Below are 56,596 nucleotides of genomic sequence, written 5' to 3' on the forward strand. Positions count from 1 at the left end.
CATGCGCCCCGCGGACACCACGAGCCGGGCGAGTTCCTCGTGGCAGATGTCACTGTGCGCCCCCGACGGGGGCCCGCCCCGGCGCACCACGGACCCGGCGTCGACGCTGACGCAGCCCCTCTCCGGCAGCCCGTCGCGCAGCGCGGCGGCGAGGCCCAGCCGGGGCGCGCCCGGCAGGGCCCGCACCCCGTCGTGCCCGATCGCGCCCCACCGCTCGTCGAAACCGAGAAGTCCGGCCGAATCCCCCGCCATCCGGGAGGCCAGCGGGTAGAACACCCCGAGCGAGGAGTCGTGGGCGGAATGACAGGCCACGACCGGCCCGTCCACCCGGCGCTGCAGCCCGCGCAGGGCTCCGCCGCGACGCGGGTCATGGGGCAGCCGGTCGCTGAAGGCGTAGTGGGAGAAGGCCCCTTGGAGGAGCGTCAACGACTTGGGGTTCCGCCCCCCGTCGGGCAGGGACCGTAGCGCGAAGGAGACCACGCGGGCACCGAAGCTGTGGCCGATCAGGTGGACCCGAAGGGCGGGCCGGCGTCCGGCCAGGTCCGCCAGGACCGGTCCGAGTCCGAGTTCCCCGACCACCCCGGCCCGCTTCTTCATCTCGTAGTACGTGGCCTGCCGCAGCAGTTCCTTGGCCCCGCTCCACAGGGACCGCAGTCCGCCCCCGAGCGCGAGGCCCGACGCCCCGGAAGGTGCGGGCGCGGCGTCCGGTGCGGCGTCCCGCCCGCCCCCGACCTGCTCCAGCGCGTCCGCGAGGGTCCGGCAGACCGCCAGCACGTCCTCGGCGAAAATGGCCGGTACGTCGTGCCGCGCGGTCCCGTCGGCCGCCCCGGCCGGCGTCGGGGGCGGGGCCGGCATCGGGCCCAGCAGGTTGACGGGCGTACCGACCCGGTCGGCCCGCAGCAGTTCCCGTACGAGCGCCCCGAACTCGACGAGGGCCGCCGCAGAGTCCGGCCGGTTCTCCAACAGCTCGGCGATCCGCCCGAGTTCCGCCTCGCGGCCCGGCCAGAACCTCGCCAGGGCCCGCCGCGTGTCGGGGTCCAGGACCGTGCCGAACCCCGGCAGGGGCAGGGCGCCGGGTGCCTCGAAGTCGGGTATCGGCTCGTCGGAGAACCGGATCGACGGCCAGACGACGCCCACGTACCCGAGCCGCACCCCCGTCCCCACCAGCTCCGGGAAGGGAGCGAAGAACCGGTCGTAGAGCCGGGTCGCCGTCGACCGGTCGCTGTTCCAGCCGTGGGCGAAGACCAGCAGGTCCGTCGCCTCGATCCGGGCCACCGTCTCCCGGGCCGCCGGATCCACGTCGCCCTGCGCGTCGAAGGTCAGCTCCCGGTACGGGCCGACGCCGATGCCCGCAGCGGTCGCGGTCGCGGCCGGGCCGGCCGCCGTGACGCCGAACCCGCTCCAGCGCCCGGTCGCCGCCGGGGCCCGGCTCCCGGTCCTCGTACCGGTGAAGCCCCTGCCCCCCGCCCCGGTGCGGCTCGCGCCGCCCGTCCCCGTCCCCGTCCCCGTCCCGCCGTCGGATCCGCCCGGCCGTCCACCCGCCATGGGTCCCCCTCCGCGCCGCCCCTGTGGTGCTTGCAGCATCCCGCCGCTCGGGCCGCCCGACCAGTCCCGCGACGCCCCGGATCGGGGGCGGCCGCCCGTCGCTCAGGGATAGAGCAGGTACTTCTCCCGTACGGCCGCGAAACGCGCCAGTCCGGCAGCCCAGTCGTCCACGACCTCCTGCACCCCGGCCCCGGCGTCCACCAGCGTGCGCACCCGGTCCGAGCCCGTCAGCCGGTCGATCCAGTGATCGGAGCGCCAGGCGAACCCGGACCACACCCGGCGCGCGGTGACCAGCAGCCCGACCCCGGTCAGCACCGGATCGAAGGCGTCCCGGTCGTGCACGATCAGCCGGACCCCGCCACACACCTTCCCGGTGTGCTTGGAGAAGGAAGGGGTGAACCACGTCTCGCGGAACCACACTCCCGGCAGCTCCAGGCCGTTCGCCGCCTCGGCCCACCGCCGGTCGACGCCCTCCGCGCCCACCACCTCGAACGGGGTGGTCGTGCCCCGGCCCTCCGACAGGTTGGTCCCCTCGAACAGACAGGTCCCGGCGTACGCCAGTGCCGTGTCCGGAGTCGGCACGTTCGGGCTCGGCGGCACCCACGGCAGCCCGGTCGCCCCGAAGAGCGCATCCCGTCGCCAGCCCGTCATCCGTACCGTCCGCAGCCGCACCGGCCCCTGCGGGAAGGCCGTACCGCTCAGGAACTCGCCGTTGAACAGCAGCGCCAGTTCGGCCGCCGTCATCCCGTGCGCGAGCGCGATCGGCTCCCGGCCGACGAAGCTCGCGTACGGCCGCTCCAGCACCGGACCGGCCGGCCGCCGGCCGCCGACCGGGTTCGGCCGGTCCAGCACCACCACGGCCTTGCCCGCGAGGGCGGCCGCGCGCATGCAGTCGTAGAGGGTCCAGACGTACGTGTAGAACCGTGCCCCCACGTCCTGGATGTCGAAGACGACGGTGTCGATGCCGGCCCTCGTGAAGAGGTCCGCGAGCTGCTGCCCGCTGGTGGCGTACGTGTCGTACACGGGCAGCCCGGTCGCCGGGTCCCGCCCCGCCCCCTCCGAGCCGCCCGCCTGCGCCGTGCCGCGGAACCCGTGCTCCGGCCCGAACACGGCGACCAGGTCGACCCGTTCGTCCGCGTGCAGTACGTCGACCAGGTGGCGGGCGTCGGCGGTGATCCCGGTGGGGTTGGTGACCACCCCGATCCGCTGCCCCGCCAGCGCCGCGTACCCGTCGGCGGCGAGCTGCTCGAACCCCGTCCGCACCCGCTCCGCCCGGGGGCCCGTGGCCGGCGCGGCACCGGTGCCCGCCACAGGGCCCGCGCCCGCCCCCAGGGCCCCGACGGCCCCAGCCGCCCCCGCCAGTCCCAGCACCCCGCGTCGTGACAGCGTCATCCGGCCACGCTAGGCGGTCCCCTCCGGATCCTGCCCGACCCACGCCGCCCGGAGGGTGCGCGTCCGCGTGCCGCGTCGGGCGATCACGTACCGCCGAGGGGGCCGTCCCTCTTCCGGCCGGGCATACCGACTGGTTAGTCTGCCGGGGATCGGCCCCCAGGGCAGCGACGAAAGGTGACCCCCGTGAGCACGTACCAGGACCAGCGAGTCGTCGTCACCGGCGCGGGCGGCGGCATCGGCGCGGCCCTCGCCCACCGGTTCGCCGCCGAGGGGGCGACCGTCGTCGTCAACGACCTCGACCCCGCCAAGGCCGCCTCCGTGGCGGACGCGATCGGTCCCCGGGCCATCGCCGTCCCGGGCGACGCCTCCATGGTCGTGGCCGAGGCCAGGGAGGCGCTGGGCGGCGCCGTGGACGTGTACTGCGCCAATGCCGGCCTCGCCTCCGGTGGTGACGCCTTCGCGGACGAGGCCGTCTGGGAGGCGGCCTGGGACACCAATGTGATGGCCCACGTGCGCGCCGCCCGGGCCCTGTTGCCCGACTGGTTGGAGCGCGGCGGCGGCCGCTTCGTGTCCACCGTCTCGGCCGCGGGACTGCTGACCATGATCGGAGCGGCGCCGTACAGTGTCACCAAGCACGGCGCCCTCGCCTTCGCGGAATGGCTCTCGTTGACCTACCGCCACCGGGGCGTGTCGGTCCACGCCATCTGTCCGCAAGGGGTGCGCACCGACATGCTCACCGCCGCCGGATCGGCGGGCGAGCTGGTCCTGGCGCCGACCGCGATCGAACCCGACGCGGTCGTGGAGGCGCTGTTCGACGGCATGGAGAAGGGCCGGTTCTTGATCCTCCCGCACCCCGAGGTGGCGGACTACTACGCCGCGCGCGCCACGGAACCCGACCGCTGGCTGACCGGCATGAACCACCTCCAGCGGAAGTGGGAATCCTCGTGACCGAAGCACCGAGGGCGCCTGGGGCGCCGAAGGCGCCGGGGTTCGAGGGTCCGGGGTTCGAGGCGTCGGCGGTGTTGCCCCGTGCGTCGGTGACTTCGGGGACCGAAGGGGCTGTGCGCGGGGTCCTGGCCGGCCCGGTGCCGGGCGCCGCTACGGTCTCCGTAGCCTCGGCAGCCCTGGCGTCGACCTCCGGCGCCGCCCCCACCGGGTCCCGGTACGCCGCGCGTCCCTGGCTGCGGCAGCTGAGCCCCGCCCAGTTGGCCGGGGTTTCGCCGCAGCCCAGCGTGCTGCACGCGTTCCGGGCGGCCGTCGCCCGCGCCCCCGGCCGCCCGGCCCTCGCGTACTTCGACGGCCGGATCGCCTACGCGGAAGCCGACGCCCTCTCCGACTCCCTCGCCGGGCACCTCGCCGCGCAGGGCGTCGGTCGGGGCGACCGGGTCGCCGTCATGCTGCAGAACAACCCGCACTTCGTGCTCGCGGTGCTGGCCGCGTGGAAGGCCGGGGCGGTGGTCGTCCCGCTCAACCCGATGTACAAGGCCGCCGAGGTCGGGGACGCCCTGCGCGACTCCGGGGCCGCTGCGCTGGTCTGCGCGGAGCCGGCCTGGACGGCGTACCTGCGGGAGGCGGTGCGCGGGACCGGCGTACGGACCGTCCTGACCACCCGCGACCGGGACTTCCAGACCCGCGACGACCCCCGCGTCCTACCCGCACGGCCCGCACAGGCCGAGGCCGCCCAAGCCGCGTCGGCCGGGCCCCCGCCCGCACGTGCCGAGCCCGCGCAGCCCGCGCCCGCACATGCCGAGCCCCGGCACGCCGAGCCCCCGCACCCCGAGCCCGCGCACGGCGGGCCCCGGCACGCCGAGCCCCCGCACGCCTCGCCCACACAGCCCGCGCCCGAGCACCCCGCGCTCGCGCCGGCAGGGTCCGCGCAGCCCGCGCCCGCACATGCCGGGCCCGCGCACGCCGGGCCCCCGCGCCCCCCGGCCCCCACCCCCGTCGACCTCGTCGTCACCGCGCGCCGGGGCCTCCCCGCTCCGCCCGATCCCCGCCTGACCGCCGCCGACCCCGCTCTCATCAGCTACACCTCCGGAACCTCCGGCACTCCCAAGGGCGCCGTGAACCCGCACGGCGCGCTCACGTACAACGCCACCCGCCAGGTCACCGGACACCCCCTCCCCGAGGGCGCCGGCTACTTCGCGCTCGCCCCGCTCTTCCACATCACCGGCATGGTCTGCGAGCTCGCCGCCTGCTTCACCAACGCCGGCACCCTCGTCCTCGCCCACCGCTTCGACGCCGGCGCCGTCCTGGACGCCTTCCTCGAACACCGCCCCGCCTACACCATCGGCCCGGCCACCGCCTTCATCGCGCTCGCCGCCCATCCCGCCGTCACGCGCGAGCACTTCGCCTCCTTCCAGGTGGTCTCCTCCGGCGGCGCACCCCTGCCGCCCGCGCTCGTCGCGCGGCTGCGCGCCGATCTCGGCTTCTACCTGCGCAACGGCTACGGCCTCACCGAGTGCACCGCCCCCTGCGCGTCGGTCCCCGCCCACCTCGAAGCCCCCGTCGACCCCGCCTCCGGCACCCTCTCGGTCGGTGTCCCCGGCGCGCAGACCCTCGTACGGATCCTCGACGAGCACGGCGCCGAGGTGCCCTTCGGCGAGAGCGGCGAGATAGCCGTCCGCGGCCCCCAGGTCGTCCCCGGCTACTGGGGGATGCCCGAGGAGAGCGCGCGGGCCTTCCCGGACGGCGAACTGCGCACCGGGGACGTCGGCTTCATGGACGCGGACGGCTGGCTCTACGTGGTCGACCGGAAGAAGGACATGATCAACGCCGCCGGGTTCAAGGTCTGGCCGCGCGAGGTGGAGGACGTCCTGCACACCCACCCGGCCGTCCTCGACGCGGCCGTCGTCGGGGTCCCCGACCCGTACCGCGGGGAGAGCGTGAAGGCGTACGTGAGCCTGCGGCCGGGCGCCTCGGCGGAGCCGGCCGAACTCGTCGCCCACTGCGCCGAGCGCGTCGCCGCGTACAAGTACCCGCGCGAAGTCGAGATCCTGCCTGTTCTTCCCCGGACGACGAGTGGCAAGATCCTGCGACGGGAACTGCGCGAGCGAGGCTGAAAACAGTTGGATGGTCGTACGACGCAGCAGCTCAGGGATCAGGAAAGGAAGGCGAGCGCCATGACAGCCAGGACCACCACGGAGCCGGCGGAGAACAACCGGGAGACCCCGGTACCGCAGCGGTTGCTGGCCGTGGCCACCAGGCTGTTCGCCGAGCGTGGCTACGACCGCACCTCCGTCCAGGAGATCGTCGAGGCCGCCGGCGTCACCAAGGGGGCGCTCTACCACTACTTCGGGTCGAAGGACGACCTGCTGCACGAGGTGTACGCGCGCATGCTGCGCCTCCAGCAGCAGCGGCTCGACGCGGTGGCCGGATCCGACGCCCCCGTCGAGGAGCGGTTGCGGGCCGCGGCCGCCGACGTGGTGGTCACCACCATCGAGAACCTCGACGACGCGATGATCTTCTTCCGGTCGATGCACCAGCTCAGCCCGGAGAAGTACAAGCAGGTCAGGTCCGAGCGCAGGCGCTACCACGAGCGCTTCCGGGCCCTGGTCGAGGAGGGCCAGCGGACGGGGGTGTTCGTCACGGCCACGCCCGCCGACCTGGTGGTCGACTTCTACTTCGGATCCGTCCACCACCTGTCCACCTGGTACCGCACGGACGGCCCGCTCACCCCGCACCAGGTCGCCGACCACCTCGCCGACCTGCTGCTGCGCTCCCTGCGCCCCTGAGCGGCCGGCCCGCTCACACCCGGGCCAGGGCCGGGTAGTCGGTGTACCCCTCAGCCCCCCGTACGTGCATCAGGAACTCCGGCCGGAGCTCGTTGAGCGGGGCACCGGCGCGCAGCCGTTCCACGAAGTCGGGGTTGGCGAGGAACCCCCGACCCAGCGCGATCAGGTCGGCGCCCGCCCCCAGCAGCCGCTCGGCCCGCCGCCGGCCGCCGTCACCGGAGACCTCCTCGCGCGACAGCGTCGGATTGGCGATCAGGGTGCCCGGCCAGGCCGCGCGGAGCGCGCCGAAGGCGGGCCGGTCCGGGTCGGCGTACACCTGGTGCAGGTACACCGGCCCGAGCTCGGCCAGGGCCCGGGTGAGCGCCGGGTAGATCTCCTCGGTGTCGCCCTCCTCGATGCCGTTGACCCCCGCTCCGGGAGAGACGCGTACGCCCACCCGGTCCGCGCCGATCGCCCCGATCACGGCCCGGACCACCTCGACGGTGAAGCGGATCCGGTGCTGTACGGGGCCGCCCCACTCGTCGGTGCGGCGGTTCGTGTTCCGCGCGAGGAACTGGTGGAGCAGGTGGCCGTTGGCGGAGTGCACCTCCACGCCGGCGAACCCCGCCGCGACGGCGTTGCGGGCGGCGGTCGCGAAGTCGGCGATGGTGGTGCGGATGTCCTCGCCGGTCATCTCGCGCGGCGGCACGGCGTCCTGGAGCCCGGACGGCGTGTGCAGCGGCTCCGGGAAGCGGACCGCGGACGGGGCGAGCGGGACGTGCCCGCTGGTGTCGGGGTGCCCGACCCGGCCGCCGTGCTGGAGTTGGAGGAACATCCGCCCACCGGCCGCGCGCACGGCGTCGGTGACCCGCTGCCAGCCGGCGATCTGCGCGGGGGAGCGGATGCCGGGGATGTACGGGTACGTCTGTCCGACGGCGTTCGGCGTGGTGCCCTCGGCGATGATCAACGCGGCCGATGCGCGCTGCGCGTAGTGCTCGGCCATGAGCGCGCCCGGCACTCCGTCGGCGTCCGCGCGGTTGCGCGTCAGCGGCGCCATCACCAGGCGACCGGGCAGTTCCAGGTTGCCGAGGCGGACGGGTTCGAAGAGGCGGGAGGCGGCGGGTACCTGCTCGGTGTGCGTCATGCCGGTACCGTAGAACCTCACATTGATGTCAGGTTCAAGCCTTCGGGGCGGGGGACGGGCCGTGCGGATCGGCGAACTGGCGGCGCGCACCGGGGTCGGCGCGCGGTCGCTGCGCTACTACGAGGAACAGGGCCTGCTGGTGTCCGACCGGACGCCGGGCGGCCACCGCGACTACCCCGAGCCGGCAGTCGACCGGGTGATCCGGATCCAGGAGCTGTACGCGGCCGGCCTGCACAGCGCGCGGATCGCCCGGATCCTGCCCTGCATGCGCGACGAGGACGGCGGCCCGTCGGTGCGCGCGACCCCGCTGCTGGTGGCCGAACTGACCGCCGAGCGGGAGCGCATCGAGCGGATGATCGGCGACCTGGAGCGCTCCCGCGACGTCCTGGACGAGGTCATCGGCGCCGCCGCCGACCTGCTCGCCGCCGACGGCCCCGCCTGATCCGCTCCCCGGGCCTCAGCCCAGCGGAAGGACCTTGCGGCCCCAGGTCTCCTCGGCCACCACGGCGAAGGAGACGTACCAGGCGATGCCGGCGCAGAGCAGGCCGAGGAAGCCGCCGAGGTGGCCGAGGGCGGCGACCCGGGTGAGGTCGCCGAGCGCCAGGAAGAGGAAGGTCAGGGCGAGCACGGTGAAGAGCAACCGGTGCGCCAGGTCCAGTTTCAGGGCGGCGACGGCCATGTACGCGGTGAAGACGAACCAGGCGATGAGGAACCAGCCGGTCGCGATGTGCGCCTGGCCGGCGGGCAGGGTCGGGACGACGAACTTCACGTAGCCCGCGAAGGACATCCAGAACGCGCCGTACGAGACGAACGCCGTGGTGGCGAAGGTGTTGCCGCGGCGGAACTCCATCGCCCCGGCGACGAACTGCGCGAGGCCGCCGTAGAAGAGGGCGAGCGGCAGGACGACCGCGCTCAGCGCGGTGTCCGCGATCAGGCCCGAGTTGAAGAGGCTGAGCACGAAGGTGGTCAGCGCGAACGCGGCCAGACCCAGCGGGCCGGGGTTGGCGACACGGGGCGCCGGCGCCTGCGGGGAGGCGGCCTGCGCGGAGGTCGGGCCGGCCGGGACGGGGGCGGCCGGGGTCAGGGTGGAGCTGGGCATGGCGATATGCACCTTCGGTGGGGGGATGTTCCGAATATAGCCCACCGTGCGCGGCCCCTCGGACCGGTTCGCCCGGGATCCCGCGGGGCGAAGGTCCCGTTCCGGCGGGGCCGCCCGGCCCCCGCACGCGGACCGGCCCGCCCCCGGCGCGCCCTTGGTGGGGGCGGGCCGAAAGACGGGCCGGTCCGTGGCAACCGTTGGATCGACCACGTCCGGTCACCCGTTACGGGGCGACCTTCAGCAGCTTGTTCGCCGTGCCGGACGACGGGTTGGTGACCGCGCCCGCGGTCGCCGCCGCGGTCAGGGCCGCCGCGGTCTGCGCCGGGGTCGAGGAGGGGTGCCCGGACAGGTAGAGGGCGGCGGCGCCCGCCACGTGCGGGGCGGCCATCGAGGTGCCGGAGATGGTCTTGGTGCCGGTGTCGCTGTCGTTCCAGGTCGAGGTGATGTCCGAGCCGGGAGCGTAGAGGTCCACCACGGAGCCGAAGTTGGAGAAGTCGGACTGCGCGTCGTCGATGGTGCTCGACGCCACGGTCAGTGCCTCGGTGACCCGGGAGGGCGAACCCTGACCCGCGTCGCTCGACTCGTTGCCGGCCGCGACGGAGAACGTGATGCCCGCGGCGACCGCACGCCGCACCGCCTCGTCGAGCGCCTCGTCGGCGCCGCCGCCCAGGCTCATGTTGGCGACGGAGGGGCCGGAGTGGTTCTTGGTGACCCAGTCGATGCCGGCGACGACCTGCTCGGTGGTGCCCGAGCCGTTGTCGTCCAGCACCCGCACCGCCACCAGCTTCGCCTTCTTGGCGACGCCGTGCGCGGTGCCCGCGACGGTCCCGGCGACGTGCGTGCCGTGGCCGTTGCCGTCGTCGGCGCTGTCGTCGTTGTCCACGGCGTCGAAGCCGTGGGTGGCGCGACCGCCGAAGTCCTTGTGGGTCACCCGTATGCCGGTGTCGATGACGTACGCCGTGACCCCTTCACCGGCCTTGTCCGGGTAGTCGTACTTCTTGTCCCCCTCCTGTGCGCTCTGGTCGATCCGGTCCAGCCCCCAGGACGGCGGGTTGGGCTGGCCGGCCTTGATGGTGAACTTCTTGTTCTGCACGACCTTGCCGACGGCGGGGTCCGCCGCGAGCCGCTTGGCCTCCGTCTCGCTCAGCCCCGAGGCCGAGAAACCGTTGACCTGGGACCCGTAACTGCGTTGCAGTTCGCCTCCGTACTTGTTGGCGAGCTGTGCCTTGTCCGCGGATTCGTCGAGGATGACGACGTAGCTTCCGCTGATCGCACCGGGGGCGCCCAGTCCGTAGACCGTGCCCTCGGCCGGCGCCGCCGCCCCCGCGAAGGGGGTGGCGATCAGGGTCACGGCGACCGCGGTGGCGGCTCCCGCACCGATGGCCGCGTAACGGAAACCGCGCGAACGCTTGTGAGTTGCCATGTGGAGGGTTCTCCTCGTGGGTGACGTGTGGGGCGTCGAACCTTCTGGAGAACCCTGTTCCGATTGACAGGCGCAAATCAAGATCGCCCCTGCCTTTCGGCCTTATTCAACAAGGTTTCTTAAAAGGCTCCCCGCATCGCCTTCACGGTGCACACACGTTCACCCGAACTCCCGCACGAATGCCCCACTTTCAGGGCCGGCCGCCCGCGTACCGCCTCAGCTCGCGGCGCGCGAGTGAGCGCTGGTGCACCTCGTCGGGTCCGTCGGCCAGCTGCAAGGTCCGCGCGGCGGCCCACAGTTCGGCCAGCGGGAAGTCCTGGCTCACCCCACCGGCGCCGTGCAACTGCACCGCCCGGTCCAGGATCCCGACCACCGCGCGCGGGGTCGCGATCTTGATGGCCTGGATCTCCGTGTGCGCCCCCCGGTTGCCCACCGTGTCCATCAACCACGCCGTCTTCAGCACCAGCAGCCGCAGCTGCTCGACGGTGACCCGCGCGTCCGCGATCCAGCCCTGCACGACCCCCTGGGCGGCCAACTCCCGCCCGAAGGCCGTACGTTCCACCGCGCGTCGGCACATCAACTCGATGGCCCGCTCCGCCATGCCGATCAGCCGCATGCAGTGGTGGATGCGGCCCGGGCCCAGTCGGGCCTGGGCGATGGCGAAGCCGCCGCCCTCCTCGCCGATCAGGTTCCCCACCGGCACCCGGGCCCCGTCGAAGACCACCTCGGCGTGCCCGCCGTGGTCGTGGTCCTCGTACCCGTACACCTTCATCGCCCGTCGGACCTCCACGCCCGGGGTGTCGCGCGGGACCAGCACCATCGACTGCCGGCGGCGCGGATCGGCGCCCTCGGGGTCGGTCTTGCCCATCACGATGAAGACCTTGCAGTCCGGGTTCATCGCTCCGGAGATGTACCACTTGCGGCCGGTGACCACGTACTCGTCACCCACCCGCTCGATCCGCGTCTCGATGTTGGACGCGTCCGAGGAGGCGACCTCCGGCTCCGTCATCGCGAACGCGGAACGGATCTCGCCCGCCAGCAACGGCTCCAACCACTGCTTCTTCTGCGCCTCGTCCCCGAACTGCGCGAGCAGCTCCATGTTCCCGGTGTCCGGGGCCGCGCAGTTCGTCGCCATCGGCGCCAGGTGCGGACTGCGGCCGGTGATCTCGGCCAACGGGGCGTACTGGAGGTTGGTCAGCCCGGCGCCGTACCCCTCGCCGCGCTCGCCGGGAGGGTTCACGAAGAACAGGTTCCACAGGCCCTGACGGCGCGCCTCGGCCTTCAGTTCACCGAAGACGGCCGGAGCGTCCCAGGGCGAGGCCAGCCGTGCGCGCTGCTCGGCGGCGACGGATTCCGCCGGGTGCACGTACTCCTCCATGAACGCGAGCAGCCGCTCGCGGAGTTCCTCGGTCCGGGCGTCGAATGCGAAGTCCATGGGGAGTCCTCAACCTTCCTGAAGTTCTTTGAGTGTGGTCAGACCGTGCTCGATGAAGACCGGGACCAGCTCGCCGATCCGGTCGAAGCCCGCACCGACGGTCTGGCCGAGCGTGTAGCGGTAGTGGATGCCTTCGAGGATCACCGCGAGCTTGAACCAGGCGAAGGCCGTGTACCAGGCGATGGCGGCGGTGTCCCGCCCGGAGCGCGCGGCGTAGCGCTCGATCAGTTCGGCCGGCGCCGGATGCCCCGGGGCCCGGCTCGTGGTGCTGACCGGGGAATCGGTCAGGCCCAGGTCGGAGCTGTACATCACCAGCAGCCCGAGGTCGGTCAACGGGTCGCCGAGCGTGGACATCTCCCAGTCCAGCACCGCCCGGATCGTGTCCTCGGGCCCGCCGATCAGCACGTTGTCCAGCCGGAAATCCCCGTGCACCACCGTCGGCGCGGGGGAGCGGGGCAGCGTCCGGCCCAGTTCGTCGCGCAGTTCCTCGATCCCGGCGAGATCCCGACCCCGGGAGGCCGCGAGCTGCTTGCCCCAACGGCGCACCTGTCGTTCCAGGAAGCCCTCGGGTCGACCGAAGTCGCCCAGGCCCACCGCCTGCGGATCGACCGCGTGCAGGTCGACGAGGGTGTCCACCAGGCCGAGCACCGCGCGCCGGGTGCGTTCGGCCCCGATCACGGCGAGCTGGTCGGCCGTCCGGTACGGGACTCCGTCCACGTGCTCCATGACGTAGAACGGCGCCCCCAGGACGGCTTCGTCCTCGCACAGCAGCAGCGCCCGCGGCACGGGCACGGCCGTCCCGTGCAGGGCGGCGATCACCCGGTGTTCGCGCCGCATGTCGTGCGCGGTGGCCAGGACGTGGCCGAGCGGCGGGCGGCGCACCACCCACCGTCCGGCGCCGTCGGTGACGTCGTACGTCAGGTTCGAGCGACCGCCCTCGATCAGTCGGCCGCGCAGCGGACCGGCCACGAGGCCGGGCAGCTCGGCGTCGAGACGGCCGCGCAGCCGCTCCAGGTCGAGGCCTCGCGGATCATCCGGGACTGGGGTCATGCTGGGCACCTCCGGAGGGAGTGGACGGCAACGGGCTCAGCGCCCGGAAGCCATCATGCCGACCAGTCGGTATGCCGTCCAGAGCGTGGCGCCGGAAAACCGCTTCCGGCCCCACCGGAACACCCGCGGACCGGGGCGCGGCGCCGGCCGAACGGCCCCGCCGCCGCGCTCCCCTCACGCGCGCTCACCTCACGCGCGCCGGGCGAGCTCGCCGACCCAGCGCAGGTACCGCTCGGTGGCCTCGTACGCCGACGGGTCGGTCAGCGGACCGTGGCCCGGTACGACCGTCTCCGGGCCCAGCTCCCGCAGCCGCTCCAGCGCGCGCAGCGACCCCGACAGGGAGCCCATCGCCAGGAACGGCGTACCGCCCGCGAAGATCAGGTCCCCGGTGAACACGCCCTTCTGCCGGGGCAGCCACACGACCGAGTCCCGGTGTGCGCGACGCCCGGATGCAGGACCCGCACCTCGATCCCGCCGACGTGCAGGACCAGCCGGTCGGCGTACGTCAGATCGGGCGCGGTGATCTCCACCGCGCCGAAGTCGGTCGCGGGCCGGATCAGCTCCAACTGGTGCCCGGCGGCGAGTTGCTCCGCCCGAGCCGCCTCGTGCCCGATGATCACCGCGTCGGGGGCGAAGAGGGCGCTGCCGTAGGTGTGGTCGCCGTGGTGGTGCGTGTTCACCACCGTCCGCGGCAGCGGCACCCCGGCCGCGACGACGGCCTCGCGCAGGGCCGGCGCCCGCCGCTCGGTGGCGGCCGTGTCGACGAGCAGGGTCCGCCCGCCGTCGCTCACGAACCCGGCGTCGTTCAGGCATCAGCCGCCGTCCGGCTGGACGTACGCGTACACACCGGGCGCGGGCTGGACGAGGTACGGCTCTTCGACGGACATCCGGACTCTCCCCGGCTCGCTGTGGCGGTCCGTCGGCATCCTGCCACCCGGCGTCCCGCCCGGGGAGGGCGGGTCCGGGGGCGGGGTCAGTGGTCGTCGTAGTGGCCCTCGTGCTCGGCGTGCCGGTGGCCGTCGTGCAGGTAGTCCACGTGGTCGCCGTGCGGGACGGAGTCGTGCCCGCAGCCCGACCCGTGCGCGTGCGGGTGCGCCTCGTGCGTCGTGTGCTCCGGGGTCTCGCACTCGTCCCAGTGCCCGGAGTGCTCCCGGTGCAGGTGCCCGTCGTGCGCGTAGTCGACGTGGTCGCCGTGGGGGACGGGCTGGTGCCCGCAGTCCGGGCCGTGGGTGTGCTGGTGCGTGGGGTGCTCGTGGTGCAGGGTCGTCATGGCGCAGAGGCTAGTGCGGTTCGTCCCGGAACACCCGCTCCGTCCGTTCCCGTGTCGCGGGTGCGGGTGCGGGTGCGGGTGCGGGCGAGGGTGCGGAAGTGCGGGAGCCGGCGCGCTGGGGGGCCGGCGCGCGGGGGACGGGCGTACGGCACCGCCACCGCTCAGAGGATCACCGCGACCGCGAGCACCGCCAGCGCCCCCGTGCACGCCACCACTCCCAGGGCCGCCCCCGGCGCCAGTCCCCGGGGCCGGGCGGCCGCCAGCTCCCGCATCCGCCGGTGCGCCACCCACAGGAAGGCGACCCAGATCAGGACGGTCACCGCCGCGCCCGCCACCTCGGTCGGACTGCCCGTTCCCCGCAACGCCTGCCGCACGGCCAACACCGCCACGACCGAACAGGCCAGCGTGGTGCGCCGCCACGCCAGCCGGGTCCGTTCCGGCTGGAGCCCCGCGTCGCGGACCTCGCCGGCGGCGCTCACCGCCCCGACGTCCAGCCCAGCAGGACGACGACGACCATCACCACCGCCACCAGCGCCACGCACAGGCTCAGCACCACGGGGAACCGCGACAGCGGCAGGTCCTCGCCCCGCCGCATGGCCCGCTCGCAGCGCGTCCAGTGGTTCACCGCCCGCAGGGCGCACGCGGCGCCCACCGCCAGCAGCGCGAACGCCATCCCGACCCGCACCCCCCACCGCAGGTCCGGCAGGAACTGGTCCACCGCGAACCCGCCGCCGACCAGGGCCAGGGCCGTGCGGATCCAGGCCAGGAAGGTCCGTTCGTTGGCCAGCGAGAAGCGGTAGTCGGGGGTCTCGCCCTCGTCCCTCAACCGCGATGGTGCGAACCAGAGGCGCGCGTCCTTGACGAAGTCGATCACCTGCCCAATCTACTGGCGCACCTTCCGGAACTCCCGCAGCCCCCGTCCCCGCCACCGCCACCGCCCCGAACCGCCCCCCGGCCTACTCCGCCCCCGGGCCTACTCCGCCGCCCGGAACTCCCGAAGCCGCCGGTACGCCTCCAGTCCGTCGGGCACCCAGGCCCACCCCGCGCCGTCCGCGACCCGTCGCTCCAGTTCCTCCGGGGTCAGCCAGGCGTGCCAGTCCACCTCGGAGACCTGCGGGGACACCGGCAGCTCGCACCGCACCTCGTACACCGAGGACCACCAGGCCCCGCCCGGGCCCTCGTACAGGAACGTGAACAGCGGCGTCGGCGGCTCCAGCCCCCGCACCCCCAGTTCCTCCTCGGCCTCCCGCAGCGCGGCCCGCGCGTAGTCCTCGCCGGCGCCCACCACCCCGCCCACGAACATGTCGTGGTGCGAGGGGAAGACCAGCTTCGACGCGGTCCGGCGGTGTACGAAGACCCGCCCCCGCGCGTCCGTCGCCCGGACGAACACGCACCGGTGGATCAGCCCCCGGGCGTACACCTCGCCCCGGGGGGCCCGCCCGATGACCCGGTCGTCGCGGTCCACCACGTCCAGCACTTCATCAGCGGCGCTCATACGGTCCATCCCATCATCGCTGTTGACTGGTTACCGCTCCGTAGCAAAGGATCTGCCCCACCACCGAGACCGGAGGACGGGCAACGCATGACGTACGACGCTGACGTGATCGTGATCGGAGCGGGGCTCGCCGGCCTCGTGGCCACCGCCGAGCTCGTCGACGCGGGCCGCAAGGTCATCCTCGTCGACCAGGAACCCGAGCAGTCGATCGGCGGCCAGGCCCACTGGTCCTTCGGCGGCCTGTTCTTCGTGGACTCGCCCGAACAGCGCCGCATGCGCATCAAGGACACCCGTGAACTCGCCCACCAGGACTGGCTCGGCACCGCCGGCTTCGACCGCGAGGAGGACGCCTGGCCCCGCCGCTGGGCCGAGGCGTACGTGGACTTCGCGGCCGGCGAGAAGCGGCCCTGGCTGCACGCGCAGGGCGTCCGCTTCTTCCCCGTCGTCGGCTGGGCGGAGCGCGGCGGCTACGACGCCAACGGCCACGGCAACTCCGTACCCCGCTTCCACATCACCTGGGGCACCGGCCCTGGCCTGGTCGCCCCCTTCGAACGCCGGGTCCGCGCCGGGGTCGCCCGCGGGCTGGTCCGGTTCGCGTTCCGCCACCGGGTCACCGGCCTCGCCTCGACCGCCGGCACCGTGGACACCGTCACCGGGGAGGTCCTGGCCCCCTCGGACGCCGTACGGGGCAGCGCGAGCAGCCGCGAGAGCGTCGGCGCGTTCAGCCTGCGGGCCCAGGCCGTGATCGTGACCAGCGGCGGCATCGGCGGCAACCACGACCTCGTCCGCCGGCAGTGGCCCGCCCGCCTCGGCACCCCGCCCGAGCGGATGCTCTCCGGGGTGCCCGCGCACGTGGACGGGCTGATGCTCGGGATCACCGAGGACGCCGGCGCCAGCCACATCAACAAGGACCGGATGTGGCACTACACCGAGGGCATCGAGAACTGGAACCCGATCTGGGCCCGCCACGGCATCCGCATCCTGCCCGGCCCGTCCCCCCTGTGGCTGGACGCCACCGGCCGCCGGCTACCCGTACCGCTCTTCCCGGGCTTCGACACCCTCGGCACGCTCGAACACATCATGCGGACCGGTCACGACCACACCTGGTTCGTCCTCAACCAGCGCATCATCGGCAAGGAGTTCGCCCTCTCCGGTTCCGAGCAGAACCCGGACCTCACGGGCAAGTCGATCCGTGACGTCCTCACCCGCGCCCGGCAGGCCGTACCCGGCCCGGTGAAGGCCTTCATGGACGACGGCGCCGACTTCGTCGTCGAGCGGGACCTGTCGGCACTGGTGCGCGGCATGAACGCCGTCACCAAGGAGAACCTCCTCGACGAGGCCACCGTCCGGCGCGAACTCGTCGCCCGCGACCGGGAGATCGCCAACCCCTTCACCAAGGACCTCCAGGTCACGGCGATCCACGGCGCCCGCCGCTACCTCGGCGACAAGCTGATCCGCACCGCCGCCCCGCACCGGATCCTGGACCCCGCGGCGGGCCCGCTGATCGCCGTCCGGCTCTCGATCCTGACCCGCAAGTCCCTCGGCGGCCTGGAGACCGACCTGTCCTCGCGCGTCCTGACCCCCGCCGGCGACCCGCTCCCCGGGGTGTACGCGGCCGGTGAGGCAGCCGGCTTCGGCGGCGGGGGAGTCCACGGCTACCGCGCCCTGGAGGGCACGTTCCTCGGTGGCTGCATCTTCTCGGGCCGCGCCGCGGGCCGCGCCGCGGCGCAGGCGGTGGGCTGACCCGGCGGCGTCCGATCCCGGCCGCCGCCGTCAGGCGAGCCGCTCGGTGACCCGGAACCGCTCCGCGACGACCAGGGTGTCGTCGTCGACCGTGTACCGCGGGTCGCCGAGCGCCGCGCGCACCGGCTCGGAGTGCCAGAACGCTTCGTGTGCCGTGCGCCATTCGGCCACCGACGCGTACCCCTCGCCCTCGTCGAGGGCGTGCCGGAGGGGGACGTCCGCCAGCCGCAGCACCTCCACGCCGGTGACCTCGACGACGGCCACCCCCGCCTCGTCCGAGTCGACCAGGACGGCCCGCTCCCCGGGCACCGGCAGCGGTTCGCCCTCGGCCTCGTACTCCGCGAGGAGGCCGGTGGTACTGGTCTTCGCGCCGCTCAGCACCGCCGCGACCAACTGGTCGCGCAGCGGGCCGGGGAAGCCGAGGAGATAGGGAGGAAGATCGTCGAGGGATGCCACCGGGCCACTTTAACCACCGTCCCCCGACCGCTTCGAACGATATTCGCGGCCCCCCAACTCCACTCTCGGAACCATCAGTTGAAACCCGCCACGCAGTGGACTGGACCTTGACGTGGAGCTGTGCGTACCGCTTAGCTGTATGTGATCATCCGAGTTCTCACCGGCATGATCCACCCCGCACCACCGCACCGCCCACCACCCCGTGCGCGTCCCCGCGCACGTCCACCCGCGCCCGCGCTCTGGAGGGAACCCGCGGATGTCCCCGCCTCCGCCGCCCCTCGGCCGCGCCCGCAAGCGGGACGCACAGCTCTTCGACCCGGCCCTGTGCGACACCGAACTCGTCGAGGTGCGGACCCAGTTCGCGCAAGGCCGATGGGCCAGGGCCCGCGCCCTCCTGGTGGGCACCGGCGACGACTGGGACCGCCGCGGCCACCGCGTCGTCGTCCTCGCCGAAACCCCGGCCGCCACCGCCTGGGCCCGCGAATGGCTGCTCGCCGAACCCGACAGCGCCGACGCCGCCACCCTCCTCGCCTGCGCCACCGTCTTCACGGCCCTGCGGCACAAGGGGACCCCGGAATCCGCCGAGGAGGCCTGCCGGCGCGCCGCCGGACTGCTGCCCGCCGACCCCACGCCCTGGCTGGGCCTGCTCCTGCTCTCCGGGACCTTCGGCACCGAGGAGGAGTTCAGTCGGCACTTCGACCAGGTCCGCGCCCGCCACCGCGAGCACCACCACGCCCACCACCTGATGGTCGCCCGGCTCGCCGAACGCACCCCCGCCACCGGCCAGGACCCCCTCCACGAGGTCTACGACTTCGCCGCCTGGGCCGCCGAGGAGTCCCCGGCCGACTCACCGCTCGCCGTGCTCCCCGTCATCGCCCACGCCGAGCGCTACCGCGTCCTGGCCGCCGCCCACGGCCGCGCCACCCCCGACGCCGCCGCCGAGCACTGGTCCGGCCGCCGCGCCCGCACCGTGCTGCGCTCCGCCTTCGACTGGTGGCTGGAATGGGAACGCGAGGACCACCCCCGCAACCGGGTCGACCTCAACTTCCTCGCCCACGCCAAGCTCTGCGAGGGCCGCTCCGCCGAGGCCGCCGCCCTCTTCCACCGCATCGGCGCCCACGCCACCCCGGCGCCCTGGTCCTACCCCGACCAGGACCCGCACCAGGCCTTCCTCGCCGCCCGCAGCGTCGCGCTCGGCACCGCCTAGCGCCGTTCCGGACACCTCTACGACCGTCCCCGCAGACCGCTCCCGAAAGGACGCCCCGCCATGTCGACGGGCAGATCCACCACGCTCAGCGAACCGACCGAGATCCGCACGTACAAGGGCGAGGACCGCGCCCTGCGCGCCGACCGGCTCGGCACGGCCGGACTGCTGCTCTCCGTACTCGCGGCCAGCGCGCCCCTGATGGTCGTCGCCGGCGTCATGCCCACGATCTTCGGGGTCATGGGCATCGTCGGACAGCCACTGCTCTTCGTGATCCTCGGCGTCGTCCTGGCCCTGTTCAGCATCGGCTACGCCGAGATGAGCCGGCACGTCCACAACGCCGGCGCCTTCTACGCCTACATCGCCCGCGGCCTCGGCCCCACCGCCGGAGCCTGCGCCTCCGTCGTCGCGCTCGTCGCGTACAGCGCCATGCAGGTCGGCGTCTACGGCATCCTCGGCTTCGAGATATCCGGCCTCTTCGCCACCTACCTCGACGTCGAGCTCGCCTGGTGGATCCCGGCCCTGCTCGCCGTCGCCGCCACCGGCGCGCTCGGCTGGCTGAAGATCGACCTGAACGCCAAGGTGCTCGGCGTCCTCCTCCTCATCGAGTGCGCCCTCGTCGTCGTCTTCGACGCCGCCGCCCTCGGCAAGCCCGGCCCCGAGGGCCTGTCCCTCACCGCCTTCGACCCCAGCACCCTGACCGGCGCCGGCCTCGGCACCGCCCTGTGCTTCTGCATCGCCGCCTTCGTCGGCTTCGAGCAGTCCCCGGTGTACGCCGAGGAGACCAGCAAGCCGCACATCGTCGTCTCCCGCGTGATGTTCCTCGGCGTCGGCTTCGTCGCCCTCTTCTTCGCCTTCAGCGCCTGGGCCCTGACCGTCGCCACCGGCCCCGCCGCGATCACCGACGCCGCCGCGGCCTCCGGCCCCGGACTGCTCTTCGAGCTGACCGAGGCCCGCCTGGGCGCCACCTTCACCGACGTCCTGCACGTGCTCTTCGTCACCGGCATGTTCGCCGCGATGCTGAGCTTCCACAACGTCGTCGCCCGCTACGCCTTCGCCATGGGCCGCGAGGGCCTGCTCCCGGCCCGCTTCGGCCGCACCAACCCCGGCACCGGCGCCCCGGCCACCGGCTCCCTGCTGCAGACCGGCATCGCAGCCGTCGTCGTCGCGGTGTTCGCGCTCACCGACGACCTGCCGACGGGCGACCCGACCGCGCCCGTCCTGCACCTGTTCACCTGGATGGGCAGCGTCGGCGCCCTCGGCGTGACCGTCCTGATGGCGGCGTCCTCCTTCGCCGTCATCGCCTTCTTCGTCCGCCGCGGCACCGCCGGCGCCCAGGTCTGGCGGCTCGTCGCGGCGGGCCTCGCCGGCCTGGCCCTGATCGGGATCGCCCTCTACACCGTCAAGGACTTCGCCGTCCTGGTCGGTGCCGAGAAGGGCTCCGCGCTCAGCTGGGCGCTGCCCGCGATCATCGCCGTCGCCGCGCTGGGCGGCCTGGCCCACGGCCTGTACCTGAAGTCCCGCCGCCCCGAGGTCCACGCCCGCATCGGCCTCGGCAACGAGGCCTTCCGGCTCGACCAGGTGGCGGAGTCCACCCCGCACGACTGACCCGCTCCGCCTCGCAATCGTGCCCCGACGAAGCCCCCGGCGACCGTTTCCATGGTCGCCGGGGGCTTCCGCGTGCGGGGAGCCGATTTTTACGGAAACGGAGCCTCATGGTCTCCTGGTGCGACAAAACCACCGGATCGCGGCACGGGGGACACCACCCAGCTCCCCCGCGCGGCCCTCCGACCCTGCCTGTCCCATCCACGAAGGCGAAGTCCGTATGAGTGACCGCACCTTGACCGAGGCCCCCGCCGAGGCGCATTCCCGCCCCGTCGACGCCGGTGACGAGGGCTACAGCAAGGACCTCAAGTCCCGCCACATCAACATGATCGCCATCGGCGGGGCGATAGGCACCGGCCTGTTCCTCGGCGCCGGCGGCCGCCTCGCCGGAGCGGGCCCCTCGCTCGCCATCGCCTACGCGGTCTGCGGCGTCTTCGCCTTCTTCGTGGTCCGCGCCCTCGGCGAGCTGGTCCTCTACCGCCCCTCCTCGGGCGCCTTCGTCAGCTACGCGCGCGAGTTCATGGGGGAGAAGGGCGCCTACACGGCGGGCTGGCTCTACTTCCTCAACTGGTCCACCACCACCGTGGCCGACATCACGGCCGCCGCCACCTACGCGCACTTCTGGTCGCTGTTCACGGACGTCCCCCAGTGGGTGCTCGCCTTCATCGCCCTGGCCGTCGTCCTCACCGCGAACCTGATCTCGGTGAAGTACTTCGGCGAGATGGAATTCTGGTTCTCCCTGGTCAAGGTGGCAGCCCTGACGATCTTCCTGCTCGTCGGCATCTACCTCGTCGCCACCAGCCACGACATCGACGGCAACACCCCGGGCCTCGCCAACATCACCGACAACGGCGGCCTCTTCCCCGTCGGCGTCCTGCCCATGCTCCTGGTCATCCAGGGCGTGGTCTTCGCGTACGCCTCCGTCGAGCTCTGCGGAGTCGCCGCGGGCGAGACCGAGAACCCCGAGAAGATCATGCCGAAGGCGATCAACTCGATCATGTGGCGCGTGGGCATCTTCTACGTCGGCTCGGTCGTCCTGCTGGCCCTGCTGCTCCCGTACACCGCCTACTCCGAGGGCCAGAGCCCCTTCGTCACCGTCTTCGACAAGCTGGGCGTCCCGGGCGCCGCGGGCATCATGAACCTGGTCGTCCTGACGGCCGCCCTCTCCAGCCTGAACTCCGGCCTCTACTCCACCGGCCGGATCCTGCGCTCGATGGCCATGTCCGGCTCCGCCCCCAAGTTCACCGGCGTCATGAACAAGGGCAAGGTCCCCTACGGCGGCGTCCTGTTCACCGCCGCCTTCGGCATCGCCGGCGTCGGCCTGAACTACCTGATGCCCGAGGACGCCTTCGAGATCGTCCTGAACTTCGCCTCGCTCGGCATCCTCGGCACCTGGGCGATGGTCATGCTCTGCTCGCTCCACTTCTGGCGCAGGGCGAAGCAGGGCCGACTGGAGCGCCCGTCCTACCGGCTGCCCTGGGCCCCGTACACGCAGATCGTGACGCTGGTCTTCCTCGTCACGGTCCTGGTCCTGATGTGGTGCGACGGCGGCGTCGGCCGCACCACCGTCCTGTTCGTCCCGGTCATCGGCGCCGCCCTGGTCGGCGGCTGGTTCCTGGTCCGCGGCCGGGTCGCGGAGATCGCCGCCACCCGCCGCTGACCCGAAGCGCGTACGAGGGGCCCCGGCCCGGGATCCGATCCCGGGCCGGGGCCCCTGCCGCATCCCCCGCGCGCCGGGAACGCAGGCGCGCCGGAAACGAAGAAGGACCCCGCCGCGGCGGGGTCCTTCTTTCTTTGTGTCCGAGGGGGGACTTGAACCCCCACGCCCGATAAAGGGCACTAGCACCTCAAGCTAGCGCGTCTGCCATTCCGCCACCCGGACAAGGTGTCTGTCTCGCGTCCCTCGCGGGCCGTTCCGACGTGGAAAACATTACCAAACATTCCGGGGGCCCGATCACACCCCCCGATGACCGGGGAGCGCCCTTGGGTACGGCGCCGCGGAGCGCGAGGATGGGGAGGTAGCCGGTACTGATCAGTGGGAGGAACAGCGTGAGCGAATCGGGCGCGGGCAGGACCGTCTCCGGCCAGGACGAGGTCGTCGACCTCTGCCGGGACCTCATCCGGATCGACACCAGCAACTACGGGGACCACTCGGGCCCTGGCGAACGCAAGGCGGCCGAGTGGATCGCGGAGCAGCTGGCCGAGGTGGGTCTGGAGCCGCAGATCTTCGAGTCCCACAAGGGCCGCGCCTCGACGGTGGCCCGGATCGAGGGGGAGGACCCCTCGCGGCCGGCCCTGTTGATCCACGGGCACACCGACGTGGTCCCGGCCAACGCCGCCGACTGGACCCACGACCCCTTCTCGGGCGAGATCGCCGACGGGTGCGTGTGGGGCCGTGGCGCGGTCGACATGAAGGACATGGACGCGATGACGCTGGCCGTCGTGCGCGACCGCATGCGCAGCGGGCGCAAGCCCCCGCGCGACATCGTGCTGGCCTTCCTCGCCGACGAGGAGGCGGGCGGCATCTACGGGGCCCGCCACCTCGTCGACAAGCACCCCGGCCTCTTCGAGGGCGTCACCGAGGCGATCGGAGAGGTCGGCGGCTTCTCCTTCACCGTGAACGAGAACCTGCGCCTCTACCTCGTCGAGACGGCGCAGAAGGGCATGCACTGGATGCGGCTCACGGTGGAGGGCACCGCGGGCCACGGTTCGATGACCAACAACGACAACGCCATCACGGAGCTCTGCGAAGCCGTGGGCCGGCTCGGCCGCCACCAGTGGCCGGTGCGCGTCACCAAGACCGTACGGTCGTTCCTGGACGAGCTCTCGGACGCCCTCGGTACCCCGCTCGACCCCGACAACATGGACGCGACCCTCGCCAAGCTCGGTGGCATCGCCAAGATGGTCGGCGCGACCCTGCGCAACTCGGCCGCCCCGACGATGCTCGGCGCCGGCTACAAGGTCAACGTCATCCCCGGCCAGGCCACGGCGCACGTCGACGGCCGCTTCCTGCCGGGCTACGAGGACGAGTTCTTCGCCGACCTCGACCGGATCCTGGGCCCGCGCGTGAAGTACGAGGACGTGCACGCCGACAAGGCCCTGGAGACGGACTTCGACGGCAAGCTCGTCGACGCCATGCAGGGCGCCCTGAAGGCCGAGGATCCGATCGCGCGAGCCGTCCCGTACATGCTCTCGGGCGGCACGGACGCGAAGTCCTTCGACGACCTCGGCATCCGCTGCTTCGGCTTCGCCCCGCTCCAGCTGCCCCCCGAGCTGGATTTCGCGGGCATGTTCCACGGCGTGGACGAGCGGGTACCGGTCGACGGGCTCAAGTTCGGCGTCCGGGTACTCGACCGTTTCATCGACAACGCGTGACCGACCCCTCCTCACGCCGGGGAATCGGAAAGGTGTGCGGAATCCACTGAGAAGAGTGAATGCGCTCATACGCTCGTAGCCCCGGTGGGAAGTCCTCGTTACAGGTGGTGCGGTCCGCGGCTGGGACCGCACTTGCCTACTAGGAGGAACAATGCTCAAGAAGGTTGTCGCCGCTGCGGCTGCTACCGGTGGTCTGGTTCTCGCGGGTGCGGGCCTGGCTGTCGCCGACGCGGGTGCCCAGGGTGCGGCCATCGGCTCCCCCGGTGTCCTGTCCGGCAACGTCGTCCAGGTTCCGGTCCACATCCCCGTGAACGTCTGCGGCAACACGATCTCCGTGATCGGCCTGCTGAACCCGGCCTTCGGCAACACCTGCGTCAACGCCTGACGCGTCTGAAGACCCGGCCCCGGGGCGCTCGCCAGCGCTCCGGGGCCGCCGGGCTTTCCGGCCCGATCCATCGACCTTTCGGCGTACCAGGCGGGGGAGCCTGGACGGCCCGGTCGCCGCGCGGCGGCCGTCGACGTACCAACAGGGGACGAGTACAGATGCGACGACCGATCCAGGTCACCAGGAAGACGTTGATCACCATGGCGGCCGCGGGGGGCGTGCTCGCGCTGGCCGGTGGCCAGGCGCAGGCGGCCTCCGGAGCGTCCGGCCAGGCCACGAACTCGCCGGGCGTGCTGTCCGGGAACAACCTGCAGGCCCCGGTGGACGTGCCGGCGAACCTCTGCGGCAACACCGTCGACGTGATCGCCCTGCTGAACCCGGCCTTCGGGAACGGCTGCGCCAACGAGTCGGGGAAGCACCGCCCGCCGGGCAAGCCGGACCACCCGGGCGGCGGCGACCACGAGGAGCCGTGCGACGACCACCCGGGCACGCCGGGCGGCGGGAACCCCGGTGGCGGCACTCCGGGCGGCGGGAACCCGGGGGGCGGGAACCCCGGTGGCGGCACTCCGGGCGGAGGCACCCCCGGCGGTGAGAACCCCGGCGGCGGGACCCCGGGCGGTGGTACTCCCGGCGGTGACAACCCCGGTGGCGGCAATCCGGGCGGGGGGAACCCCGGCGGTGGGACCCCGGGCGGTGGTACTCCCGGCGGTGACAACCCCGGCGGTGGCAACCCCGGCGGTGGGACCCCGGGCGGTGGTACTCCCGGCGGTGGCAACCCCGGGGGCGGTACCCCCGGCAGCGGTACCCCCGGTGGTCCCGGCGGGCAGACGCCCGGCGGGACCGGGGGGCAGGTGTCCGGCCAGGTCCCCGGTCAGGGGACGGGCGGACCGGCTGGGCTCGCGGCCACCGGCGCCGGTGACGCGCTCACGGCCGGAGTGCCGCTCGCGGGCGGACTGCTGCTCGCCGGAGCCGTGCTCTACCGGCGCGCCCGCAACGCGGCCTGACGGACGTACCCGACGCGGGTCCCGCTCCCGGGGCCCGCGTCACCAGGTCGCGCGGACCTGGCGGATGATCCGGCGGCGCAACCGCACCCTGCGGCTGCCGTCCCGGTGGAGCGTCAGGCGGTCCAGTTCCCAGTGCCCGTACTCGGCGTGGTCGGTCAGCAGTCGGGTCGCCTCCTGGCGGGGGGTCCCGCGAGGCACGTACACGTCGACGAATTCGTATTCCGGCATCGCATCTATTGTGCGGGCAGAGCCCCGCTACGGATAGCGTCTGCACTATGTCTGATGCCGCTCTGCCCACTGTTGCCGAGGTCCGCGCCGCCGCCGAGGCGGTCAAGGCCGCTCTCGACCGCCACCTCGCCGCGGTCGAGAGCAGGATCGGGGACGAGGACCCGGCCGTCTACGCCGCCTTCAACGAACTCGCCGCCGCCGCCGAGGAATACGACGAACTGCTCTACGACCGCTACGACGAGGTCACCCCGTTCGAGATCCCCACGCCGGAGGACGGAGTTCCGTACACCGGGCCGGCCGAGCCCGCGGCCTTCAGCGTGTTCATCCGTCGCGACTACGCCGTCGTCGAACCGGTCCGGCTGATCGCCCAGGCCGAGCGTGTCGCCGCGCACGACCGTGAATCCGATTTCGTCGACGACGCCGGCACGGCCGGTGCGCTCGGCGTGCTCTTCGGGGAGTACGAGCCCGACGAGATCGCCTCCCGCTACAAGGAGTTCGGATTGGAGGAGGGCGACTCCACCCTCTGGATCGCGGCGCTCGAAGAGGTCGCGGAACCGGGCGACTGGCTCGACGCGCCCTTCGGGCAGACCGACCCGCAGGACGTGCTGCACCGCTTCGACGTCAGCTCCGTGTTCGACGAGGACCCCGAAGGTCCCGAGGAGTTCGAGGAGGCGGCCGAGCCCGGCCTCACCCCGGCCTGACCCCCGCCCGACGCGTGTCCGCGCGACGCCCCCGCCCGATCCGGGCGGGGGCGTCGCGTTCCCGGTCCTGCCCCCGCGCTACTGCGGCGCGCCCTCCTGAGCGGCCGTCAAGGCCCGCAGCAGGCCGGTGAGTCGGGTGGTACGGGGCTTCGGCAGGACCTGCGCCACCGCGTTCGGCAGCGCCTGATCCACTCCGTGGACGACCGACAGGTGCCGCTCCGCCCGCCCGAACGCCGTGTACACCCAGTCCCGGGACAGGGCCTGAGCGGCGTCGCCCGGCAGCACGACCACCACGGCCGGCCAGCGCGTGCCGACGGCCTGGTGCGCCGTCACCGCCCAGCCGTGCCGCACCTGTGACTCGACCCGTTCCTGCGGTACGACGACCCGGACCCCCGCGAGGTCGAGGTGCAGCCCCTGTGCGTCGGCCGACACCACCCGGGCCGGCAGTGCCCGCCCGGGGGAGGGCACGTGCACGACCCGGTCACCGGGGTCGAACCCGCCGAACCGGCCGGGGCCCGGGTTGAGCCGTTCCTTGAGGGCCGCGTTCAGCGCGCGGGTGCCCGCCGAGCCGCCGTGGCCCGGGGTGATGACCTGCACGGCGTCGGCCGGGATCCCGAAGGCGCGCGGCACCGACTCGGCGACCAGCTGCACCGTGCGGTGCACCGCCTCCCCGGCGTCCTGCACCGGGACGATGACGACCTCCTTGCCGGGGGCGTGGACCTGGTTCAGCTCGCCGATGCCGACGCCCGAGACCAGCTCGCCGATCGGGCCGGGGTCCGGGGTCCGGGACACGACCTGCGGCCAGGACCGGGCCGCCAGTACGTCGGCGAACACCCGCCCGGGACCGGCCGACCCGAGCACGCCGGGGTCCCCGGACAGCACCAGACGGGCCCCGTCCGGGACGGACTCCACCAGGGCGGCGGCCGTCTCCACGTCCAGCTGCGGCGCGTCCAGCACCACGAGGAGGTCCAGCTCGAACCGGCCGTCGGCGTCCCGCCCGGGTCCCTGCGCCCCGGCCAGCAGCGCGGCCGGGGTGACCCGGTCCGGGCCCGGGGCGTGCGCGGCCAGCACGGCCCGCAGCCCCAGCTTCCGGGCCGCTTCCAGCAGCGCCGCCGGCTCCACACCGGCGGCCTCGCCGCCGGTGTGGGTGACCACCCCGTGGCCGGCGACGGCCCGGATCAGCTCGGCGCCCGGGTCTTGGGCGGCCTGCGACCAGTCGGCGGGGGCGGTGACGCCGGCGGCCAGGCGGGCCAGCCCGTCGGCGAGGCTCTCCTCGGCGAGGGCGTACTCCTCCAGCCCCACCAGAACCCGTACGGGTCGCTCCGCTTCCGCGGCCTCCTCGTCGGCGTCCGTGGCGGGCGTCGGCGCGGGGCCGTCCAGCGGCTCCTCGAACACGAGCACCGCGCCCTCACCGACGGCGTGTTCGAGGGCCGCGGCCGGCTCCGGCACCCCGTACTGCGCCAGGGCCTTCTCCAGCACCGGGGTCTCCAGGGCGGTGTGCCCCTTCTCGGCGGCCCGGTCCAGCAGCCAGTTCACCAGGGCGGCGCCACGGCGCTCGTCGGCAGGACCGGCCTCGGCGCCCAGCAGCGCCTGCGCGAAGCCGTCCGCCTGGGCCGGGCGCACACCCGTGACGGCCAGCAGCCGCCAGGGGTCCTCCACGAGCTGCGCCGCGGCGCCCTCGCCGAGGGCCCGGGCGGCCGGCCCGGCCAGCGCCTCGGGGGCGCCACCGCGCGCCAGCACGGCCCGCACGCCCTCGATCTCGGCGGCGGCGGGCTCCGCGGCGGTCGCCACGGGCCGGGGCTGCGGCGGGGGAGCGGGCGCGGCCTTGCGGGGGGCGGCCGGGGCCTCGTCGAAGTACACCGGGGCCGGCGCGGCGCCGCTCTCCACGGCCCGTACGGCCGCCAGCAGGTCGGCGGCCTTCCCGCTGAGCTTGGCGCCCGCCTCGACGGGAGCCTCCCGCTCGGCCTTGCGCCGCGCGATGCGCTCCCGCTCGACCTTCTGCGCCGCCAGCTCGGCCTGCGCCTCGGTGAGCGCGGGCGCCGCCCCCTCCGCGCCCGCGGCGCCGGTCCCGGCGTCCGCACCCCCGGCGTCGGCGTCGGCTTCGGCGGCTTCGGCGTCCTCGGTCGTCGCTGCCGTCCGGGCGTCGGTGTCCTCGTCGGGAGCCCCTGCGTCCGGTTCACCGCCTGCGGCGGCCGACGTCGCTGCGGCCCCCCGGGCGTCGGCGCCGTCGGAACCGTCCCCGTCGGAAGCGTCCTCGTCGAGACCGTCCCCGTCGGAACAGTCCCCGCCGGACGCGTCCCCGTCGGAACCGTCCCCGCCGGAACCGTCCCCGTCCGGCTCGCCCTGCCCGGCTTCCACGGCTTCCGCGGCTCCCTCGGGGTCCGGCTCCCCGCCCGGCTCACCGACTCCGTCGGTTTCGTCGGCTTCGGCGCCCTCCGACGCCTCCGGGTCGAGGGCGCCCCCGGGTTCCGGGACGGCCTCCCGCGTCGCGGGGTCCTCGGGCGCGGCCCCGCCGGCCCCGGCCCCTTCCTCCGCGGCAGCGGGCGCGGCGGCGGCGGCGGTGGTCTCGGGGTCCGTACTCACAACGTGCTCCAGTCCTGATCGGGGTAGCGGTGCACCGGGACGGAAACGTCGTCCAGCGCACGGCAGATCTCCTCGGGAAGACTAAGGGCCTCCACCGACAGCGCCGCCCCGAGCTGCGCCGAGGTCCGCGCGCCGACGATCGGGGCGACCACCCCCGGCCGGTCCCGTACCCACGCCAGCGCCACGTGCAGCGGCGTCACCCCCAACCCCTGGGCGGCGGTCACCACGGCGTCGACGATGCGCCGCGCCGGTTCGTCGAGGTAGGGGTCCACGAACGCGGCCAGGGACTCCGAGGCGCCCCGCGAGTCGGCGGGCGTGCCGTCGCGGTACTTGCCCGTCAGCACGCCCCGGCCCAGCGGGGACGAGGGCAGCAGGCCCACACCCAGGTCCAGCGCGGCGGGCAGCACCTCCCGCTCCACGCCCCGTTGGAGGAGCGAGTACTCCATCTGCGTGGAGGCGAGCCGGGTCCGCACCCCCGGCACGGCCAACTGCCAGGTGGCGGCCTTCGCGAGCTGCCAGCCGCTGAAGTTGGACACCCCGGCGTACCGGGCCCGGCCGCTGCTGACGGCGAGGTCCAGCGTCTGCAGGGTTTCCTCCAACGGGGTACGCGGGTCGAAGGCGTGGACCTGCCACAGGTCCACGTAGTCGGTGCCCAGCCGGTCCAGCGAGTCGTCGAGGGCGGCCAGCAGGTGCCCGCGCGAACCGTTGAACCGCCGATCGGGATCCGGCACGCTACCGGCCTTCGTCGCGATGACCAGGTCGCGGCGCGGCACCAGTCCGCCCACCAGGTGCCCCAGGAGGTACTCGGCCTCGCCGCCGCCGTACACGTCGGCCGTGTCGACGAGCGTGCCGCCCGCCTCCCAGAACGTCTTCAACTGCTCGGCGGCGGCTTCCTCGCCGGTGTCACGGCCCCAGGTCAGGGTGCCGAGGCCGATCCGGGAGACGCGCAGTCCGGTGCGGCCGAGATGCCTCTGCTCCATGAGCGCTGAGACTACTGGGGCGCTGACGCGGAGGACCCGGGCGCGCTACAGTCCCCCGCAGACCCACGTTACTGACCGGTACATCGGCTTCACCGTTAGGGGACGACACATGCGGCTCGGCATCAATCTCGGCTACTGGGGTGCGGGCATGGACGCCGACAACCTCTCCGTCGCCCAGGAGGCCGACCGGCTCGGCTACGACGTCTGTTGGGCCGCCGAGGCCTACGGCTCCGACGCGGCCACCGTGCTGGCCTGGGTCGCGGCCCAGACGGAGCGGATCGACGTCGGCTCGGCCATCTTCCAGATCCCGGCCCGCCAGCCCGCGATGACGGCGATGACCGCCGCCACCCTGGACTCGCTCACCAAGGGCCGCTTCCGGCTCGGCCTCGGCGTCTCGGGACCGCAGGTCTCCGAGGGCTGGTACGGCGTCAAGTTCGACAAGCCGCTGGCCCGCACGCGCGAGTACGTGGAGATCGTCCGCAAGGCCATGACCCGCGAGCGGCTGTCCTACGACGGCGCCCATTGGACCCTCCCGCTGCCCGACGGTCCGGGCAAGCCCCTCAAGCTGACCGTCCACCCGGAGCGCGAGCACATCCCGCTCTACATCGCCGCCATCGGCCCCAAGAACCTGGAGCAGACCGGCGAGATCGCCGACGGCGCCCTGCTGATCTTCCCGGCGGCCGAGCACCTGGAGGAGACGGCCCTGCGCCACATCCGCGCGGGCCGCGAGAAGGCCGGTCTGACCATGGACGGCTTCGACGTCTGCCCGACGGTGCCACTGGCCCTCGGTGAGGACGTGAACGCCCTCGCCGACATGTTCCGCCCCTACACCGCCCTGTACGTCGGCGGCATGGGCAGCCCGAAGCAGAACTTCTACAACCAGCTCGCCCAGCGCATGGGCTACGAGAAGGAGGCCGCCGAGATCCAGACCAAGTACCTCGGCGGCGACAAGACCGGCGCGGCCGCCGCCGTCCCGCACTCCCTGATCGACTCGACCACCCTGCTGGGCTCCGTCGAGCGGATCGCCGACGGCATGCGCGCCTACGCCGACGCCGGGGTCACCACCCTCACCCTGGCCCCGGCCGGCTTCACCCTGGACGAGCGGATCGCCGCCCTGCGGGCCGGTACCGAGGCCCTGGAGCGCGCCGGCCTCGCCTGACACGCCCCCTCGGGACCCCGGACACGACGACGGAGCCGCGCGGGGTGCGCGCGGCTCCGTCGATCAGGTCTGCGGCCGTGGTGGGGGCTCGGGGGGTCTTCCCCGCCACGGCCGACACAGCCAACAACGCTCCGCGCACTCCCCGGGTTACGCCCTCGCGCCGGGCCACCGATTTCGTTCATTCGGCCGAGTCGGGCGGTCCCCTCGGTTGCCCGCCCGAACGATCCGCATTTGACTCGTTCCATGCTCTCTGCCCGCAGCCTGTTCCGGGAGATCGTCGACCACGACGACTCCTTCCAGCTGTTCTGCTCCATCGCCGCCGGCGGGGAGTCCCAGGGCGGCTGGGAGAACGCCCGGATCGCCGCCCTCGCCCCCGCTTCGATGCGCGAGCTGGTCCCCAAGATCACCCGGCACGGCGCCGACGAGGACAAGCACGGCAGGATCTTCCAGGCCCTGCTCCGCAAGCGCGGCCTGCCGCCCGTACCCGTGCCCCCCGAGACCGACTACACGATGCTGCTGGAGCGCCGCGGCATCGGCCTCTCCCACGAGAAGCTGCGCGGCGACCGGCCGCTGACCGAGGACGACATCGTCGTCTACCTCGCGCACAGCCGGGTCACAGAGCAGCGCGCGGCCGACCAGATGGTCATGCTCGTCCGCCACTTCGGCGACCACCCCGAGCTCGGCAGGGCCGTGCGCATGATCAGCGCCGACGAGGACAACCACCTCGCCTACTGCCACGAGGAGCTGCTGCGCCTCGCCCGCCGGGGGCACGGCCGCAGCATCCACCGGATCCTGCGCGAGAGCGCCCTCGCCGAGATCGCCGTCTACCGGGACGTCAGCCTCGCCGTCATGGACCACATGGGCCGACTGCTGCGCTGGCCCGCGCCCAAGTCCGCCGCCCTCGCCGCCGGCATCCGCGCGGCGTACGCGTACGAGCGCTTCAGCGGCTGGCACCGGGCGGTCCGCCTGACCCCGCCCGAGCGGGTCGACGCCCTCGGCGGCGCCCCGGCGCCCGCACCCGTGCCCGCGCCCGAACCCGTCTGACCGGGGCCCGCCGCGGCCCGCCCGCCCGTGCGGCCCGCCCGCCCGTGCGCCGCCTCACAACCAGCCGCGGCGCTTGAACATCCGGTGCAGGCCCAGGCACACGGCGACCATCAGGGCCACCACCCCCGGGTAGCCCCAGCCCTGCCGCAGCTCCGGCATGTCCTCGAAGTTCATCCCGTAGACGCCCGCGACCATCGTCGGGACCGCGGCCATCGCCGCCCAGGCGGAGATCTTGCGCATGTCGTCGTTCTGCCGGACGCCCATCTGCGCCAGGTGCGCGGCCAGCGCGTCCGACAGCAGCCGGTCCAGGCCCTCGACGTACTCGTTGGCCTTCGTCAGGTGATCGGCCACGTCCCGGAAGAAGGGCCGCGCGTGCTCGTGGACGAACGGCACGTGCCCGGAGGCGAGCCGGTCCATCGGCTGGAGCAACGGGCTCGTCGCCCGGCGGAACTCCAGCACCTGCCGCTTGAAGCCGTAGATCCGCGACGCCGTGTTCTTCGAGTCCGAGGCGTTCGGAGCGAACACCTCCGCCTCCAACTCCTCCAGGTCGCCCTGGAGCTCGGCGGCCACCTCGATGTAGTGGTCCACCACCGCGTCGGACACCGCGTACAGCACGGCCGTCGGACCGTGCCGCAGCACCTGCGGATCCTGCTCCAACCGGTGGCGCGCCGCGGCCGGCGCCGCGCCCTCGCCGTGCCGGACCGTGACCACGAAGGAGTCGCCGACGAACACCATCAGCTCGCCCGTCGTGACGGTGTCCGCCGCGTCGTCGTAGAGCACCGGCTTCAGGACGACGAACAGCGAATCGTCGTACACCTCCAGCTTCGGCCGCTGGTGCGCCGTCAGCGCGTCCTCCACCGCCAGCGCGTGCAGCCCGAACTCCCGGCTCACTTGCTCGAACTCCGCCTCCGTCGGCTCGTGCATGCCGATCCAGACGAAGGCGTCCCCGCGGGCCCGCGCCTCGGCCAGGGCGTCCGAGAAATCACGGGGCGCCGCCGAACGGCGGCCGTCACGGTACATCGCGCAGTCGACAATCACGCGGCGCATTCTCCCCCGCCCGCACCCGGCCCGCACCGGGGCGACACCCCTACCCTGTACCCATGGCCACGTTGATCCTCGTACGGCACGGGCGTTCCACCGCCAACACCGCCGGCGTGCTCGCCGGATGGACTCCGGGAGTCGCCCTCGACGAACACGGGGCCGGGCAGGCCGACGCGCTGCCCGGCCGGCTCGCCGGGGTACCGCTGGCCGCCGCCGTCACCAGCCCCCTCCAACGCTGCCGGGAAACCCTGGCGCCGCTCCTCGCCGCCCGCCCCGAGCTGCCCCTGCACACCGACGAACGCATCGGGGAGTGCCACTACGGCGACTGGTCGGGCCGCAAGCTCTCCGAACTCGCCGCCGAACCCCTCATGAAGATCGTCCAACAGCACCCCTCGGCCGCCGCCTTCCCGGGCGGCGAGTCCATGCGCGCCATGCAGGCCCGCGCCGTGGACGCCGTACGGGAGTGGAACACCCGCGTCGAGGACGAACACGGCGGCGACGCGGTGTTCCTGATGTGCTCGCACGGCGACATCATCAAGTCCCTCGTCGCCGACGCGCTCGGCATGCACCTCGACCTCTTCCAACGGATCCACGTCGACCCCTGCTCGGTCACCGCCATCCGCTACACCCCCACCCGCCCCTTCCTGCTGCGCCTCGGCGACACCGGCGACCTCGCCCCGCTGGTCCCGCGCCCGACCCCGGCCGCCGAGGGCGAGTCCGAAGGCGCCGGCAACGCCGTGGTGGGGGGCGGCGCGGGCGCGGCGTGATCGAACGGCGCAGTAGGGTGGCAGGGCCGATACGCGTGCGCGGACCCGCCCACGCCTGAGACTTGGAGACTGGACGTGCCCCGTCAGGTGTTCCTTTACGACCCGCCGGACCGCTTCGTGGCCGGCACGGTCGGTCTGCCTGGGCGCCGTACGTTCTTCCTGCAGGCCTCCGTGGGTACCCGCGTCACCAGCGTCTCCCTGGAGAAGACCCAGGTGGCGGCGCTGGCCGAGCGGATGGACGAGCTGCTGGACGAGGTCGTGCGGCGCACCGGCGGCAACGCCCCCGTCCCCGCCGTCGCCTCCACCGAGGCCGCCGACACCGCGCCCCTCGACGTACCCGTCGAGGAGGAGTTCCGGGTCGGCACCATGGCCCTCGCCTGGGACGGCGAGGAACAGCGGATGATCGTCGAGGCCCAGGCGCTCGTCGAACTCGACGCCGACTCCGACGAGGACCTCGCCGACGCCGAGGAACGCCTCCTGCAGGACGAGGAGAACGGCCCGCCGATGCTCCGGGTGCGCCTCTCGGGCGCCCAGGCCCGCGCCTTCGCCAAGCGGGCCCTGGACGTGGTCAACGCCGGCCGCCCCCCGTGCCCGCTGTGCAGCCTCCCGCTCGACCCCGAGGGACACGTGTGCCCCCGCCAGAACGGCTACCGGCGCCAGGCGTGAGCGACGCGACCCCGATCGAGGAGCTGCTCACCCGCGGTGAGCTCACCGTACGAGGGCGCATCGCCGAGGCCTCCAACGCCGTCCTGCTGTGCACCGTCGCCCACGACGGCCGCAGCGCGGACTGCGTCTACAAGCCGGTCAAGGGCGAGCGCCCGCTGTGGGACTTCCCCGACGGGAACCTCGCCCGCCGCGAACGCGCCGCCTACCTCGTCTCCGAGGCCACCGGGTGGGGCCTGGTCCCCGCCACCGTCCTGCGCGACGGACCGTACGGCGAGGGCATGGTCCAGCACTGGATCGACTCCGGGGAGACGCCCGAGGCGGAACTCCTCGCCCTCGTCGAGGGCGAGGAGGCGGCGGAGGGCTGGAAGCCCGTCGCGCTCGCCGAGGTAGGCGAGGGCCGCACCGCCCTGCTGGTGCACGCCGACGACCCCAGGCTGCGCCGCCTCGCCGTCCTCGACGCCGTGATCAACAACGGCGACCGCAAGGGCGGCCACCTGCTGCCCGCCCCCGACGGCCGGCTCTACGGCATCGACCACGGCGTGACCTTCCACGCCGACGACAAGCTGCGCACGCTGCTCTGGGGCTGGGCGGGGGAGCCCCTCACCGACGAGGCCCGCACGGTGCTGCTCTCCCTGGAGTCCCAGCTGGCCGCGGGCGAGCCCCTCGCCACCCGGTTGGGCGAACTGATCACCGACGCCGAGCTGGACGCCGTACGGTCCCGCGTGGCCGCCCTGCTGCGCAGCGGGACCCATCCGCAGCCCTCCGGGCAGTGGCCCGCCATCCCCTGGCCCCCCGTCTGACCAGGCGCGGCCCCGGACGCACAGAACCGGCCAGAGGGCAAGAGTGCGGATCAGGCCAAGAGTGCTGCTCCGGTTCGTTGACGGAACACTCGTCCGGTTAGTCTCAAGGCATGCATGCCTGGCCCGCTTCTGAGGTCCCCGCCCTGCCCGGCAAGGGCCGCGACCTCCAGATCCACGACACCGCGACCCGGGGGACGATCACCCTCGCCCCCGGTCCCGTCGCCCGTATCTACGTCTGCGGGATCACCCCGTACGACGCGACCCACATCGGTCACGCGGCGACCTACAACGCGTTCGACCTCGTTCAGCGCGTGTGGCTCGACAACAAGCGGCAGGTCCACTACGTCCAGAACGTCACGGACGTGGACGACCCGCTCCTGGAGCGGGCGCTGCGCGACGGACACGACTGGACCGAACTCGCCGAGCGCGAGACCGCCCTCTTCCGCGAGGACATGACCGCGCTGCGGATGCTGCCCCCGCAGCACTACATCGGAGCGGTCGAGGCCATACCCGGCATCGTTCCGCTGGTCGAGCGCCTGCGGGACGCGGGCGCCGCCTACGAGCTCGAAGGCGACGTCTACTTCTCCGTCGAGTCCGACCCGCACTTCGGCGGGGTCTCCCACCTCGACGCCGAGGCGATGCGCCTGCTCTCCGCGGAGCGCGGCGGCGACCCGGACCGCCCGGGCAAGAAGAACCCGCTCGACCCGATGCTGTGGATGGCCGCCCGGGAGGGCGATCCGAGCTGGGACGGCGGCTCGCTGGGCCGCGGCCGGCCCGGCTGGCACATCGAGTGCGTCGCCATCGCCCTGGACCACCTGGGCATGGGCTTCGACATCCAGGGCGGCGGCTCCGACCTGGCGTTCCCGCACCACGAGATGGGTGCCTCGCACGCCCAGGCGCTGACGGGCGAGTTCCCGATGGCCAAGGCCTACGTCCACGCGGGCATGGTCGGTCTGAACGGCGAGAAGATGTCGAAGTCGAAGGGGAACCTCGTCTTCGTCTCGACGCTGCGCCGCTCCGGGGTCGACCCGGCGGCCATCCGCCTCGCCCTGCTGTCGCACCACTACCGGGCCGACTGGGAGTGGACGGACGCCGTCCTCGCCGAGGCCGTGGTCCGTCTGGAGCGCTGGCGCGCGGCCGTCTCCCGCCCGGACGGCGTACCGGCGGACGCCCTCGTCGAGGAGGTCCGCGAGGCCCTCTCCCGCGACCTGGACGCCCCCGCCGCACTGGCCGCCGTGGACCGCTGGGCCGAACTCCAGCTGGCCGCGGGCGGCGACGACGAGTCCGCCCCCGGCCTGGTCTCCCGTACGGTCGACGCCCTGCTCGGCGTCGCCCTCTAGCAGCACCCCTAGGCGGAACGAGAAACGCCGGACCGGCCGCTTCCGCGGCCGGTCCGGCGTTTCTCGTTCCGCCTAGGCGTCGGGGGAGGAGGAGCCCGGTTTCTCGGGGGCCCCGGGGGCCCCGGGGGCCCCGGGGGCCCCGGGGGCCTCCGGCTTCCCCGGCGGCTCGGGCGCCTCGGGCGTCGCGGGAGTCCCCGCGGTCCCGGACGGCCCCGCCGCCTCCTCCGCCCCGCCGTCGGACCCGTCGGCGGCCCCCTCGGGCGCCCCCGCCCCCGTCGGCGGTTCCGGCTCCGGCTTGCGCTTGGCCCCCCGGCTCAGGCCGCCGGCGGTGTCCCGCCGGTACGAGCCGTCACCCGGCTCCGCGGTGGCCGAGGGGTCCCGCCGCCGTAGGTACCGTTCGAACTCCCGGGCGATCGCGTCCCCGGAGGCCTCCGGCAGGTCCGCCGTGTCCCGCGCCTCCTCCAGCGTCTGGACGTACTCCGCCACCTCGCTGTCCTCGGCGGCCAACTGGTCCACGCCCAGCTGCCAGGCCCGCGCGTCCTCCGGCAGCTCGCCCAGCGGGATCCTGATGTCGATCAGGTCCTCCAGCCGGTTGAGCAGCGCCAGCGTCGCCTTCGGGTTGGGCGGCTGGGACACGTAGTGCGGCACGGCCGCCCACAGCGACACCGCGGGAACGCCCGCGTGCGTGCAGGCCTCCTGCAGCACGCCCACGATCCCGGTCGGACCCTCGTACTTCGTCTCCTCCAGGTCCATCGTCCGCGCCAGGTCGGCGTCCGAGGTCACCCCGCTGACCGGCACGGGCCGCGTGTGCGGGGTGTCCCCGAGCAGCGCGCCCAGGATGACCACCATCTCCACGCCCAGTTCGTGCGCGAAGCCGAGCAGCTCGTTGCAGAACGACCGCCACCGCATGGACGGTTCGATGCCCCGCACCAGCACCAGGTCGCGCGGCTTCGCACCGCCGATCCGGACCACGGACAGCCGCGTCGTCGGCCAGGTGATCTTCCTGACCCCGTTGTCCAGCCACACCGTCGGCCGGTTGACCTGGAAGTCGTAGTAGTCCTCGGCGTCCAGAGCCGCGAAGACCTCGCCCTTCCACTCCCGGTCCAGGTGCGCCACCGCACCGGAGGCGGCGTCACCCGCGTCGTTCCAGCCCTCGAACGCGGCCACCATGACCGGGTCGATCAGCTCGGGCACGCCCTCAAGCTCGATCACCCAGGTCTCCTTCCGAAGTTCCCTTGCGTACGTGGGCCAGCCTAAGCCTTGAGGCGGCACCGACCACAGCCCACGACGGAGGGGCGGTTCCCCTCGGAACCGCCCCTCTTCCCCACCTGCGCGCGAGCTATGCCTTGTGACCCAGCATCTCCTGGACGCGGGCGCGCACGGAGGCGTCGTCCAGACCGCGGACCGTCACCGTCGTGCGGCGGCGCAGCACGTCGTCGACCGTCTCGGCCCACTCGTTGTCACGGGCGTAGGCGACCTGCGCCCAGATCTCCGGACCGTCCGGGTGGATGCGCTCGGCCAACGCCGGGTCCTCGTTCGCCATGCGGGCGATGTCGAAGGCCAGCGAGCCGTAGTGCGAGGCCAGGTGGCGGGCCGTCAGCGGGTCCATGCGGGTGCCGGGCTCACGGTCCACCAGCAGTCGGTGCGCGACCGCGTTCGGGTTCGCGACACCGGGCAGCGGGATCCGGCGCACCAGCGACTTCTGCGGCTCCATGTCCTCGGTCAGCGGGCTGCCCGGGAGCTTGGCCAGCTTGTCCATGACCACACGGCCGATGTGACGGTACGTCGTCCACTTGCCGCCGGCCACCGACAGCATGCCGCCCGCGCCTTCGGAGACGACCGTCTCGCGCTTGGCCTTCTCCACCCCACCGGGGCCGCCGGGCAGCACCCGCAGGCCCGCGAAGGCGTACGTCATCAGCGAACGGTCGAGATCCGCGTCGTTCACGGAGAACGCCGCCTCGTCGAGGATCTGCTGGATGTCGGACTCGGTGGCGCACACGTCCGCCGGGTCGCCCTCGTAGGCCTCGTCGGTCGTACCGAGGAGCAGCTGGTCCTCCCACGGCAGGGCGAAGGTGATGCGGTACTTGTCGATCGGGGTGGCCATGGCGGCCTTCCACGGCGACTTGCGCTTCATGACGATGTGCGCGCCCTTGGACAACCGGATCGACGGCATGGAGTGCTTGTCCTCCATGCGCCGCAGGTGATCCACCCACGGGCCGGTGGCGTTGAGCACGACCCGCGCGTCGACACCGAACTCGGTGCCGTCGAGGCGGTCCTTGAGCTCGGCACCGGAGACCCGGCCGCGCGTCATGCGCAGCCCGGTGACCTCGGCGTGGTTGAGGACGACCGCACCCGACTCGACGGCCGCGCGGACCGTCATGACGGCGACGCGGGAGTCGTTCATCTGGTGGTCGTAGTAGACCGCGACGGCCTTCAGGTTGTCCGTCTTCAGGCCCGGGTTGTCGGCGACGGCGCGGGCCGGCGAGATGACCTTGCCGATCCCGTCACCGAAGGCCGAGAGCGCCGAGTACGCGAACACGCCCGCGCCCAGCTTCGCCGCGCCGACCGGACCGCCCTTGTACACGGGCAGGTAGAAGGTCAGCGGGTTGACCAGGTGCGGGGCCACGTCCTTGGCCAGCACCCGGCGCTCGTGGTGGTTCTCCGCGACGAGCTTGACCGCGCCGGTCTGCAGGTAGCGCAGACCGCCGTGGACGAGCTTGGAGGAGGCGGAGGAGGTGGCGCCGGCGAAGTCACCGGCGTCCACCATGGCGACCCGCAGCCCCGACTGCGCGGCGTGCCAGGCCACCGAGGTGCCCAGGATTCCACCGCCGATGACCAGCAGGTCGTACGTGGCCTTGGCCAGCTGCTCACGGGTCTCTGCACGGCTCGGGTGGGAACCGGCCGTCGGGTGCGTACCCAGGGTGGGGACGCTCTGCGGGCTGCTCATGTCTCTTTAGCTCCTCGTCGATTCGTCAGCCGGTGCGGTCAGCTGGCGTCTTCGTCGTCGACCCAGCCCATGGACCGCTCCACGGCCTTGAGCCAGCTCTTGTACTCGCGGTCCCGCTGCTCGGCGGGCATCCGCGGGGTCCACTCCGCCGCGCGGCGCCAGTTGGCGCGCAGGGCGTCGGTGTCGGGCCAGAAGCCGACGGCCAGGCCGGCGGCGTAGGCGGCGCCGAGGCAGGTGGTCTCGGCGACCATCGGGCGCACCACGGGGGCGTCCAGGAAGTCCGAGAGCGTCTGCATCAGCAGGTTGTTGGAGGTCATGCCGCCGTCGACCTTGAGGGCCGCCAGCTCGACGCCGGAGTCCTTGGTCATGGCGTCGGTGATCTCGCGGGTCTGCCAGGCGGTGGCCTCCAGGACGGCACGGGCGATGTGCGCCTTGGTGACGTACCGGGTCAGGCCGGTGATCACGCCGCGGGCGTCGGAGCGCCAGTACGGGGCGAACAGGCCGGAGAAGGCCGGGACGAAGTAGGCGCCGCCGTTGTCCTCGACCGAGGAGGCCAGCGTCTCGATCTCGGCGGCCGACTTGATCAGGCCCATCTGGTCGCGCATCCACTGGACGAGCGAGCCGGTGACGGCGATGGAGCCTTCCAGGGCGTAGACCGGCTTCTGGTCGCCGATCTGGTAGCCGACCGTGGTCAGCAGGCCGCTGTAGGAGTTGATGATCTTGTCGGCGGTGTTCATCAGCATGAACGTGCCGGTGCCGTACGTGGACTTCGCCTCGCCCTCGGCGAAACAGGTCTGCCCGAAGAGGGCGGCCTGCTGGTCACCGAGCGCCGAGGCGACCGGGACACCGGCGAGCACGCCGTCCTTGACGTGGCCGTAGACCTCGGCGGAGGACTTGATCTCGGGGAGCACGTTGAGCGGGACGCCCATGGACTCCGCGATCTTGTCGTCCCAGGCCAGCGTGTGCAGGTTCATCAGCATGGTGCGCGAGGCGTTGGTGACGTCGGTGACGTGCACGCCGCCCTGGGCGCCGCCCGTGAGGTTCCAGATGACCCACGAGTCCATGGTGCCGAAGAGGATGTCGCCCGCCTCGGCGCGCTCGCGCAGGCCCTCGACGTTGTCGAGCAGCCAGCGGACCTTGGGGCCGGCGAAGTAGCTGGCCAGCGGGAGGCCGGTCTCGCGGCGGAAGCGGTCCTGGCCGACGTTGCGGCCGAGCTCCTTGCACAGGGCGTCGGTGCGGGTGTCCTGCCAGACGAGGGCGTTGTGCACCGGCTCGCCGGTGTTCCTGTCCCACAGCAGGGTGGTCTCGCGCTGGTTGGTGATGCCGACGGCCTTGACGTCGGCGGCGGTGATCTCCGCCTTGGCGATGGCCCCGGCGACGACCTCCTGGACGTTGGTCCAGATCTCGGCGGCGTCGTGCTCGACCCAGCCCGGCTTCGGGAAGATCTGCTCGTGCTCCTTCTGGTCGACGGCGACGATGCGCCCGTCGCGGTCGAAGACGATGCAGCGGGAGGAGGTGGTGCCCTGGTCGATCGCGGCGATGAAGGGGCCGGTGCTGCTGGTCATGGTGGCTGCTCCTGGCAGGTCTGGTGAGTTGGCGGAATCAGGAGTGCGGTGCGGATCTTACGAGCGCTGCAGGTGCTGATCAGGCGAACGCGAGGTTGTACAGACCGCCGGCGAGTACGGCACCGACGAGCGGGCCGACGACCGGGATCCAGGAGTACCCCCAGTCCGAGCCGCCCTTGTTGGGCAGCGGGAGCAGGGCGTGCACGATGCGCGGACCGAGGTCGCGGACCGGGTTGATGGCGTAGCCGGTCGGACCGCCCAGCGAGAGGCCGATGCCGACGACCACGAACGAGGTGATCAGTGCGCCTATGACCCCGAGTCCCTTGCCGTCGTCCTGGAGGCCCTGGGTCAGGATGGCCAGGATCAGGACGGCGGTGCCGATGATCTCGGTCGCGAGGTTCTGCACGACATTACGGATCTCGGGGCCCGTGGAGAAGACGCCGAGCACCGGGCCGGCCTGGTCGTGCGGGTGCGGGTCCTCGGGACCGAGCTTGGCGTCGCGGATGTGCTCGGGGTCGGACAGGTGCGCGCGGAACTGGCCGTAGTACGTGATCCACATCAGGACGGCACCGAGCATGGCGCCGAGGAGCTGGCTCGCGAGGTACACGGGGACGTCGCCCCACTCGCCGGTCTTGACGGCGATGCCGAAGGTGACCGCCGGGTTCAGGTGGGCCCCGGAGAGCGGAGCGGAGACGTAGGCGGCGATCAGTACGGCGAAACCCCAGCCGAAGGTGATCGCGAGCCAGCCCGCGTTGCGGGCCTTGGAGCTCTTGAGGGTGACGGCGGCGCAGACGCCACCACCGAGCAGAGTGAGCAGGGCGGTACCGATGGTCTCGCCGATGAAGATGTCGGAGCTGGACACCCGCGACTCCTTTGTCTTACGTCCAGGGGTGGGTGGACACCGGGTCCCTCCGGTGGTCCACACACTCGGTGAGTGCTGCACCGGTCCATGGCCTCGCCATACCCTAACGCGTATTGCCGGTAGGTGTTCGACAATGCCGACCGATGAACGGCAGTTTTCCGCCTGGATGAAGAACGCGTCAAGGGTTGGCCAGGTCAAAGAACCGGATCGTTACCACGCGGTGGGATCGCCCACATCAGGCCATTGAGCGGTCCGGAAACGACAAAACCCACCCAAGGAGCGCCGGAAGCGCCCCCTGGGTGGGCCGAACGAATCAAGTCAAGCTCAGAACCGGCCCGCCCCGAGATCGCGCGAAACCGACCGTGCGCAGTCCCGGACCGACGCCACCAGCGACGCCCGGGGCTCCCCGTCCTCCCCGCAGACCCGCTCCACGGCCCCCGCGACCGCCACCGCGCCCACCGGCATCCGGCGCCGGTCGAGGATCGGCGCCGCCACCGAGGCGACGCCCTCCCAGGTCTCCTCCACGTCCGCGGCCCAACCGCGCGCCCGCGTCAGGTCCAGGACCCCCTCGAAACCGACCGCGTCCGTGACCGTACGGGGCGTGAACGACTCCCGCTCCACCTCCACCACCTGGGTGTGCGCGACCGGATCGTAGGCCGACAGGACCTTGCCCAGGGCCGTGGAATGCAGCGGCTGCATCGCCCCCACCTCCAGCACCTGACGGCTGTCGTCCGGCCGGAACACGTGGTGCATGATCAGCACTCCGCTCTTGTGCAGCACCCCCACGTACACGCTCTCGCCGCTCGCCCGGGCCAGGTCGTCCGTCCATACCAGGGCGCGGGCGCGCAGCTCGTGCACGTCCAGATAACTGTTGCCCAGGCGGAGCAGCTCCGCGCCCAACTGGTACCGCCCCGACGCCGGGTCCTGCTCGACGAAGCCCTCGGCCTGCAGGGTGCGCAGGATCCCGTGCGCCGTCCCCTTGGCCAGGCCCAAGGACGACGCCACATCCGACAGTCCCAGCCGGCGCTCCCCGCCCGCCAGGAGCCGCAGCATCGCAGCGGCTCGTTCGAGCGACTGGATGTTCCGTGCCATCGCGCAGCCTCCTGCTGACGTAGTTCGACAATGCTGAACACTATCGGTCGATGCCGACCTTGTGCATGGTTGGGCGATTCCCGAAGGCCGTGCACGCCGTCCCACCCCCGTGCGGGGTCCCGCGCACAGAATGCAGTCCGCCACGTGGGACGCCCCCACCGGGTCCGCTGCCACACGGTTACCCTGACCGCGTGCACCCTTGACACGAGGGGGTGCAAAGCCGACAGCCGTCGCATCCCAGGGAGCTCAACCATGGCCTCGTTGTCGAACCCGCTCGCAGACACCCAGACCCGGGCCGACGCCCTCCGGGAGGCGCTCGCCACCCGCGTGGTCGTCGCCGACGGAGCCATGGGAACGATGCTCCAGGAGCAGGACCCGACGATGGAGGACTTCCAGCAGCTGGAAGGCTGCAACGAGGTCCTGAACGTCACCCGCCCGGACATCGTCCGCTCGGTCCACGAGGCCTACTTCTCCGTCGGTGTCGACTGCGTCGAGACCAACACCTTCGGCGCGAACTTCGCGGCCCTCGCCGAGTACGACATCCCCGAACGCAACTTCGAGCTGTCGGAGTCCGGCGCCCGCATCGCCCGCGAGGTCGCGGACGAGTTCACCGCCTCCACCGGACAGCAGCGCTGGGTCCTCGGCTCCATGGGCCCGGGCACCAAGCTCCCCACCCTGGGCCACATCACCTACGCCCAGATCCGCGATGCCTACCAGATCAACGCCGAGGGCCTGATCACCGGCGGCGCCGACGCACTCCTCGTCGAGACCACCCAGGACCTCCTCCAGACGAAGTCGTCCATCATCGGCGCCCGCCGCGCCATGGAGGCCCTCGGCATCTCCGTCCCGCTGATCTGCTCCGTCACCGTCGAGACCACGGGCACCATGCTGCTCGGCTCGGAGATCGGCGCGGCGTTGACGGCGTTGGAGCCGTTGGGCATCGACATGATCGGCCTGAACTGCGCGACCGGCCCGGCGGAGATGAGCGAGCACCTGCGGTATCTGGCGCGGAACGCGCGGATTCCGTTGTCGTGCATGCCGAACGCGGGCTTGCCGGTGTTGACGAAGCAGGGTGCGCATTACCCGTTGTCGGCTGCGGAGCTCGCGGACGCGCAGGAGACTTTCGTCCGGGAGTACGGACTGTCGTTGGTGGGTGGCTGCTGCGGTACGACGCCGGAGCACCTGCGGCAGGTCGTGGAGCGGGTGCGGGGGACGGCCGTCACCCGGCGCACCCCCCAGCCGGAGCCCGGTGCGGCCTCCCTCTATCAGACGGTGGCGTTCCGGCAGGACACGGCGTACATGGCGATCGGTGAGCGGACGAACGCGAACGGGTCGAAGAAGTTCCGCGAGGCGATGTTGGAGGCCCGTTGGGACGACTGTGTGGAGATGGCGCGGGATCAGATCCGTGAGGGCGCGCACATGCTCGACCTGTGTGTCGACTATGTCGGTCGTGATGGTGTGGCGGACATGCGGGAGCTGGCGGGGCGGTTCGCGACGGCGTCGACGTTGCCGATCGTCCTGGACTCGACGGAGGTTCCCGTCCTTCGGGCGGGGTTGGAGAAGTTGGGTGGCCGTGCGGTCATCAACTCGGTCAACTACGAGGACGGGGACGGTGCGGAGTCGCGTTTCGCGAAGGTGACCGCTCTGGCGCGGGAGCACGGCGCGGCGTTGATCGCGTTGACGATCGACGAGGAGGGTCAGGCCCGCACGGTCGAGCACAAGGTCGCCATCGCCGAGCGGCTCATCGCGGATCTGACGGGGAACTGGGGGATCCTCGAATCGGACATCCTGATCGACACCCTGACGTTCACGATCTGCACGGGTCAGGAGGAGTCCCGCAAGGACGGCATCGCCACCATCGAGTCGATCCGTGAGCTGAAGCGCCGTCATCCGGATGTCCAGACGACGCTGGGTCTGTCGAACATTTCCTTCGGTCTGAATCCGGCGGCCCGTGTCCTGTTGAACTCGGTGTTCCTGGACGAGTGTGTGAAGGCCGGTTTGGACTCGGCGATCGTCCACGCGTCGAAGATCCTGCCGATCGCCCGGTTCGACGAGGAGCAGGTCACCACCGCACTGGACCTGATCTATGACCGTCGTGCGGAGGGTTATGACCCGCTGCAGAAGTTGATGGCGTTGTTCGAGGGGGTGAACACGAAGTCGTTGAAGGCCGGCCGCGCGGAGGAACTCCTGGCGCTGCCGCTGGACGAGCGGCTTCAGCGGCGGATCATCGACGGCGAGAAGAACGGCCTGGAGCGGGACCTGGACGAGGCTTTGGAGACCCGGCCCGCTCTGGAGATCGTCAACGACACGCTCCTGGAGGGCATGAAGGTCGTCGGTGAGCTGTTCGGGTCGGGGCAGATGCAGTTGCCGTTCGTGCTCCAGTCGGCGGAGGTCATGAAGACGGCGGTCGCCCACCTCGAACCGCACATGGAGAAGACCGACGCGGACGGCAAGGGCACGATCGTGCTGGCCACGGTCCGTGGTGACGTCCATGACATCGGCAAGAACCTGGTCGACATCATCTTGACCAACAACGGCTACAACGTCGTCAACATCGGGATCAAGCAGCCCGTCTCGGCGATCCTCGAAGCCGCCGAGGAACACCGCGCGGACGTCATCGGCATGTCGGGACTCCTGGTCAAGTCCACCGTGATCATGAAGGAAAACCTCCAGGAGCTCAACCAGCGCAAGCTGGCCGCCGACTACCCCGTCATCCTCGGCGGCGCCGCCCTCACCCGCGCCTACGTGGAGCAGGACCTCCACGAGATCTACGAGGGTGAAGTCCGCTACGCCCGCGACGCCTTCGAGGGCCTGCGCCTGATGGACGCCCTGATCGCCGTCAAGCGCGGCGTCCCCGGCGCCACCCTGCCCGAACTCAAGCAGCGCCGCGTCGCCAAGCGGGACACCGCCGCCCTCCAGGTGGACGAGCCGGAGGAGCCGGGCGGCCGGTCCGACGTCTCCGTCGACAACCCCGTCCCCACCCCGCCGTTCTGGGGCACCCGCGTGGTCAAGGGCATCCCGCTCAAGGACTACTCGTCCTGGCTCGACGAGGGCGCCCTCTTCAAGGGCCAGTGGGGCCTCAAGCAGGCCCGCGCCGGCGGCGCGACGTACGAGGAACTCGTCGAGGACGAGGGCAGGCCCCGCCTGCGCGGCCTCCTGGAGAAGCTGCACACCGAGAACCTCCTCGAAGCCGCCGTCGTCTACGGCTACTTCCCCTGCGTCTCCAAGGGCGAGGACCTGATCATCCTCGACGAGCAGGGCAACGAGCGGACCCGCTTCACCTTCCCGCGCCAACGCCGCGGCCGCCGCCTGTGCCTGGCGGACTTCTTCCGCCCCGAGGAGTCGGGCGAGACCGACGTCGTCGGCCTCCAGGTCGTCACCGTCGGCTCGAAAATCGGCGAAGCCACGGCCAAGCTGTTCCAGGCCAACGCCTACCGCGAGTACATGGAGCTGCACGGCCTCTCCGTCCAGCTCGCCGAGGCCATGGCCGAGTACTGGCACGCCCGCGTCCGCGCCGAACTCGGATTCGGCGGCGAGGACCCGGCCCAGGTCCAGGACATGTTCGACCTCAAGTACCGCGGCGCCCGCTTCTCCCTCGGCTACGGCGCCTGCCCCGACCTGGAGGACCGCGCCAAGATCGCCGACCTCCTCCAGCCCGAACGGATCGGCGTGCACCTCTCGGAGGAGTTCCAGCTCCACCCCGAGCAGTCCACCGACGCCATCGTCATCCACCACCCCGAAGCGAAGTATTTCAACGCGCGCTGAGAGGCATCGGCGTACACTGGACGGTCCCATACAGGCCGGTCACCTGATCCCGGGGCACGTCCCCGCGGGCCGAGGTGACCGGCCTCATCGTCCCCTGAAAGAGGTGTGCGCATTGACCAGCACCGTTCCCGCCCCCGTCACCCGCACGGCCGACGGGCACGCCCTCCAGGCGGTGCTGCTGGACATGGACGGCACCCTCATCGACACCGAGGGGTTCTGGTGGGAGATCGAGGCCGAGATCTTCGGTGAACTCGGACACCGCCTCGACGAGGCCTGGCGCGACGTCGTCGTCGGCGGCCCCATGAGCCGCAGCGCCGCGTTCCTCATCGAGTCCACCGGCGCCAGCATCGACCTCGCCGAACTCAGCGTGCTCCTCAACGAGCGCTTCGAGGCGCGGATCGCCGGACAGGTCCCGCTGATGCCCGGAGCCGAGCGGCTGCTGGCCGAACTCGCCCGGAACAACATCCCCACCGCCCTCGTCTCCGCCTCGCACCGCCGCGTCATCGACCACGTCCTGCTCACCCTGGGCCGCGACCGGTTCACCATGACCGTCGCCGGGGACGAGGTGCCCCGCACCAAGCCGCACCCCGACCCGTACCTGCTCGCCGCGAGCGCCCTCGGCGCGCACCCCTCGCGGTGCGCCGTCATCGAGGACACCGCCACCGGCGTCGCCGCCGCCGAGGCCGCAGGCTGCCGGGTCGTGGCCATCCCGTCCGTCGGCCGGATCGAGCCGGCGCCCGGCCGGACGATCGTCCGCTCGCTGGAGGACGTCGACCTGACGTTCCTGCGCTCCCTCATCACTCCGATGAACTGAGCACGTACGCTCCGTACCGAACGGAATGAGGCAGGTCGGAGGTCCTGGCGGAGGATCTTCCGTCCCCGGCCCCGGAGGCCGAAATTCCATCCCTCAAGGAAGCGTTGTGCAGGGTGACCTTGGTCACCTGACAGCTGCCCGGCAGGCTCCCCGGCAGGCCCTGCGGCCTCCCCATGTGTCCGGATTGATCAGCTCCTGCCCCATCTGCGAACTCGCCCGCATGAGCTGTCAGTCCGCACCCATCACCGTGCGATTACGCCCCAACTCCTGCCAGTTCCAGCCATCCCGTCCCAGGCCACTAATGTCGACGCGGGCACTACGCCGCACCTCTGCCGTACCGAACACACACCCCTGTGACCGGTTCGCGCGTGGACCGATCGTCAAACACCGGCCCGATCGTTCCGCCCTGAACGGGCGACCGCCGCGCAGTGCCCTCTACGCCGCTTTGAGCAAGTGCCGGGTGAGGGAGTACTTCCAGAATGAACCGCAAGACCCTGGTGCTGACGGCCGCGGCCGGACTGCTCACCCCCACGCTCGCCGCCTGCGGCACAGCGACCGGAGGAGCGGGATCCGGAGCGATCGTCGTCGGCACCACCGACCGGTTCGAGGCTGCCGACTACGCCCCCGCCCCCTTCGACCCCGCCTACGCCTACGACGCCGGCGCCTGGAACATCCTGCGCCAGACCGTCCAGACGCTGATGCACACCCCCCGCGGCGGCGGCGAGCCCGTCCCCGAAGCAGCCTCCGACTGCCGCTTCACCGACACCGGCAACGAGAGCTACCGCTGCGTCCTGCGCCCCGGCCTGAAGTTCGCGAGCGGCGACCCCCTCACCGCCAAGGACGTCAAGTACTCCATCGACCGCGTCCTCGCGATCAAGGACGAGAACGGCCCCTCCTCGCTGCTCTCCACCCTCGACAACATCGAGACCAAGGGCACCGACACCGTCGTCTTCCACCTGAAGACCCCGGACGCGACGTTCCCGTACAAGCTCTCCACCCCCGCCGCGGGCATCGTCAACGCGAAGCAGTACGAGGCCAAGAAGCTCCGCCCCGGCTTCGCCGTCGACGGCTCCGGCCCCTACACGATGAAGGCCGAGGTCAAGGACAACCACCTCGTCCGCGCCGTCTTCACCAAGAACCCGAACTACAAGGGCGACATCAAGCTCCAGAACGACAAGGTCGAACTGCGCACCTTCGCCGACTCCGCCGCCATGGGCAAGTCCCTCACCGGCGGATCCATCGACGTCGTCTCCCGCACCCTGTCGCCCGCCCAGATCGCCGAGCTGTCGGCCAAGCCCCCCAAGGGCGTCAAGCTGGTCCCGATGCCCGGCCTGGAGATCCGCTACCTCGGCTTCAACACCGACGCCCCGGTCGTCAAGGACAAGGCCGTGCGCCAGGCGCTCGCCGCCGCCGTCGACCGCAACAACGTCATCTCCAAGGTCTACGGGAAGTCCGCTCAGCCCCTGTACTCGCTGGTCCCCACCACCGTCAACGGGCACGTCAACTCGTTCTTCAACAAGTACGGCGAGGCCAACACCCCCAAGGCCGCCGCCCTCCTGAAGGACGCCGGGATCAAGACCCCGGTCAAGCTGACGCTGAACTACACCACCGACCACTACGGCGACGGCACCACCGCCGAGTTCGAGGCCCTCAAGACCCAGCTCAACTCCACCGGGCTGTTCGACATCACCGTCCAGGGCGCCGAATGGACCGACTTCCGGCCCGCCCAGAAGAAGGGCGACTACCCCGCCTACGGGCTCGGCTGGTTCCCCGACTACCCGGACGCCGACAACTTCCTCGCCCCGTTCCTGGAGCAGGACAACTTCCTGGGCACGCCGTACGCGAACACCGCGGTGCGCACCAGGCTCATCCCCGACGCCCGGCGCGCGAGCGACCGTGACGTCGCCGTCCCCGCGATCACGGAGATGCAGGACATCGTGGCCGAGGACGTACCCGTCCTGCCCCTGTGGCAGGGCAAGCAGTACGTCGCCGCCCGCGACGGGATCACCGGAGCGGAGTGGTCCGTCAACGCCATCTCCGACCTCCAGCTGTGGGAACTCGGCCGAGGAATCAGCGGCTGAGACCGGCACCAACCGGCAGCGGGAGTCGCAGGCCGGCACAACGTTCAGACCAGACTGTGAAGGACTTTCGCGTGAACCGACGTAACCAGTGGTTGGCGGCCCCGCTCGGCGCAGCCACCGCCGCCGCGCTGCTCAGCGGTTGCGGTTCGACCGACGGATCCAATGCCGGCAGCGGCAAGGGCGTCGTCATGGGCATATCCGACAAGGTGAAGTCCACCGACCCCGCCGCCGGCTACGACCCGGGCTCCTGGCTGCTCTTCAACAACGTCTTCCAGTCGCTGCTGAGCTTCCCCAAGGGCGGCACCACGCCCGAGCCCGACGCCGCCCAGGCCTGCAACTTCGAGGGCGGCGACAGCAAGGTGTTCAAGTGCACCCTGCGCAGCGGTCTGAAGTTCAGCAACGGCAACAGCCTCACCTCGAAGGACGTCAAGTTCTCCTTCGAGCGCACCCTGAAGATCAACGACGCCAACGGCCCCGCCGTGATGCTCGCGTCGATCGGCTCCATCGAGGCCCCCGACGAGAAGACCATCGTCTTCCGCCTGAAGAACTCCGACGCGACCTTCCCCAGCAAGATCGCCTCCGGCGCGGGCGCCATCGTCGACAGCCGCGAGTACCCGGCCGACAAGCTCCGCGGCGACAACAAGGCCATCGGCTCCGGCGTCTACAAGCTCGACTCCTTCAGCGAGAAGAGCGCGAGCTTCTCCGTCAACGAGTCCTACAGCGGCAAGGCCAAGGCCAAGAACACCGGCGTCACGCTGAAGTTCTTCAACGGCGACCAGGCCGCCCTCAAGACCGTCCTGGAAAGCGGCGACGTCGACTTCGCCTTCCGCGGCCTCGCCGCCAAGGACATCGCCGGCCTCGCCGCCACCAAGACCGGCGACCAGAAGGTCGACGTCGTCCAGGGCACCGGCGCCGAAGTCGAGCACATGGTCTTCAACGTCAACGACCCCGTCGTCGGCAAGCTGCCCGTGCGCAAGGCCATCGCCTACCTCATCGACCGCGAAGCGCTCGTCAAGGACGTCTACGCGGGCACCGCCGTCCCGCTCTACTCGATCGTCCCCGCCGGCATCGCCGGACACACCACCCCCTTCTTCGACCGCTACGGCGGCACCCCCCAGCCCGAGAAGGCCAAGGCCGTCCTGAAGGCCGCGAACATCACCGGCAAGGTCAAGGTCACCCTCTACTCGACCCCCTCGCGCTACGGCCCCTCCACCGACCAGCAGTTCCAGGTCATCGCCAAGCAGCTCAACGACAGCGGCCTCTTCGACGCCGAGATGAAGTCCGTCGAGTACGAGCAGTACGAGAAGGACATCCAGGACGGCAAGTACGGCATCTACGTGAAGGGCTGGGTGCCCGACTACCCGGACGCCGACAACTTCACCCAGCCGTTCTTCGGCCCGGACAACGTCCTGCACAACAACTACGACAACAAGGAGATCAGCGGGACCATCATCCCGTCGACCTCCGCGAAGGCCGACCGCACCGCGGCCAACATGGACTACAACCGGCTCCAGGACATCGTCGCCGACGAGGTCCCGATCCTCCCGCTCTGGCAGGGCAAGCAGTACGCCGTCACCCGCCAGAACGTCACCGGCCTCCAGTGGTCCCTCGACGCCTCCACTGTCTTCCGCTTCTGGGAGATCAGCAAGGGCTGAGCCCCGCACACGACGACGGGCCGGCAGCCGCGCGGAGCGGCTGCCGGCCCGTCGTCGCGTCCGACGCCGCGGCGGGCGGCTACGGAGTCGCGCCCGGCCGTACCAGACCCGACTCGTACGCGTACACCGCCGCCTGCACCCGGTCGCGCAGCGCCAGCTTCGTGAGCACGTGACCCACGTGCGTCTTCACCGTCGTCTCGCTCACGAACAGGTCCGCCGCGATCTCCGCGTTCGACAGCCCGCGGGCCACCAACTTCAGCACCTCCACCTCGCGCTCCGTCAGCGTCCCCAGCGTGTCCGGCACGCTGTCCTCACCCGACGGCAGGTGCCCCGCGTACTTGTCCAACAACCGCCGCGTGATGCTCGGCGCCAGCATCGCCTCACCCGCCGCGACCACCCGGATCGCCTGCACCAGCTCCGTCGCCGGCGCGTCCTTCAACAGGAACCCGCTCGCCCCCGCCCGCAACGCCTCCACGACGTACTCGTCCAGATCGAACGTGGTCAGCACCAACACCTTCGCCGGCCCGTTCCGCTCCGGACCCGTGATCTGCCGCGTCGCCTCCACCCCGTCCATCCGCGGCATCCGGATGTCCATCAGCACCACGTCGGGCTGCAACGCCCGCACCTGGTCCAACGCCTGCAGACCGTCCCCGGCCTCGCCCACCACCACCAGTTCCCGCTCCGCCTCCAGGATCATCCGGAACCCGGTGCGCAACAGTGGCTGGTCGTCGACCAGCAGGACGCGGATGGCCACGGAGGTACCTCGAATTCGTCGGGCGGCTACGGCGGACGACGCCCATTCTGCCCTGACGGCAAGATCAGGATTCCGCCGGGCGATCCATCACGACCTCCACCGGCGGCCCCGCCGGCCTCGGCACCACCGTCAACGGATACACCGGGGGAGTGCCCCCGAACTCCGGACACACCGACCGATGATCACACCAGCCGCACAGCTTCGTCGGCCGCGGCCGCCACTCACCCGTCTCCGTGGCCTCCCGGATCGCCTCCCACAACGCGTGCAGCTTCCGCTCCACCCGCTCCAGATCCGCGACCACCGGATCGTAGGTGAGCACGTCCCCGCTGCCCAGATACACCAGCTGCAGCCGCCGCGGCACCACCTGCTTCAGCCGCCACACCACCAGCGCGTAGAACTTCATCTGGAACAACGCGCCCTCGGCGTACTCCGGCCGCGGCGCCTTCCCCGTCTTGTAGTCGACGATCCGCACCTCGCCCGACGGCGCCACGTCCACCCGGTCGATGATCCCCCGCAACCGAAGCCCCGACTCCAGCTCCGTCTCCACGAAGAACTCCCGCTCCACCGGCTCCAGCCGCGTCGGGTCCTCCAACGTGAACCAGCGCTCCACCAGCGCCTCGGCCTCCGTCAGCCAGCGCGCCAGTCCCGCCCCCTCGTCCCCCTCCGGGAACAGCTCCGCCAGCTCCGGCTTCGACTCCAGCAACCGGTCCCACTGTCCCGGAATCAACGCCTTCGCCCGCGGCGCCGTCCGCTCCTGCGCCGGATGATCGAACAACCGTTCCAGTACCGCGTGCACCAACGTCCCCCGCGTCGCCGCCGCACTCGGCTTCTCCGGCAACTTGTCGATCACCCGGAACCGGTACAACAACGGACACTGCATGAAATCGCCGGCCCGCGAGGGCGACAGGGAACTGGGCGGCACGGCGACCGGCGCCACGCCGACCTCGGAAGCACCTGGCACGGCACCGGGACTCGTCGTCATGCGTCAAACCCTACGGTCCACGGCCGACAGCACGCGCATACCATCGACGCCGAGCCTCCTCGCACTGCATGATCGGAGCATCACACCCCGCTACACCAGCACCTGAACCACACTGGAACCCCAAGCACCGAACGAAGGAAAGCCGTGGCAGACACCGACGAAACCGGCGAGCGCGCAGCCAAGCGCTCCGACCCGGGCGGCGGCATCCTCATGGGCCGCCCCTTCGGAGTGCCCGTCTACGTCTCCCCCAGCTGGTTCCTCGTCGCCGCCCTCATCACCTGGGTCTTCGGCGACCAGCTCGACCAGATCCTCCCCGACCTCGGACCCGTCCGCTACCTCGTCTCCCTCTTCTTCGCCGTCGCCTTCTACGCCTCCGTCCTCGTCCACGAACTCGCCCACACCCTCGCCGCACTCCGCTACAAACTCCCCGTGCGCCGCATCCAGCTCCAGTTCTTCGGCGGCGTCTCCGAGATCGAGAAGGAATCCGAAACACCCGGCCGCGAATTCGTCCTCGCCTTCGTCGGCCCCCTCCTCTCCCTCGCCCTCGCCGGCATCTTCTACCTCGGCATGAAGGCCGTCGACCCCGCCACCGTCCCCGGCGTCCTCCTCGCCGGCCTCATGATCTCCAACCTCCTCGTCGCCGCCTTCAACCTCCTCCCCGGCCTCCCCCTCGACGGCGGCCGCATGCTCCGCGCCGTCATCTGGGGCATCACCGGCAAACCCATGGCCGGCACCATCGCCGCCGCCTGGGTCGGACGCGGCCTCGCCGTCGCCGTCCTCCTCGGCCTCCCCCTCCTCACCCACACCGGCATCCTCGGCAACCGCACCGACGAGATCGGCGGCATGAACACCGTCATGGACGCGCTCCTCGCCGCGATCCTGGCCGCCATCATCTGGACCGGCGCCGGCAACAGCCTCCGCATGGCCCGCCTGCGCGAACACCTCCCCGAACTCCGCGCCCGCGCCCTCACCCGCCGCGCCATCCCCGTCGAGAACGCCACCCCCCTCTCCGAAGCCCTCCGCCGCGCCAACGCAGCCGGAGCCCGCGCCCTCGTGGTCGTCGACGGCCTCGGAGACCCCACCGCCATCGTCCGCGAAACCGCCATCGCCTCCGTACCCGAACACCGCCGCCCCTGGGTCGCCGTCAGCACCCTCGCCCAGGACCTCACCGACGGCATGAAGGTTTCCGCGGAACTCACCGGCGAAGAACTCCTCGACCACCTCCGCGCCAACCCCGCCACCGAATACCTCGTCCTCGAAACCGGCGGCACCATCTACGGCGTCCTGTCCGCCCTCGACGTCGAGAAGGCCTTCGTCAAGGCCATGGCGCGGCCCCAGTCCTGAAGCCAATACACTGGTCACATGTCCGAACCGACCGGTGCCGCCCGCCGACGCGGGCCCTTCGAGGTCGGGGACCAGGTTCAGCTCACCGACCCCAAGGGCCGCCACTACACGTTCACGCTCGAAGCCGGGAAGAATTTCCACACCCACAAGGGTTCCTTCCCGCACGACGAGCTGATCGGCGCCCCCGAGGGCAGCGTTGTCCGTACCACGGGCAACGTCGCATACCTCGCGCTGCGTCCCCTGCTCCCCGACTATGTCCTGTCCATGCCCCGCGGCGCCGCCGTGGTCTACCCCAAGGACGCGGGCCAGATCCTGGCCTTCGCCGACATCTTCCCCGGCGCCCGCGTCGTGGAAGCAGGAGTGGGCTCCGGCTCCCTGAGCAGCTTCCTGCTGCGCGCCATCGGCGACCAGGGCATGCTCCACAGCTACGAGCGCCGCGCGGACTTCGCCGAGATCGCCACCGCCAACGTCGAGCGCTACTTCGGCGGCCCCCACCCCGCGTGGCAGCTGACCGTCGGCGACCTCCAGGACAACCTGTCCGACACCGACGTCGACCGCGTCATCCTCGACATGCTCGCCCCCTGGGAATGCCTGGAGGTCGTCTCCAAGGCCCTCGTCCCCGGCGGCATCCTGTGCTGCTACGTGGCCACCACCACCCAGCTCTCGCGCACCGTCGAATCCATCCGCGAGTTCGGCTGCTACGCCGAACCGCAGCCCTGGGAATCGATGATCCGCAACTGGCACGTCGAAGGCCTCGCGGTCCGCCCCGACCACCGGATGATCGGCCACACCGGCTTCCTCGTCACCGCCCGCCGCCTCGCCGACGGCGTCGAACCCCCGATGCGCCGCCGCCGCCCCTCCAAGGGCGCCTACGGCGACGACTACGACGGCCCCGGCAGCGACCGCTCCGCATAACGGTCACCCCCGGCCCGGCCCACCCCACGGGCCCGCCCAACACCAAGGCGCTGCGGCGCAGTTCCCCCGAGCAAACGGGAACTGCGCCGCAGCGCCTTTTCGTTACCCACGAAGACCCACCCCGCGCCCCACCCCGCGCCCCGGCCCGAACCCGTCCGCAGGCTCGAACCCGTCCGGACCCGACCGTTTCACCCCCGTGTGACATGTGGCACGATGCTGGCTCCCCGTCACCCCTCGCACAGGAGACACCCCGCGTGCCGCACAGCCCCACCACGCCGGCGCCCACCCCACGAACCCCGGCGCACCACCGCGCCAGACCCGCCCACTGGGCCGCCACCGCCACCGTCATCGCCGCCGTCATAGCCGGCGCGGGCCTCCTCCAACCCGAACCCGCCGGCGGAGCCACCCCAGCACCCGGAACCCGCAACGGCCCACAAGCCGCCGCGGCCCCCGACCCCCGCGCCACCGCCCCCGACGCGCAGGCCGTCACCTACCCCCTCGACTGCAAAGGCGTACCCCGGACCGTCACCGACACCGCCCACGGCGACCTCGACGGCGACGGCCGCCCCGAAACCGTGGCCGCCGTCCGCTGCCAAGCCGGCTCCGGCACCCCGCCCCACGCCCTCTACGTCCTGATCCAGGACCCCGCACCCGGCTCCGCGCCCCGCGTCGTCGCCACCCTGCTCGACACCGACCGCCGACGCACCGCCATCGACCTCACCGTCCGCGACGGCGCCGTCACGGCCCGTCTCCTCGGCTACTCCTCACCGGACGTCCCACGCTCCAGCCCCGACCTCAACCAGCTCGCCAAGTGGCGCTGGACCACCGGGAAATTCCGCCAGGAGCTGACGGACTCGTCCGCCGGAAGTGTTTGAACCGTCACTCCGCGTCCGGACCGAAGACCTCGACCCTGTCCGAAACGCGCCTCACGTGGATGCAGTCACCCGGACATTCCTTCGCCGAATCGACCACGTCCTGGAGCAACGTCAACGGAACCGGAGTCGTCGCCCCCGCCTCCTGCAGCAGCTCGTCCTCGGGGCTCTTCACGTACGCCAGACCATCGATGTCCAGCTCGAACACCTCAGGTGCGTACTGCACGCAGATCCCGTCGCCGGTGCACAGGTCCTGATCGATCCAGACCTCCAGCGGCTGCCCGGCCCCGCCGACACCCTC

Annotated in this window: 49 protein-coding genes, 1 tRNA gene and 1 pseudogene (2 of these 51 only partly in view); 25 read left to right on the top strand and 26 right to left on the bottom strand. The window is 72.1% G+C overall.

The window, feature by feature from the left end:
• Together ACZ4XJ_RS21230 and ACZ4XJ_RS21235 are read right to left on the bottom strand one after the other, a co-directional pair.
• Positions 1 to 1,545 carry the 5' portion of a serine-threonine protein kinase gene (locus ACZ4XJ_RS21230; RefSeq protein WP_468497021.1) on the bottom strand. The gene continues 9 nt to the left of window position 1, outside the view, so the window shows 1,545 of its 1,554 coding nt (coding positions 1-1,545); it begins with the start codon at positions 1,543 to 1,545; the stop codon falls past the left edge of the window.
• A gap of 102 nt (positions 1,546 to 1,647) precedes the next feature.
• Positions 1,648 to 2,937 carry an exo-beta-N-acetylmuramidase NamZ family protein gene (locus tag ACZ4XJ_RS21235; RefSeq protein WP_468497022.1) on the bottom strand — a complete coding sequence of 430 codons (1,290 nt, stop codon included), beginning with the start codon at positions 2,935 to 2,937 and terminating at the stop codon, positions 1,648 to 1,650.
• A 183-nt stretch (positions 2,938 to 3,120) separates the two neighbouring features.
• Between ACZ4XJ_RS21235 and ACZ4XJ_RS21240 the strand changes: the two genes are divergently transcribed.
• The 3 genes from ACZ4XJ_RS21240 (at position 3,121) to ACZ4XJ_RS21250 (ending at position 6,671) form a co-directional block, all read left to right on the top strand.
• Complete coding sequence (locus ACZ4XJ_RS21240; RefSeq protein WP_468497023.1) at positions 3,121 to 3,885, top strand: SDR family oxidoreductase; 765 nt, start codon at positions 3,121 to 3,123, stop codon at positions 3,883 to 3,885.
• A 113-nt stretch (positions 3,886 to 3,998) separates the two neighbouring features.
• On the top strand, positions 3,999 to 5,999 hold the full coding sequence (locus ACZ4XJ_RS21245) for a class I adenylate-forming enzyme family protein (protein WP_468497024.1): 2,001 nt from the start codon (positions 3,999 to 4,001) through the stop codon (positions 5,997 to 5,999).
• Between the two features lie 60 nt (positions 6,000 to 6,059).
• Positions 6,060 to 6,671, top strand: a complete 612-nt coding sequence (locus tag ACZ4XJ_RS21250; protein WP_362877301.1) for a TetR/AcrR family transcriptional regulator — start codon at positions 6,060 to 6,062, stop codon at positions 6,669 to 6,671.
• Between the two features lie 13 nt (positions 6,672 to 6,684).
• On the opposite strand, the gene ACZ4XJ_RS21255 is transcribed toward ACZ4XJ_RS21250, so the two are convergent.
• Complete coding sequence (locus ACZ4XJ_RS21255; protein ID WP_468497025.1) at positions 6,685 to 7,794, bottom strand: alkene reductase; 1,110 nt, start codon at positions 7,792 to 7,794, stop codon at positions 6,685 to 6,687.
• Positions 7,795 to 7,855: 61 nt separating this feature from the next.
• Between ACZ4XJ_RS21255 and ACZ4XJ_RS21260 the strand changes: the two genes are divergently transcribed.
• Positions 7,856 to 8,236, top strand: coding sequence for a MerR family transcriptional regulator (locus tag ACZ4XJ_RS21260; RefSeq protein WP_468497151.1), 381 nt, complete (start codon positions 7,856 to 7,858; stop codon positions 8,234 to 8,236).
• 15 nt (positions 8,237 to 8,251) lie between these two features.
• Here the strand turns inward: ACZ4XJ_RS21260 and ACZ4XJ_RS21265 are convergent, their stop codons facing one another.
• The 9 genes and pseudogenes from ACZ4XJ_RS21265 to ACZ4XJ_RS21305 form a co-directional block, all read right to left on the bottom strand.
• Complete coding sequence (locus ACZ4XJ_RS21265) at positions 8,252 to 8,893, bottom strand: acetate uptake transporter (RefSeq protein WP_468497026.1); 642 nt, start codon at positions 8,891 to 8,893, stop codon at positions 8,252 to 8,254.
• Positions 8,894 to 9,116: 223 nt separating this feature from the next.
• Positions 9,117 to 10,316 carry a S8 family peptidase gene (locus tag ACZ4XJ_RS21270; RefSeq protein WP_362877298.1) on the bottom strand — a complete coding sequence of 400 codons (1,200 nt, stop codon included), beginning with the start codon at positions 10,314 to 10,316 and terminating at the stop codon, positions 9,117 to 9,119.
• 190 nt (positions 10,317 to 10,506) lie between these two features.
• Positions 10,507 to 11,751, bottom strand: a complete 1,245-nt coding sequence (locus ACZ4XJ_RS21275) for an acyl-CoA dehydrogenase family protein (RefSeq protein ID WP_362877297.1) — start codon at positions 11,749 to 11,751, stop codon at positions 10,507 to 10,509.
• A gap of 9 nt (positions 11,752 to 11,760) precedes the next feature.
• Positions 11,761 to 12,801, bottom strand: a complete 1,041-nt coding sequence (locus ACZ4XJ_RS21280) for a phosphotransferase family protein (protein ID WP_468497027.1) — start codon at positions 12,799 to 12,801, stop codon at positions 11,761 to 11,763.
• A 189-nt stretch (positions 12,802 to 12,990) separates the two neighbouring features.
• Positions 12,991 to 13,592: pseudogene (locus tag ACZ4XJ_RS21285) on the bottom strand (MBL fold metallo-hydrolase).
• Between the two features lie 182 nt (positions 13,593 to 13,774).
• On the bottom strand, positions 13,775 to 14,071 hold the full coding sequence (locus ACZ4XJ_RS21290; protein WP_362877295.1) for a hypothetical protein: 297 nt from the start codon (positions 14,069 to 14,071) through the stop codon (positions 13,775 to 13,777).
• A gap of 161 nt (positions 14,072 to 14,232) precedes the next feature.
• The gene (locus ACZ4XJ_RS21295; protein ID WP_468497028.1) at positions 14,233 to 14,550 is read right to left on the bottom strand and encodes a DUF202 domain-containing protein; all 318 of its coding nucleotides are present in this window, start codon (positions 14,548 to 14,550) and stop codon (positions 14,233 to 14,235) included.
• Positions 14,547 to 14,945: a YidH family protein gene (locus ACZ4XJ_RS21300; RefSeq protein WP_362877293.1), complete on the bottom strand. Its 399-nt coding sequence runs from the start codon at positions 14,943 to 14,945 to the stop codon at positions 14,547 to 14,549. The genes ACZ4XJ_RS21295 and ACZ4XJ_RS21300 overlap by 4 nt, the downstream gene beginning before the upstream one ends.
• A gap of 99 nt (positions 14,946 to 15,044) precedes the next feature.
• On the bottom strand, positions 15,045 to 15,566 hold the full coding sequence (locus ACZ4XJ_RS21305; RefSeq protein WP_362877292.1) for an NUDIX hydrolase: 522 nt from the start codon (positions 15,564 to 15,566) through the stop codon (positions 15,045 to 15,047).
• 87 nt (positions 15,567 to 15,653) lie between these two features.
• Between ACZ4XJ_RS21305 and ACZ4XJ_RS21310 the strand changes: the two genes are divergently transcribed.
• Entirely contained in the window at positions 15,654 to 17,309 is a 1,656-nt protein-coding gene (locus tag ACZ4XJ_RS21310; protein WP_468497029.1) for an FAD-binding dehydrogenase, read from the top strand.
• A gap of 30 nt (positions 17,310 to 17,339) precedes the next feature.
• Here ACZ4XJ_RS21310 and ACZ4XJ_RS21315 read toward each other — a convergent pair whose 3' ends face one another.
• Positions 17,340 to 17,765 carry an ASCH domain-containing protein gene (locus ACZ4XJ_RS21315; protein WP_362877290.1) on the bottom strand — a complete coding sequence of 142 codons (426 nt, stop codon included), beginning with the start codon at positions 17,763 to 17,765 and terminating at the stop codon, positions 17,340 to 17,342.
• Between the two features lie 256 nt (positions 17,766 to 18,021).
• Here ACZ4XJ_RS21315 and ACZ4XJ_RS21320 point away from each other — a divergent pair, with 256 nt between their 5' ends.
• The 3 genes from ACZ4XJ_RS21320 to ACZ4XJ_RS21330 all read left to right on the top strand — a co-directional run bounded on the left by ACZ4XJ_RS21320 (position 18,022) and on the right by ACZ4XJ_RS21330 (position 22,234).
• Positions 18,022 to 18,972 (top strand): hypothetical protein, encoded by a 951-nt coding sequence (locus ACZ4XJ_RS21320; protein ID WP_362877289.1) that lies wholly within the window; start codon positions 18,022 to 18,024, stop codon positions 18,970 to 18,972.
• 60 nt (positions 18,973 to 19,032) lie between these two features.
• Entirely contained in the window at positions 19,033 to 20,577 is a 1,545-nt protein-coding gene (locus ACZ4XJ_RS21325; RefSeq protein WP_362877288.1) for an APC family permease, read from the top strand.
• Positions 20,578 to 20,794: 217 nt separating this feature from the next.
• A complete protein-coding gene (locus ACZ4XJ_RS21330) occupies positions 20,795 to 22,234 on the top strand; it encodes an amino acid permease (protein ID WP_362877287.1) in 1,440 nt (479 codons plus the stop codon).
• A 137-nt stretch (positions 22,235 to 22,371) separates the two neighbouring features.
• Here the strand turns inward: ACZ4XJ_RS21330 and ACZ4XJ_RS21335 are convergent.
• A tRNA-Leu gene (locus ACZ4XJ_RS21335) sits at positions 22,372 to 22,456 on the bottom strand.
• A gap of 167 nt (positions 22,457 to 22,623) precedes the next feature.
• Here ACZ4XJ_RS21335 and ACZ4XJ_RS21340 point away from each other — a divergent pair.
• From ACZ4XJ_RS21340 to ACZ4XJ_RS21350, 3 genes are all read left to right on the top strand, one after another.
• The gene (locus tag ACZ4XJ_RS21340) at positions 22,624 to 23,949 is read left to right on the top strand and encodes a M20/M25/M40 family metallo-hydrolase (RefSeq protein ID WP_362877286.1); all 1,326 of its coding nucleotides are present in this window, start codon (positions 22,624 to 22,626) and stop codon (positions 23,947 to 23,949) included.
• 151 nt (positions 23,950 to 24,100) lie between these two features.
• Positions 24,101 to 24,334 (top strand): chaplin ChpH, encoded by a 234-nt coding sequence (gene chpH, locus ACZ4XJ_RS21345; RefSeq protein ID WP_362877285.1) that lies wholly within the window; start codon positions 24,101 to 24,103, stop codon positions 24,332 to 24,334.
• 158 nt (positions 24,335 to 24,492) lie between these two features.
• Entirely contained in the window at positions 24,493 to 25,338 is an 846-nt protein-coding gene (locus ACZ4XJ_RS21350; protein ID WP_468497030.1) for a chaplin, read from the top strand.
• Between the two features lie 39 nt (positions 25,339 to 25,377).
• Here the strand turns inward: ACZ4XJ_RS21350 and ACZ4XJ_RS21355 are convergent, their stop codons facing one another.
• A complete protein-coding gene (locus ACZ4XJ_RS21355; protein WP_281205875.1) occupies positions 25,378 to 25,566 on the bottom strand; it encodes a DUF5703 family protein in 189 nt (62 codons plus the stop codon).
• A 47-nt stretch (positions 25,567 to 25,613) separates the two neighbouring features.
• Between ACZ4XJ_RS21355 and ACZ4XJ_RS21360 the strand changes: the two genes are divergently transcribed.
• A complete protein-coding gene (locus ACZ4XJ_RS21360) occupies positions 25,614 to 26,267 on the top strand; it encodes a hypothetical protein (RefSeq protein ID WP_362877283.1) in 654 nt (217 codons plus the stop codon).
• Between the two features lie 78 nt (positions 26,268 to 26,345).
• On the opposite strand, the gene ACZ4XJ_RS21365 is transcribed toward ACZ4XJ_RS21360, so the two are convergent.
• Together ACZ4XJ_RS21365 and ACZ4XJ_RS21370 are read right to left on the bottom strand one after the other, a co-directional pair.
• Complete coding sequence (locus ACZ4XJ_RS21365) at positions 26,346 to 28,850, bottom strand: helix-hairpin-helix domain-containing protein (RefSeq protein WP_468497031.1); 2,505 nt, start codon at positions 28,848 to 28,850, stop codon at positions 26,346 to 26,348.
• Positions 28,847 to 29,830, bottom strand: coding sequence for an aldo/keto reductase (locus ACZ4XJ_RS21370; RefSeq protein WP_468497032.1), 984 nt, complete (start codon positions 29,828 to 29,830; stop codon positions 28,847 to 28,849). Before ACZ4XJ_RS21370 ends, ACZ4XJ_RS21365 begins: the two co-directional genes overlap by 4 nt.
• 109 nt (positions 29,831 to 29,939) lie before the next feature.
• Between ACZ4XJ_RS21370 and ACZ4XJ_RS21375 the strand changes: the two genes are divergently transcribed.
• Together ACZ4XJ_RS21375 and ACZ4XJ_RS21380 are read left to right on the top strand one after the other, a co-directional pair.
• Positions 29,940 to 30,989: an LLM class F420-dependent oxidoreductase gene (locus tag ACZ4XJ_RS21375; RefSeq protein WP_384004349.1), complete on the top strand. Its 1,050-nt coding sequence runs from the start codon at positions 29,940 to 29,942 to the stop codon at positions 30,987 to 30,989.
• A 243-nt stretch (positions 30,990 to 31,232) separates the two neighbouring features.
• Complete coding sequence (locus tag ACZ4XJ_RS21380) at positions 31,233 to 32,033, top strand: ferritin-like domain-containing protein (protein WP_468497033.1); 801 nt, start codon at positions 31,233 to 31,235, stop codon at positions 32,031 to 32,033.
• A 54-nt stretch (positions 32,034 to 32,087) separates the two neighbouring features.
• Here the strand turns inward: ACZ4XJ_RS21380 and ACZ4XJ_RS21385 are convergent, their stop codons facing one another.
• On the bottom strand, positions 32,088 to 33,080 hold the full coding sequence (locus tag ACZ4XJ_RS21385) for a magnesium and cobalt transport protein CorA (RefSeq protein ID WP_468497034.1): 993 nt from the start codon (positions 33,078 to 33,080) through the stop codon (positions 32,088 to 32,090).
• A 53-nt stretch (positions 33,081 to 33,133) separates the two neighbouring features.
• Between ACZ4XJ_RS21385 and ACZ4XJ_RS21390 the strand changes: the two genes are divergently transcribed.
• From ACZ4XJ_RS21390 to mshC, 4 genes are all read left to right on the top strand, one after another.
• Positions 33,134 to 33,841 carry a histidine phosphatase family protein gene (locus tag ACZ4XJ_RS21390; protein ID WP_362877278.1) on the top strand — a complete coding sequence of 236 codons (708 nt, stop codon included), beginning with the start codon at positions 33,134 to 33,136 and terminating at the stop codon, positions 33,839 to 33,841.
• A gap of 75 nt (positions 33,842 to 33,916) precedes the next feature.
• Positions 33,917 to 34,507, top strand: coding sequence for a DUF3090 domain-containing protein (locus ACZ4XJ_RS21395; RefSeq protein WP_362877277.1), 591 nt, complete (start codon positions 33,917 to 33,919; stop codon positions 34,505 to 34,507).
• Positions 34,471 to 35,307 carry an SCO1664 family protein gene (locus tag ACZ4XJ_RS21400; protein WP_468497035.1) on the top strand — a complete coding sequence of 279 codons (837 nt, stop codon included), beginning with the start codon at positions 34,471 to 34,473 and terminating at the stop codon, positions 35,305 to 35,307. The genes ACZ4XJ_RS21395 and ACZ4XJ_RS21400 overlap by 37 nt, the downstream gene beginning before the upstream one ends.
• A 110-nt stretch (positions 35,308 to 35,417) precedes the next feature.
• Positions 35,418 to 36,647: a cysteine--1-D-myo-inosityl 2-amino-2-deoxy-alpha-D-glucopyranoside ligase gene (gene mshC, locus ACZ4XJ_RS21405; protein WP_468497036.1), complete on the top strand. Its 1,230-nt coding sequence runs from the start codon at positions 35,418 to 35,420 to the stop codon at positions 36,645 to 36,647.
• Positions 36,648 to 36,719: 72 nt separating this feature from the next.
• On the opposite strand, the gene ACZ4XJ_RS21410 is transcribed toward mshC, so the two are convergent.
• The 5 genes from ACZ4XJ_RS21410 to ACZ4XJ_RS21430 form a co-directional block, all read right to left on the bottom strand.
• Positions 36,720 to 37,859, bottom strand: a complete 1,140-nt coding sequence (locus tag ACZ4XJ_RS21410; protein WP_468497037.1) for a PAC2 family protein — start codon at positions 37,857 to 37,859, stop codon at positions 36,720 to 36,722.
• Positions 37,860 to 37,986: 127 nt separating this feature from the next.
• The gene (locus ACZ4XJ_RS21415) at positions 37,987 to 39,594 is read right to left on the bottom strand and encodes a glycerol-3-phosphate dehydrogenase/oxidase (RefSeq protein ID WP_468497038.1); all 1,608 of its coding nucleotides are present in this window, start codon (positions 39,592 to 39,594) and stop codon (positions 37,987 to 37,989) included.
• Positions 39,595 to 39,632: 38 nt separating this feature from the next.
• A complete protein-coding gene (gene glpK / locus ACZ4XJ_RS21420; protein ID WP_362884615.1) occupies positions 39,633 to 41,159 on the bottom strand; it encodes a glycerol kinase GlpK in 1,527 nt (508 codons plus the stop codon).
• Positions 41,160 to 41,238: 79 nt separating this feature from the next.
• The gene (locus tag ACZ4XJ_RS21425) at positions 41,239 to 42,021 is read right to left on the bottom strand and encodes an MIP/aquaporin family protein (protein WP_468497039.1); all 783 of its coding nucleotides are present in this window, start codon (positions 42,019 to 42,021) and stop codon (positions 41,239 to 41,241) included.
• Between the two features lie 324 nt (positions 42,022 to 42,345).
• A complete protein-coding gene (locus ACZ4XJ_RS21430) occupies positions 42,346 to 43,113 on the bottom strand; it encodes an IclR family transcriptional regulator (RefSeq protein WP_468497040.1) in 768 nt (255 codons plus the stop codon).
• 252 nt (positions 43,114 to 43,365) lie between these two features.
• Here ACZ4XJ_RS21430 and metH point away from each other — a divergent pair, with 252 nt between their 5' ends.
• From metH to ACZ4XJ_RS21450, 4 genes are all read left to right on the top strand, one after another.
• Positions 43,366 to 46,878, top strand: a complete 3,513-nt coding sequence (gene metH / locus ACZ4XJ_RS21435; protein ID WP_468497041.1) for a methionine synthase — start codon at positions 43,366 to 43,368, stop codon at positions 46,876 to 46,878.
• Between the two features lie 112 nt (positions 46,879 to 46,990).
• Entirely contained in the window at positions 46,991 to 47,692 is a 702-nt protein-coding gene (locus ACZ4XJ_RS21440) for an HAD family hydrolase (RefSeq protein ID WP_362882564.1), read from the top strand.
• A gap of 479 nt (positions 47,693 to 48,171) precedes the next feature.
• Positions 48,172 to 49,773 carry an ABC transporter substrate-binding protein gene (locus ACZ4XJ_RS21445; RefSeq protein ID WP_362882562.1) on the top strand — a complete coding sequence of 534 codons (1,602 nt, stop codon included), beginning with the start codon at positions 48,172 to 48,174 and terminating at the stop codon, positions 49,771 to 49,773.
• Positions 49,774 to 49,844: 71 nt separating this feature from the next.
• On the top strand, positions 49,845 to 51,428 hold the full coding sequence (locus tag ACZ4XJ_RS21450; protein ID WP_362882560.1) for an ABC transporter substrate-binding protein: 1,584 nt from the start codon (positions 49,845 to 49,847) through the stop codon (positions 51,426 to 51,428).
• Between the two features lie 79 nt (positions 51,429 to 51,507).
• Here the strand turns inward: ACZ4XJ_RS21450 and ACZ4XJ_RS21455 are convergent, their stop codons facing one another.
• Both ACZ4XJ_RS21455 and ACZ4XJ_RS21460 read right to left on the bottom strand, forming a co-directional pair.
• The gene (locus ACZ4XJ_RS21455) at positions 51,508 to 52,182 is read right to left on the bottom strand and encodes a response regulator transcription factor (protein ID WP_362882559.1); all 675 of its coding nucleotides are present in this window, start codon (positions 52,180 to 52,182) and stop codon (positions 51,508 to 51,510) included.
• Between the two features lie 64 nt (positions 52,183 to 52,246).
• The gene (locus ACZ4XJ_RS21460) at positions 52,247 to 53,164 is read right to left on the bottom strand and encodes a RecB family exonuclease (RefSeq protein ID WP_468497042.1); all 918 of its coding nucleotides are present in this window, start codon (positions 53,162 to 53,164) and stop codon (positions 52,247 to 52,249) included.
• Between the two features lie 210 nt (positions 53,165 to 53,374).
• On the opposite strand from ACZ4XJ_RS21460, the gene ACZ4XJ_RS21465 reads away from it, so the two are divergent.
• The 3 genes from ACZ4XJ_RS21465 to ACZ4XJ_RS21475 all read left to right on the top strand — a co-directional run bounded on the left by ACZ4XJ_RS21465 (position 53,375) and on the right by ACZ4XJ_RS21475 (position 56,298).
• Positions 53,375 to 54,508 (top strand): site-2 protease family protein, encoded by a 1,134-nt coding sequence (locus ACZ4XJ_RS21465; protein ID WP_362882571.1) that lies wholly within the window; start codon positions 53,375 to 53,377, stop codon positions 54,506 to 54,508.
• 18 nt (positions 54,509 to 54,526) lie between these two features.
• The gene (locus tag ACZ4XJ_RS21470; RefSeq protein ID WP_468497043.1) at positions 54,527 to 55,423 is read left to right on the top strand and encodes a tRNA (adenine-N1)-methyltransferase; all 897 of its coding nucleotides are present in this window, start codon (positions 54,527 to 54,529) and stop codon (positions 55,421 to 55,423) included.
• Positions 55,424 to 55,677: 254 nt separating this feature from the next.
• Positions 55,678 to 56,298 carry a hypothetical protein gene (locus ACZ4XJ_RS21475; protein ID WP_468497044.1) on the top strand — a complete coding sequence of 207 codons (621 nt, stop codon included), beginning with the start codon at positions 55,678 to 55,680 and terminating at the stop codon, positions 56,296 to 56,298.
• A 4-nt stretch (positions 56,299 to 56,302) separates the two neighbouring features.
• Here the strand turns inward: ACZ4XJ_RS21475 and ACZ4XJ_RS21480 are convergent, their stop codons facing one another.
• Positions 56,303 to 56,596 carry the 3' portion of a ferredoxin gene (locus ACZ4XJ_RS21480; RefSeq protein WP_362882556.1) on the bottom strand. Its footprint extends 27 nt past the window's final position, so 294 of the gene's 321 nt are visible here — the last part of the coding sequence; its start codon lies beyond the right edge, outside the window — the gene reads right to left on this strand; its stop codon occupies positions 56,303 to 56,305.

Source organism: Streptomyces sp. NPDC029836 (genome assembly GCF_055574495.1).

What these genes read in the sequence shown, in the direction of transcription:
- ACZ4XJ_RS21360 (WP_362877283.1), top strand. Translation starts at nt 25,614, where the DNA reads ATGTCTGATGCCGCTCTGCCCACTGTTGCCGAGGTCCGCGCCGCCGCC.
- ACZ4XJ_RS21270 (WP_362877298.1), bottom strand. Translation starts at nt 10,316, where the DNA reads ATGGCAACTCACAAGCGTTCGCGCGGTTTCCGTTACGCGGCCATCGGT.
- ACZ4XJ_RS21350 (WP_468497030.1), top strand. Translation starts at nt 24,493, where the DNA reads ATGCGACGACCGATCCAGGTCACCAGGAAGACGTTGATCACCATGGCG.
- ACZ4XJ_RS21275 (WP_362877297.1), bottom strand. Translation starts at nt 11,751, where the DNA reads ATGGACTTCGCATTCGACGCCCGGACCGAGGAACTCCGCGAGCGGCTG.
- metH (WP_468497041.1), top strand. Translation starts at nt 43,366, where the DNA reads ATGGCCTCGTTGTCGAACCCGCTCGCAGACACCCAGACCCGGGCCGAC.
- mshC (WP_468497036.1), top strand. Translation starts at nt 35,418, where the DNA reads ATGCATGCCTGGCCCGCTTCTGAGGTCCCCGCCCTGCCCGGCAAGGGC.
- ACZ4XJ_RS21370 (WP_468497032.1), bottom strand. Translation starts at nt 29,830, where the DNA reads ATGGAGCAGAGGCATCTCGGCCGCACCGGACTGCGCGTCTCCCGGATC.
- ACZ4XJ_RS21320 (WP_362877289.1), top strand. Translation starts at nt 18,022, where the DNA reads ATGTCCCCGCCTCCGCCGCCCCTCGGCCGCGCCCGCAAGCGGGACGCA.
- glpK (WP_362884615.1), bottom strand. Translation starts at nt 41,159, where the DNA reads ATGACCAGCAGCACCGGCCCCTTCATCGCCGCGATCGACCAGGGCACC.
- ACZ4XJ_RS21415 (WP_468497038.1), bottom strand. Translation starts at nt 39,594, where the DNA reads ATGAGCAGCCCGCAGAGCGTCCCCACCCTGGGTACGCACCCGACGGCC.
- ACZ4XJ_RS21235 (WP_468497022.1), bottom strand. Translation starts at nt 2,937, where the DNA reads ATGACGCTGTCACGACGCGGGGTGCTGGGACTGGCGGGGGCGGCTGGG.
- ACZ4XJ_RS21255 (WP_468497025.1), bottom strand. Translation starts at nt 7,794, where the DNA reads ATGACGCACACCGAGCAGGTACCCGCCGCCTCCCGCCTCTTCGAACCC.
- ACZ4XJ_RS21355 (WP_281205875.1), bottom strand. Translation starts at nt 25,566, where the DNA reads ATGCCGGAATACGAATTCGTCGACGTGTACGTGCCTCGCGGGACCCCC.
- ACZ4XJ_RS21445 (WP_362882562.1), top strand. Translation starts at nt 48,172, where the DNA reads ATGAACCGCAAGACCCTGGTGCTGACGGCCGCGGCCGGACTGCTCACC.
- ACZ4XJ_RS21470 (WP_468497043.1), top strand. Translation starts at nt 54,527, where the DNA reads ATGTCCGAACCGACCGGTGCCGCCCGCCGACGCGGGCCCTTCGAGGTC.
- ACZ4XJ_RS21330 (WP_362877287.1), top strand. Translation starts at nt 20,795, where the DNA reads ATGAGTGACCGCACCTTGACCGAGGCCCCCGCCGAGGCGCATTCCCGC.
- ACZ4XJ_RS21465 (WP_362882571.1), top strand. Translation starts at nt 53,375, where the DNA reads ATGGGCCGCCCCTTCGGAGTGCCCGTCTACGTCTCCCCCAGCTGGTTC.
- chpH (WP_362877285.1), top strand. Translation starts at nt 24,101, where the DNA reads ATGCTCAAGAAGGTTGTCGCCGCTGCGGCTGCTACCGGTGGTCTGGTT.
- ACZ4XJ_RS21385 (WP_468497034.1), bottom strand. Translation starts at nt 33,080, where the DNA reads ATGCGCCGCGTGATTGTCGACTGCGCGATGTACCGTGACGGCCGCCGT.
- ACZ4XJ_RS21290 (WP_362877295.1), bottom strand. Translation starts at nt 14,071, where the DNA reads ATGACGACCCTGCACCACGAGCACCCCACGCACCAGCACACCCACGGC.
- ACZ4XJ_RS21375 (WP_384004349.1), top strand. Translation starts at nt 29,940, where the DNA reads ATGCGGCTCGGCATCAATCTCGGCTACTGGGGTGCGGGCATGGACGCC.
- ACZ4XJ_RS21430 (WP_468497040.1), bottom strand. Translation starts at nt 43,113, where the DNA reads ATGGCACGGAACATCCAGTCGCTCGAACGAGCCGCTGCGATGCTGCGG.
- ACZ4XJ_RS21305 (WP_362877292.1), bottom strand. Translation starts at nt 15,566, where the DNA reads ATGAGCGCCGCTGATGAAGTGCTGGACGTGGTGGACCGCGACGACCGG.
- ACZ4XJ_RS21390 (WP_362877278.1), top strand. Translation starts at nt 33,134, where the DNA reads ATGGCCACGTTGATCCTCGTACGGCACGGGCGTTCCACCGCCAACACC.
- ACZ4XJ_RS21280 (WP_468497027.1), bottom strand. Translation starts at nt 12,801, where the DNA reads ATGACCCCAGTCCCGGATGATCCGCGAGGCCTCGACCTGGAGCGGCTG.
- ACZ4XJ_RS21325 (WP_362877288.1), top strand. Translation starts at nt 19,033, where the DNA reads ATGTCGACGGGCAGATCCACCACGCTCAGCGAACCGACCGAGATCCGC.
- ACZ4XJ_RS21310 (WP_468497029.1), top strand. Translation starts at nt 15,654, where the DNA reads ATGACGTACGACGCTGACGTGATCGTGATCGGAGCGGGGCTCGCCGGC.
- ACZ4XJ_RS21460 (WP_468497042.1), bottom strand. Translation starts at nt 53,164, where the DNA reads ATGACGACGAGTCCCGGTGCCGTGCCAGGTGCTTCCGAGGTCGGCGTG.
- ACZ4XJ_RS21250 (WP_362877301.1), top strand. Translation starts at nt 6,060, where the DNA reads ATGACAGCCAGGACCACCACGGAGCCGGCGGAGAACAACCGGGAGACC.
- ACZ4XJ_RS21380 (WP_468497033.1), top strand. Translation starts at nt 31,233, where the DNA reads ATGCTCTCTGCCCGCAGCCTGTTCCGGGAGATCGTCGACCACGACGAC.
- ACZ4XJ_RS21265 (WP_468497026.1), bottom strand. Translation starts at nt 8,893, where the DNA reads ATGCCCAGCTCCACCCTGACCCCGGCCGCCCCCGTCCCGGCCGGCCCG.